Genomic DNA, 55,562 nt, shown 5'->3' on the forward strand with positions numbered 1-55,562 from the left:
CCGACGATGACCAGCGGCGTGGCGATCTCGGCGGCGAGATAAGCCTCGACCAGGCGGCCGACGTTCTTCTTCGGCTCGATCGCGCCGAAGTAAAGGAAGTAGCCGCGCGGCGCCAGTTCGAAGGTGGTGGCCAGGCGCGCGGCAGCCTGCGCGTCGTCCTCGGCGGGTGGAATCACCGCTTGCCAGGTGTTGCTGACGCGCGCCGGGTCGGTATGCGGGAACAATGCCAGCAGGTCGGCGCGGCTCGCCTCGGAGACCGTGCAGAGGTGGTCGGCCTGGCGCAGGCAGGCCTGGATCAGGCGGTAGTGGTAGCGCTTGTTTTCCAGCGAGGTGTAGGGCAGCCGCAAGGGCACCAGGTCATGGATGGTGTACACATTGCGCGCGCCCTCCAGCCACAGCGGCAACGGATAGGTCCAGTGCATGATGGCGGGCGGGTCGGGCACGCGCAGGCGCAGGAAGCGCCCGTGGCGACGGAAATGGCGCGCCGCGGCCTCGAACACATCGGCGCTGGTGAACAGCCGTGCGCAGGGCGGTACGCGTGCGGACAGGCCCTGCGCGATCACGCGGCCGCTCAAGGGCACGCGCACGGCACCACGCCCGAGCAGGTCGCGCAGCGCCAAGACGGCACCGGTGGCACGGCCGGCGGCCCCGCGACGGGTGCGCCGCGGACGGTCGAGGCCATCGAAGAACAGCACTTCGCGCAGCGCGTCGGGCGCGCGCGCCCCGACCGGCACGTCGTAGAAAAGGTCCATGCTGTGCCCCATGGCCTGCAGCGACCAGGCCAGCGTGCGCGCGTAGGTGGCCACGCCGGAGCCATTGGGCAGTGCGAGGTTCAAGCCGTCGATGCCGATGCGCATGCGGAGGTGTCTCCCGTTGACGAAGCGTGGGGTGAATGGATCGGTTGGATCGGTTGGAGCGGGACGATCGGACGGCAATGGCAACCCCGGCGCCCCGCTCAGCCGGCCGCCGGCGCCATGCCGCCAAGCCCGGCGTACAGGCGCACCATGCGCTCCGCGTAACTGCGTGGAGAAAAGGCCGCCACCTGCGCGAAACCGGCGGCGCGCAGGCGGCGGCATAGCACGTCATCGCTGTCGAGCGCACGGATGGCCCGCGCCATCGCATGCGTGTCGCACGGATCGACGTGCAGTGCGCAGCCACCGCCGACCTCGCGCAGCGCCCCGCCGCTGCTGGTCATGACCGGCGTGCCCAGCGCCATGGCCTCGGCCACCGGCAGGCCGAAGCCCTCTGCCAGTGAGGGAAACAGCATGGCGCGCGCGCGCCGGATCAGCGCCAGCAACTCGGCGCGCGGCAGGTGCGGCAACCGCACCACGCCAGGCGAGCGCGCCAGCATCGATTCCACCTGCGGGATGTCGCGCGCCAGCGGCCCCGCCACCACCAGCATGCGCCGGGCCTGGGCGGTACGGTGGGCGGCCACCAGCCGGGTCAGGTTCTTGCGCGGCTCCGGCATGCCGCAGCAGACGAAATAGCCGCCGGGGCGCAGGCCGGCGGGCAGCGCGGGGTCGCGCTGCAGTGGCGCGTGCACGGCCTGCGAGGTGTTGGTGACGAAACCTTTCGCGCAACCGAGCATGTCGAGGATCTCCAGCCGCGAGTGCTCCGACACGGTGACAAGATGGTCGGCCCGCGCGGCGATCAGTTCGAGCAGGCGCCGGTGCCGGTGCGGGTCGATGCCGGTCAGGCGCGGATGCCGCAGCGGAATCAGGTCGTGCACGGTGTACACGTTACGGGCGCCTTCGAGATAGAGCGGCAGCGGATAGGTCCAGTGCATTACCGTCGGCGGCTCGGCGCAGGCCACGCGCAGCAGGCGCCGGTGCAGCGTGAAGTGGGCCTGTGCCTCGCGGAATAGGCGGCCGCCATCATGCAGCGTCGTGGCCGGCGCGCCGTGCTGCGGGTGCGGCAGCAGGCTGCCGGCACGGGCGCCGCATCGCAGCGCGCCCAGCCAGCGCAGCGGCGCCCCCTCGCGCGGCGGGCCGCCGGGGGCGCGATGCGCGCTGCCCCCCGCCAGCCATTGCACCGGGACGCCGGCGTGGGCAAGGCTGTCGCCAAGCGTGCGCGCATAGGTTGCCACGCCGGTGCCGGCGCCCAGACTCCAACTGCGCGCGTCGATGGCGACGTACAGGCCGGCGGGCGGTACCAGCGGCATCAGCGGCGCCAAACCGGGAAACCGCGGGAGCTCCGCGACCTGCGCGGCCGCTCCGTCGCTGGAGCGCGATTGATCGCATCGCATGGCCGTGCTCATAATGCGCCACCGCGCTTACCGCCAGAACTCACCGGACCACGCCAATGATCTCCTTCCAGAACGTCAGCAAAAGCTATCTCGTGAGACATGTTCCAACCACCGTCCTCGACAATGTTTCCTTCGACGTCGCGCGCGGCACCGCGCTCGGCATCTGCGGCGCCAACGGCGCCGGCAAATCCACGCTGATGCGCCTAGCCGCGGGCGTGGAACTGCCCAGCGCAGGACGCGTGCAGCGCAGCTTCTCGGTATCCTGGCCGCTCGGTTACAGCAGCGCCTTCCAGAGCAGCCTGACCGGTGCCGACAACACGCGCTTCATCGCGCGCGTGTACGGCAAGCCGATCGACGACACGCTCGCCTTCGTCAATGATTTCGCTGAACTAGGCCGCTATTTCCGCATGCCCGTGAAATCGTATTCGGCAGGCATGTCTGCGCGGCTTGCCTTCGCCGTCTCGCTGGCGGTCGAGTTCGACTGCTACCTGATCGACGAGATCACCGCCGCCGGCGATGCGCGCTTCCGCCAGCGTTGCCACGACGCGCTGCGCCAGCGCCTGGCGCACAGCGCGCTGATGATGGTCTCGCACGACGCCGGCACGCTGAGCGACTTCTGCAACGCGGGCGCGGTACTGCACGGCGGCACGCTGCGCCTGTGCGGCAGCGTCGCCGACGCGCTAGCGCTGCATCAGGTACTGCAGCAGGACAACCGTGCCCACCACTAGCTCGACACGGCAGAGAGAGTGACGGCTCGCGATGACACACACGGGTCATTGATTGGGCAGATTCCGTCACCAACTCGCCATATGTGCGTAGTTGGTTCCTCCTTCGATCTGTGCCGAGTCGACATCCACGGACAGCCCGGCGCGGTACGCGAACCGTCAAGGCCATCAACGTGGCGAGATCGTGCACCCACAGAGTGGCCACGACACGAGGCGCCGGCCAAAGCCCGATGCCGTCGCTTACGGCCGATGCCGGCACCGGCCGCGTGGCAGCAGTTCGTTCGCGCAGTCCACCGCCCTGCTCTGCGTCGTGCAGTCGGTCCCCGAGAATTCAGCGTCGCCAGGTCCTCGCTCTGCCCGTCCCGCCCGAGCCTAACCAGTCGGGGGCGGATACTTCGTGACGACTGGCCCTGCGCCTTCCCCTCAGTTAGAACTCGTGGACCTCAGCCGCCCCAAAACCATTCCTACCCGGGGGATGGTTCTCTGATATGGTTTGGACCTCTTGCTAAGCAGGACTCTTGGCACTCGTGTCGTCTCGTGCCCCACCGCGGTTATTGAACGCGGTAACTTTGTAGGCCTCCAAGCGGTATGTCTGTCATCAAAATTTGATCCGCCCATCGCAGGCTGAATCGACATAGCGAGGGCCATTTGCCACTGGCGAATGACAAAATTTTTGACGAAATTATCTCGCGCCCTATCCCGCAAAAGATATGACAAGGGCTATGCCGGTACCTCCCGCTACGCGACGGTCATATTGTTGTGAAGGTCAGACGCTGCTATAGCGGTTGTATTGCCGTGCAGCATTGGCGAATCCTTTCCTTCCATGTCGCCTTTGCGAGGCCATGTTCGGACAACCGGGACATCGGTCTCCCCACTCCAGACTAGTCGACCGACTGAATGCGTTGGCGGAAAACAAGGTCCAATAGCCGCGGGTACGGGCGGCGGCCACGAGCCTGCCGCCTGTGAGGGGGATACCCACACGGACCTGTACTGCCGGGGAAACGCTGCTGGCGTTGTGCATGGTGATCGGGCGTTGGCGACTGTTCACCCATTGTCCGATGGCCCCTGCGCCGCGCAACCGAGCCGCACACTTCCAATTGGTTCCTTTCCGAACGGCGCCCTGGTCGGCCATCCCCAGGACTTGTCGGGCGGCGCCTACACTGCCCGGCCCAACAGCCACGCAGCCGCCGGGTCAGCATGTGGCACCCAGGTCTTCGCCCAGCGCTGGTGACGCTTATGCGCCTCGATCTTCGCCGCCTGCTCATCTTCAAGCTGGGGAGCCTCTCGCCGTTTGCCTCGCCGCTGCACTGGCCCGCCCGCCCGCGCCCCCTTGCCACGCTTCACGTTGGGTAGATCGCCGACCGCGAACTTTTCAGTCAGCGTCGTGCCCCTCTCTTCCAAGCCACAGACGTGGACTAGCTTGCTTCGGTGCATGCCAGAGACGACCGCGTTCAGCGAAGACTGACCGATGCCGGTCCGATGCGCCAGCTCCTTGCGGGTGATGCCATCTGGCCCTGCACTGCGGATGGTATCCAGAACCTGCGCATGCATCGCCTCACGGCGCTCTTTGTGAGCCTGCTGGCGCGCATTGAGTGCTTCCACGTACATCGCCCCCTCTCCTTCGTCGTGCCGACTATCTCAGTTGGATGAACGGAGTCCCAGCTTGGCCAGAGTACTGCGGCAGCTGTCCGTTCCACTTGCCTCACTGCTCGCCCCCGAACAAGCTGCCCTGTCGAACATCGGTGGCGGACTCACTCGCCTTCTGCGCGCCACGTCGCTTCTTTTCTGGCCATGCGTCGTCGGACCAGAAGAAGTCCCGTTGGGGCTCCACCGCGGCCTGCAAACGTTCAATGACCAGCCAGCGCCGATCCACTGTAGGGCCACTGCCATCCGACGGCGCGAGGGTCGGCGCCACGAAGCGCTGGATTAGCATCGGCAGTGCCGACCCGCCGGCGATGCTCGCGCCGACCAGGTGACCATGCTCCACAAGCGCAGGGTGGGCCATCAACGCGGCCGCGACCGCTCGGATCCCCTCCACGATGGCCCGCTCTCCTTGATTGAGCTGAGAGTCCTCCTTGGAGCAAAGCGCGAGCGCGGCTGCGCGCCGCGGGTCGGTCTGCCCGGGCAGAGTCGCCGCTTGCGCAGGCGGCTTGCCCTTCTTCGGCGACGACTTGGATGGAGCCGCCCGCTTGCGCGGCACCTTGGTGGTCGGGTCGATCGGTGCGATGTTGGTCATTCAGAGTTCACGACGGGATAGGCATAGCGACAGCGCTGAGCGGTTCACGCCCGGGATGCCATTCGACAAACGGGATGCCGTTGGCGACTAAGTACTTTCGCTTCTGCTGCTTTCTCTGATCGTAATCGACAGATCCTTCAATGCCATAAACCTCCACCACGGTGCGCGGCGACGTGTCCAGCAGCACTGCGTCGGGATGGATGGGGGCTGCGCCAACGTGCCGCAGCGGCTTCTCGAACACTCGCCCTTCGCGGACCAGGCGCTGCACGAGGGAGACTTCGAACCTTGAGTCACACGGCAGAAACTCAGCACTGGTCAGCATCCCTGCCATATCCACGACCTTCCAGTAGCCTCGACCGCTAGGAGCCACTGCCAACACCGCGACGCACCGGCTCGCTCCCTCGCCCACGGCCTGAACGGCCGGGCCGAACGATCGCTGGAACCGATCCAGTTCCTTGGCGCCGAGGAAATACCGGCGGCGGCTCTGCCGGAGCACCGCGGCCGCCCCATACTGCGTCCGATCGAGCGACTGCAACTCGCCGATCAAAATTCCCCGAGAGGGTCCGCCTGTCGTTCCAATCCCGGCTAGAAAGCCGTCCAACGCGGCGACGATCTCGTCTGAATGCTGCGGCTCCCACCGCCGCATGACATGCACGACCGCCGACATCGACTGCCCGTTCACCGTGCCGCCGTCCAACACAGCGATCAGCCGGCTCCAGCAGGTATTCCAGGACCGATGACCGTTGCCTGGCCATCGGTGCAATGCCGCCGCTTCCCACACGAACTCCAGGAACGCCAGCAAGCTCGCGGAACTGCGGGACGTGCCTCCAGACGCGGATCCCGGCTGTCTCGCCACGGACACCGGCTCGCTTCGTCCCGAAACGGCCAGCGGCACTTCAAGGCGAACGTCGAGCGCGCCATCTTTCACTTGAAATGGCCCCGCCTGGTCGGCCGACTTCGACCTTTCCCCCCATTCGCGACCGAACGGACAGCCCGTGGCATGAAGATCGGCCTGCTCAGGCCACCTGGCGAGCAAGAACGCCGCCCCATGCCGGCGGATCTGCAGCTTCGGCCTCGGCAGACTGTCCACGCATGCGCACTCGGCATATCCCTCGGCCCGGCGCGCGGCGTCGAGCATCTCTGCGATCGCACGGGCTCCCTCCTGCACCTCGTGCAGCGCCACCCGCTTACCGAGCACCCAGACCTCATGAGACGTCGTTTTTGCCACGGTGACCTCCGGCTTGGCGGCTACCCCAACAGGGGAAGACTTGGATCCCAAACAACATGGCGCACGCCCAGCAGGCGCATCAGACCTACCCCCCTTGTCCTACTGGAATCGTGATGCAGGGTGGTCCCGTCTTGGATGTAGACGGCCGTGACCGGCACGGTGTCCTGGAGAACCACGTCGGGAACGACGTCGTCCGCCACAGGCTCGCCGGCACCCGGGCAAGCGAAGGTGCGGCGCGATTTCACCAACATGGCTAAGAGCTGGCCCTGCGCGTCCGTCCAGCAGGGCAGGTATTCCTGGGTCGCCGGTAGGATTGCTGCGTCCACGACTTCCGGGTAACCGTCCCTACCCCGACCGAGGCGAACCAACGCGATCGCACAACCGTCGTCGCGCTCACTCAGTTCGATGGCTTCCGCGTACCGCGCCCGGATACGTTGGGCGACCTGGCTCTTCACCTTGAACCGCCTCAGTGTGTTGTCGAGCGACATCCACGCACCGCGCTCCTCCACCTCGATTCGCTTGAGCGGACTCAGGATGACCGCTGACCTCGGCTGCCGCGCGGACAAGCCGAAGCTCCGGAATAGCGCCTCGAGCTCGGCATCCATCGTTTCCCGAAGTGCCCGGTGGTACTGCCGCAGGACTAGGAGTGGGAAGGGGAACGCTGTGGCGCCACCCAATCTCTCCAAGGCGCCCAGCACCTCCGTGCGGCATGCCGCCCAGTTCCGGCCCGAACCGCCATCCCATCGGTTCAGGCCGGCTTCAGTCCAAACCGCCCAGAGAAGCGGCTGCAGGTCCGGTCCGCTATCGTCAGCCACCGGGGCCGCACCATCGACACCAGCCGCCGCCACTCCGGGCGGTGGCAGGACGAACCCGCCAGCCCTCTCCCGCCTGTCCACGTCGGGCGACGCGTCCAATCGAAAGCGACAGCCGGCCGCGTGCAGACTTGCATCGCCTGGACAGCTCCTCACCCATACCGAGTCCGCGTGCATGGCCACACGGAGGCGCGGGAGCACCGGCCCGAGCACACAAGCACAGTATGGGGCTCCATCGCGTCGCAAGGCGCGTCGAAGCGACTTGTCTTCGAGCAAGTCCCCAAGAGCCATCCAGCGTCCTTGGAACACTACTTTCGTCCCCGCTTCTGCTTCACCGATCCGCATCGTCTTCGATTCCTAGCCGTAGCGTGGCCGGTAAGGAACACCGGCATTGAAGCGGCTCTGCCAGTGGGTGAGGTACTTCGCCGCGATGTCCGGGCGATCCCACAAGACCAGCACGTTCTCGCTATTGCGGCGCGCCGCAGCGTCGCTGTAGTTGAAGCTCCCCGTCTCGACGGCGCGCTCATCCACCACGATGAACTTGTCGTGATGGATGGGGTAGGTCGAGATCGTACGGACCGGGATACCCGCCGCCACCAGGGCGCCTAAGGCAGCCGCCGCCTTGCCACTCCGGTCCTCACTTACGTTGTTCTTCTCGTCGACCACGACCTGCACATCGACGCCGCGTCTCTTTGCGTCGAGCAGCGCCTTCGTCACCGCCGCCGACGTGAAGCTGTACGCGGAAAGGCGGATCGAGCGTTGAGCTGTACCGATCACACGCAGCACCAGGTCTAGCGCATTTGCGTCAGGCGAGAAGGCTGCATCGACCGATGCCGTAGCCGCCTGCGCGCGCTGTGCCCCGGCGATCACGGCGGTCGGCCAGTTGGAGCCGTGCAGAACTCCCTGCGGATGCGCGAGCGTCGGAATGGCGCCGAGCGAGATGGCTGCGGCGACGGCCGCCAGCAGCTTGTTGGAAAGTGGCATAGCGAGAGGTCTCCGGAAAGAGGGCATTACCTGCGCCCGCTGTACGAGCCAGGGCGGGACGAAACTGGAGGAGCCGCTGGCCGGGGAGGCGGCGCCGCCGGGCGCGCAGGAGTAAAGCCGGCGCCATAGGTCACTCGGGGTTCTGGCGCCCGGGGAGGGGCACCATAGCCCGGGCGCTTCTGTTCCTCGGCTTGGGTGGCCGGAGCCGGCGGCCGGGCTACCGGCGGCACCACGATGCCCGCAGGCCGCGCCGGAACCGCCACCGGCGCCTCTCGGACAATGTCGTGGCGCTCCACCACCCGCCCCCCCGCGTCGGTGGATCGGCGACCGGCGATCGCGGATCCCACCATGTATCCGACCGCGCCTGCCGCGAGGATCTCGCCCGTGTTGCTGCTTGGCGCCTGGTTGTTGATGATCACTGGCGGAGCCGCTGCACTACCGGCCGGCGCGGCTGGTGGTGCCGAGTCCGGCGCGGGCTCTGCGGGAACCTGCTGGGCTGCGGACTGAACGGTTGGCGCTGCGGGCGTCTGCGAACTCTGTCCAGGCCTGTCACATGCGGCCACGATCGCTACCAGAGGCACCACGAAAGCAAGATATTGCCTTTGCATAGGGTCAAGTACTATCGAAGGAAAGTTCCGAGCTCGGCGATGCCGTGAGCCGATGCCGCCCACGTCGCTACTGCACAAACCACCACGCCGATCAGGACCGCCAGACGAGTGGTCTGAACGGCCTTGCGCTGAGCGATCGTCAGAATGTCTCGAGACAACGTCTTCTCCAAATCGAGGGGACGTGTCCATCTTCACTGCGCCGCGGCGGGCCGCAACCTCGCCCGAATCCGTTGCTGCCCCGAAGGCCAGTTGAATCCGAGGCCACCAGTGCTTCCCTCGGGCGAATACGCGACTTTGGCCGGCGCCATCGATGTGCACAGTAACGATGCTCTCGGCCGCTGCGGCCAACCATTTCGCACCTGGCCGATGCGGGAGCGCCTTGCCCGCAAAGGCGATTGCACCCTCGGGGAACACCATCGCGTTCCCACCGAGCTGCAGCTGACGCCGCAGCGCCCGCAGACCGAAGGGCGCTCCTGCATCGAGCGGCAGCACCTGGCCAAATCCGAGGCGAGCGAGCAACGCCATGCCGGCGGCCGCGCCGCGCGAGCGTCGGGAGTAGTCGGTATCGACTGCGAACATCAATGGCGCCGGGCTCGCCAGCGCGATCAATACGCCATCCAGAAGGCTGACATGGTTCGCAATGACCAGCGCCCCACCGCGACACAGTGCATCGCGCGCTTGGGGGTCGATGCGCGCTTGCGTCCGCAACATCGCCAGGGCCAGGCTGGAAAGGGCCCTCCGCGCGCACCTTGCAACAGTCAGTTGTGGCATGGCAGGTCATACCCCCCGGACTGCAATGCCCACCCCTCGAAGCGCTGCTCATTGGCAACCAGCCGCCCCCGTAAGATCGCCAGTGCAGGCGCGAAGGCTGCGGGCTCTGTCTTCCGGACTAGCTTGTCCCAGTGCGCTGCGATCCCCGGAGCTGCCCAGGCGTCCTCCAGAGCGTTCAGGGAGACTGCCCCGAACCTCCCCTCCCGGCGCATGGTGGCCTCGTTTTCCCTGGCCATCCGCTGCAAGGACAGTATCAACTCCACCACCTGCCGCCGAGCCTTCTTCGACGCCACAAGGTCAACTACGGCCTGGATTGGGTCGCCGCCTCGCGCAATCGGCACGTTCATCTGCGCGTGTACAAGCAGAATCTGGAACGCGGTATAGGGCGAGTGGAGCAACGTCCGAGGAGTGGGCGCAACCACCATTGGCAGCCTGCCCGAGACCTGCGGCGCGATCGTCGGGTCCGACCATGCCATGAGGCAAATCGCGCGCCTCCACTCCTCACGTCCAAGCGCAGGGTCCAACTCCCAACTCGACTCGCCGGCCAAGATGCGCACCACCTTCTCGACCGTTAGGGTCCCCTTGGCCTCGTTCGCTCGCCTGGAAATCACGGCGAGGTTACCGGGTGCATAGCCTGCCCCGTTGTAGATCCGGTCGACGGACCAGCTATCCATGCTTCCGGTGCCGTGCTCTAGCTTCACGCGGGTGATCGGGCAGTACACAACGTCGATCGTACGCAAGTAGCCTGGCGTCACCCGATCATCGAAATGGCGCAGCCGGCGCCATGCATTCACACGCAGCTGCAGCCACTTCCGGGTGAACCGGTCGCTCCGCCCATGCGAACGGCCGTGACGTTCGACACCGTATCGGTACCCTTGGAACAGGGCAGCCGGCAGCTCAGATTCCTCGTCGCGGATGTGCGAGGGAAGCTCAAGGCCGTTGGCCGCATAGTCGAAGCCGATGTCGAAGCCGAGCTTGGGATCAAGCCACTCCGTCCTGATGCATGAGCATTGCACGATGGGTCTCGTAAGAGTTCTTTTCCCCATCTTGCGTTAGCCACCGTCTGTCGCAACTCCCGATTCGCCGGCGATTTCTCACAGCATTCACCCGGAATCCCGGGCAAGGGAGGGCGAGGATTGGGTTCGCACTGCACACGGACCACCACGATGCTAGAAAGCCCACTCGGCGACCTCATCGCGCCCAGCCGCCGGCGCTTCCTTCAGCTCGGCGCATCGGTGTTAGCTGGAGCCGCCCTACCCGTCGCTGCCTGGAGCGCTGACTTTTGGTCGCAGCCCCGCGAGATCTGGCTGACCCGCCCGGCCACCGGTGAGACCGTGAAGACGGTCTACTGGGCAAACGGCGAACTCGTCGCCCCCAACTACATAGCGCTTTGCAGGCTATTGCGCGACACACATCTCAACATCGCGGTCCAAATGGACCCAGTCACGCTCGATATCCTCCGCGGCGTCTATGGCTGGCTGCGCTACTTTGGAATCGACCGGCCCCTCGTAGTTCTATCCGGCTACCGCCACCCGAGAACGAACGCCAACATCGAGGGCGCAGCCTTGAGGAGCCTGCATATGCTTGGCCAAGCCGTCGATATCGCGATAGAGGGGGTATCCAGTACCCAGGTCGGGCGGCTCGGACAATACCTGTCGGCGGGAGGAGTCGGCTTCTATCCCACCCGCAACTTCACGCACCTTGACCGCGGTAGGCTTCGCTCCTGGACCGGCTAATTTCGGCCAATTCCTGCCCACCACTTGCAATAAATCTATCGATTTCTCGTTTCGTGTCAGCCACTTAGCGAAAGCGTAAGCGCGACACCTGTCGCACCGACAGTTGGATCGCTAGGCAACGCGCCACGAAACCTATCCACATTTGCCTCTAGCGTTTCGGCCGAACGTGCGCCAGAATGAAGGCTCGCCTTGCTGTTCGAGGCATGAGAGTTTTATATGCATCAGCCCGGCGATTTCGGATTGAATTTCACTCCGAAGGCGCTGAGCGCCTGTCTCCATTACCAACGCCGCCCAGCGGCAATGTCTGGAGATAATGATGCCCGCAATTGACAAGGTTGAACGTGAAGCCGTCGTCGCCGCTCTGAAAGGCAACACGTCCCGTCGCAAGCTTCGTACTCAAGGCACTGCTTTCGAGCGTTGGCCGGTGTTCGAACCCGCGTTCTGGGGCAGCCTGACGGAAGCCGCACAACGGCCCGCCGAGGCGGATCACGTGAAGAACCTCATCAACAAGATGTACAGTGCCGGCGCCGACTCATCGCCGTCGGTTCTCCGCAACCTCGAATCGCTGTACAACGCAGCCTCCGCGACCTCGCGTCGCGGCAAGGTCATGCACTGACGCCATCACCACAACACGAAGTCCCGAAAGGGACTTCCAGAGCCAACGGTTCTGGAAGTCCCTTTTTCTTTTCGGGCTTCGTAAGCATCTCCTTGATGCTTGAAGTCCGAGTGTCCTCGCTTTTCAACACCGCGCATGCGGGAGGACACAAGGATGCTCAACCACAACCCGGCCCTCTGCGGTCCGCTCTCAATCAAGCTTCTTCCAGTCGAAACGTCGCCCGCCGGCTGGGCCCTTCATCTGAAGCACGCCGGATGCAAGGTAATCAGCCGGGCTGAGTCCTTCGGCCGTATCGCATGGCTCATCGAGCGGGCAGGCGCGCTCATTGAGGTCCGGCAGGACCAGACCCGCGTGCTCACGACAAGCTGGGCGGAGCCCTCTCCCGACCAGCGCGACCTCGTCACCACCCTGCTCGAATCAGGCCTCGCTCGGCCGGCGAAACCCACCGGCGGCGGCCTTTGCAGGCTGGACGTGTCCCGCTTTGATCCGCGCACCCAAGAGCACGTCGAGGACGGCCCCGTCCTTGCCCTTCGGGACCTCGATCGCCTTGAGGCGACGAAGTTGGCAACGCATTGGGCGAAGCGCCGCTACTACGCGAGCGTCTACCTAGAGGAAACCGGCGAATGCATCGCTGAGTTTCCGCCTGCTGCGTAGACCACGGCCCGTGCTGAGGCTGCGTCAACCCTGGCTTGGGACTCTCCAAGCTCCCGCGCCCCAGCGCGAGTACACGCACCCCGGATGGGACCCTTCCATCCTTTGCGGCTCACGCTCACCACTTTCAATCGGAGCAAGCCCCGTCAACTACCCCGCCTTGAAGGGCGGAGCTTGCACAAAGCTCAGGTTGACCAGACCAAGGGGCAACCAACCCGCTACGTTGTACGCAGTGCCCAAGACCGACCCTGCCGTGCTTCCTCAGCGGCAGGCTCTCGAAGCCTCGGTTGCAGACAAGCGACAGGGTAAGCACGAAACGGATCGAGGCAGACGGCCGGCGTACAACATGGTCGAGGGGAGCGGGTCCGACGGACCCTGTCACCAGGCCCGTAAGGGCAATGTCGAGTAGGAGATACAGCATGGTGGTATTGGTCTTAGACAAGCAGGGCAGACCATTGATGCCCTGCAGCGAGAAGCGAGCGCGGCTGCTTCTGGCCCGTGGCCGGGCGCGCGTGCACCGGGTCGTGCCATTCGTGATCCGGATCGTCGACCGGCGCCAGGCCGATAGCCGGCTCCAGGCGCTACGCGTGAAACTCGACCCTGGCAGCAAGGTAACCGGCATCGCGCTGGTGCGCGATCTCCCGTCCGGTGTCGGTGAGGCGGGCGACTGCGCGCCAGGCGCGGCGGTGTTGAGCCTAATTGAGCTGGTGCACCGGGGCCGCCGCATTTCCGAGGCACTCACGGCCCGCCGCGCGTTCCGCCGGCGCCGGCGCGGCGCCAACCTGCGATACCGCGCGCCGCGCTCCCAGAACCGGACCCGCGCCGCGCGGTGGCTGCCACCGAGCCTGCAGCATCGCGTTGATACGACGCTAACGTGGGTGGCGCGGCTGCGTCGCTGGGCACCGGTCTCGGCGCTAAGTTGCGAGCTGGTCCGGTTTGATCCGCAGGCACTTGAGCAGCCGGAGATCGCCGGGGTCGAGTATCAGCAGGGCACGCTCTTCGGGTACGAGCTACGCGAGTACCTGCTGGTAAAGTGGGGCCGACGCTGTGCCTACTGTGACCAGGAGAATCTGCCGCTGCAGGTCGAGCATATCCAGGCTCGCGCGAAGGGTGGCAGCGACAGGGTGGCCAATCTGACGCTGGCCTGCGGTCCGTGCAACCAAGCCAAGGGGGCACAGCCGATCGGCCGCTTTCTGGCCCGGCAGCCGGCGCGCCTGGCCAGGATCCTCGCCCAGGCCAAGCGTCCGCTCAAGGATGCCGCCGCCGTCAATGCGACACGCTGGGCACTGGTGGACGCTCTGACGGGCACCGGTCTACCCGTAGAACTCAGCAGTGGCGGCCGCACGAAGTTCAATCGGACGCGCCTGGGCATCCCGAAGACGCACGCCCTTGATGCGGTGTGCGTCGGTCAGATGAGCCACGCGCAGGCGTGGCACCGTCCAACCTTGACGATCACGTGCACCGGGCGTGGCTGCTACCAACGGACCCGACTGGATCGCTACGGCTTTCCCAGGGGCTACCTGATGCGTGGCAAGAGCGTGTACGGGTTCCGCACTGGCGATACGGTGTGGGCCAAGATTCCCACAGGTAAGAAGGCCGGCGAGTATGTTGGGCGGGTGGCAGTGCGCGCGTCCGGCAGCTTCAACATTCGGGCCCAGTCAGGTCTGGTGCAAGGAATCGGCCATCGCCATTGTCGGCTCGTGCAACGAGCGGACGGCTATGGCTACCAATTTCAACCGACGGATAGCATAACGCAAGAAGGAGCGGGTTCAGGGCGTGCTTCGCACGCCGCGCTATCCCTCGCCGGCCGGAAGGCCAGGGTCTCCCGCCCAGCATGATGAACGACTGGTACGCGCGCCTGCGCGCCTCAAAACAAAGGGTCGACCGCCGACCGGCCGGGCTCCCGCGCCGGCCTCGCACGAGCGCGATGCTAGTCGGACCCGATTCGGCCTACCTACCGGCGCCCAACGCCTTGCGGTAGACAGCCACCATCTCGGGCGGCAATTTTCGACGGATCAGGCTTGCCTGGCCCGCGAAGAGCTGCTTAAGCAGATTGTGTAGCGCCAACTCGAGTGCTTCGGACTTCGTGACACTGAGATGCGATGCCATCTCCGCCAGCAGGTCCGCGGTGTCGGCCCGCAAGTGGAGCCTCGTCCGGACCGTGTCTTCATCATCGTTCGGCTTGAACAACTTCGCGATGCGCCGCGCCTCGGTACGCCCAATGCTGATACCGAGCCGCCCCGGCGCCTCAGCAAGTAGCTTTGCGGCACTCGGCCTCACGAGCCCTCGGACCAACCGTTCCACCTGCTCCTGATTCAATGTCACCGACGGTCGCCCCCTGCGGGACTTCTTCACTGCTGCATAGTCTGCCATCTTGCTATCTACCAATTCTTTCAACGTTGACCGCCCCCAAAAATGGGTGATGCGGTGCAAGGAAGACTACATGCCCCCTCGTTGGTAGGGGTCGAAGGACCGCATGCATCCCAGAACCGCGCCATCGCCTTCATAGGTTCGCACGGACCCTCTTGCGCGCAACTTGCGAATTGGTGCAGAATTTTGGGCAGCTACTCCTTTTCTACTCGCCGCCTGAGCGGCATGAACGGAAAGGGGGGGACATGGTAGTCGCAGCAGTAGGCAGGGATGTCATCCGGTTGCTTGAGTCGATCCGACCCGAGCTTCAGTGCGAGGATCCCGCGCATACTGCGCGGATCATCTCGCCCGCTTCCCGGACCCAAGATCCGCTTGGCCTCATCCATCCTGTCGGTGCGCTGCAGCGCCAGGACCTGATCCAAGCGCTGCAAGTTCTAGAGCATCGCAATTTCATTGCGCAGGTATTCCGGCGCAGTGCGGATCGCTTCGCTAACAGCGAGGCTCGCATCCACCAATTCCACCGTGCTTCCGCCGATTCCTTCGTTCTTTACGGGACGTTGATCATCGACGGCACGAATCAACTAGTCGACTACTGCGTGCAGTCCGGCAAACGCCTGGACTGCAGCAGGCGCATCATGCGTGCAGCCATCGCATCGATCTGCGTCGACGCCATCCACTGAAACAGGAGTACTCATGTACGCTCTTCCCTACCCCACCGGGGGCGGGAGGCTGGCGCCCGTGTGCCATGACGATGTGCCTCCCATCGAGGCCTACGTCGACGCATACACGGAGCTGGAGCCAACCGTCACCGATGACATCGAACTTCCCGCGACCGAAGCCTCGCTCCAACCGCAACCCATCGTGCCCGTGACGACCACGCTGATCATCGCAGGCATCCGCACTCTCCACTCCGAAGTCACCCTCCACCAGGCCGACGACACGTACTTCCTCAAGAAGCGGTTGTGCCAACCCTACGGCAAAGCGGAGCAAGAGCCGATGGCGAGCCGTGACGCCGGCATTGCCGCGCTCGCGCAAGCTGCCAAGGCAGCAGGCCTTGAAGGCCGCTATGCCAGCCGCTGCGGCGTTCGTTTCGGCTTCTGACCCCCACCTCCACCCCAGCCCCTCCGGGGCTTCCTTGTGCGCCTGGCCAGGTCCACAGGGAAGGCTCGATGTCTCCTGACTTTTCGCTGCGGCGCGTCGCCGCATTGTCTTAATTGCCAATCAGGAGAACCTTCATGGCACACGAACTCGAAATTTTCGCCAACGGCCGCGCATCCATGGCATTTGTGGGCGAGACACCCTGGCATGGTCTGGGTCAGCAACTCTCCGCCAACGCGCCGATCGAAGTGTGGCGCCGCGAGGCCCACCTCGATTGGGATATCCACCGCAGCCCCGTGCAGTACAAGAACGGCACACTCCATGAGTTCCCGGAGCAGCATGTCCTGTACCGCAGCGACACCAATGCGCCCCTCGCGGTGGTCTCGAAACGCTACAAGGAAGTGCAGCCTGGGGAGGTGCTGGAGTTCTTCCGCGACTTGATCGACGGGTCGGGCTTCAGCATCGAGACCGCTGGCACCCTCAAGGGCGGCCGCCGCATCTGGGCGCTCGCGCGCACGGGCTACGAGGCCGAAGTGGTCGCACGCGACTCGGTCAAGAGCTACCTGCTCCTGGCCACTTCTTGCGACGGAACCATCGCCACCACCGCGCAGTTCACCTCGGTGCGCGTCGTCTGCAACAACACGTTGCAGATGAGCCTGAATCGTGCGAGCGGCGACCAGTCGGCCGACACCGTCGTCCGCGTGCGCCACAACACCGAGTTCGACCCGAACGTCGTCAAGGAGCAGCTGGGCCTCATCGGAAAGCAGGTCTTCGACGAGTTCATGGGCCGCATGCAGGCCCTCTCGCAGACGCCGTTCTCGGTAGCGGACGCCGATGCGGTCTTGCGCACGCTGTTTAGCAAGACCACGCACGACGATGTGACCGAGTCGAAGGGCTACAAATCGGTGATGAACCTCTTCAACGGTGCCGGCCGCGGGGCCACCCTGGACGGTGTGGAAGGCACGGCATGGGGGCTGCTGAACGCAGTCACCGAGTACTACGACTATCACACCCGTAGCCGCTCGGCAGCCAACCGCCTCGACTCTGCGTGGTTTGGTCAGGGCGCGGCACAGAAAGCCGTCGCGCTGCAGGTGATCGAAGCCGCCTGCTAAAGGCTCCGGCGCACCGCTCCTTCGGGGCGGTGTCCGGTTTTCCCCATTTCCCAATCTATCCAGCCATGAGCCAGCACAGCTTTCGCACCACCTCCAACGACCGCCCCGTCAACGTTGTTCTCGGCTGGGACCGTCCACTGGGCTACTTCTTCCTCTGGGTCGCAGACCTTTCTCCCCGCAGCGCGCAGGAGTTCCTCTATCACAACCTGGATGACCCCGGCTCGTCGGATGCCGACCTCGACTACTATCGCGCCCGCCTGAACGCCCTCGGGATCCAGGTTCCGGAGACGATGTTCCAGGAAGTCATGTCGGACTGCGTCCACAACACCGGAAACCGTAGCGTCAGCTATCTCGCTGACGGCACGTTCACCGGCTGACGACTCCGCGGCGCATCTCTTGGGGGTGCGCCGCGATTGTCGCCCCGAAGCGCCCCAGGCGCCTTTGCCCTGCCCGCGCGGCAGCGCAAAGATGCGTGAGCATCGTCGGCTTTTCCCATGCCGCCTACGCGGCACCTTCAACCCAAGAGGGGACCTGTCCCCTCACGGGGCGGTTCCCTCTCGATGGAGAATCGCATATGGAAGCCACTGCAATCGAAACAACGACTCTCACCGAGCAACCCAAGCTCGCTTTGCGCTTCATTCGCCGCAGCCAATTCAATCCCCGCCGCTACTTCGATCCGAAGAAGATGGCGGAACTGAAGGCCGGTATCGAAGCCGCCGGCGGCGTCTTCCAGCCGATCGTCGTCCGCCCTTTGCCGGAGGAACCTGGCTACTACGAGATCGTCGCCGGCGAACGCCGGTACCGCGCGTCGTTGGAGCTGTATGGGGACGGCTACGAAATCCCCGTGGTCATCAAGATCCTCAGCGAGGAAGAAGCTGAAGCGATCGCGCTGATCGAGAACACGGCCCGCGACGACTGCGCCCCCTCGGAAGAGGCGGTTTCGGCGGCCCGCGCCGTGGGCCGCTGCAAGGGGGACCGCGACGAAGCAGCGCTGATGCTCGGTTGGGAACGCAAGTTCCTCGACAGCCGCCTGGCGCTCATGAACTGCAGCAGCGACGTCCTCCAAGCTCTCGACGAACGCAAGATCAAGCTCGGCCACGGTGAACTGCTGGCGGCCCTGCCGAAGGAGTCGCAGGACCGACTCCTGCCGGTGATCATCAAGGAGAACAAGACGGTCGCCGAACTGAAGGCGACCATCGAGCGCATCGCCCTCAAACTCGATACTGCGATCTTCGACAAGACCGATTGCGCTGCGTGCCCGCACAATTCGGCCTTGCAGTCGGAACTGTTCGCCGAGGCCATTGGAACCGGCAACTGCACCAACCGGCCTTGCTTCGAGAAAAAGAGTGAGGCAAAGCTCGATGCCATCGCGGCGGGCCTGAAGGACGAGTACCCGACGGTGCGCATTGTTCGCCCCGGCGAAAACTTCACCCGCATTCAGTTGCAGGTGGACGGGCCAATGGGTGTGGGCGAGGAGCAAGCGAAAGCGTGCCACGCGTGCCAGAACTACGGTGCCGCCGTCAGCGGCCTACCGGACTCGCTCGGCAAGACCTATCGCGGGCAGTGCTTCGACACCGGTTGCAATAGCAAGAAGATCGCCGCGCGCAAGTCTTCCACGACCATCCAAGCGGCCGCGTCGACGAGCGCAACGAGCAAGAAGACGCCGGCGCGACCCGGCACCGCCGGCGGCAGCAACAAGGCTGGCGCTTCCGAAGCTCCGGTGACCGAGGTGTCCGAAACCGAAAAGGTCAAAGCCTTCCGGGTGGCACTATGGCGTGTCGCCCTCCGCAAGGAGATCGCCCGCGATCCGGCCGCTGCTACCCATTATCTGCTCGCCATTGCGCTCGCTGGCCTGGCCCGCAAGATCGACGGCTCGTCGGTCAAGAAGCTGCACGACCGGCTGGTGCCGAACACGCAGTGCCAGGTGCTGTCGATCGACGACGCTCTTGCCTGCGCGGCGAACCTCAGTGACGCAGATCGCAGCAAGATGACGACGCTACTCACTGTGGCGGCCATCGAAGGCGTCGACGTGCCGGACCTCGTCGCGCTCTGCAAGGATCGCAAGCTTGACTTGCGCCAGCACTGGAAGCTCGACAAAGCCTTCCTTGAACTGCTGACGAAGTCGGAGATGAAGGTCGTCGCTGACGAGTTGGGCCTGCTGGCCGCCCTCGGCAAGGACGCCACTAAGACCTTCAACAAGTCCAAGCCCGAGTTGATCGAAGCGCTGCTTGCCGTGCCCGGCTTCGACTACACCGGAAAAATCCCTCGCGTATTGCTGTTCTAAGCCCGCCTCCTCCATTCCTAGGATCCCATCCATGCCATTCTTCCAAGACCTCTTGCCGCTGCTGCAAGGCTGCGAAAAGCTCAACCTCTCACTGACCCTCAAAGGGGACAGCCTCACCATTCTCGTCGGCCCACAGCCGAAGAAAGGTTCCGATGCCGCGCTCCTAACGCCGTTGGTGCTCACCGCAACCGCCGCGCAGCTCGACGAAGGCTTCGCCGGCGCGCTCGCCGCGTACAGCGATGAACGCAAGTCGCTGGCCGAACAGGTCGAAGCAACGAACGCTGTGATCGCCTCCGCGCGCAATGCGCAGACCGACAAGGCAGCTAAGGCAATCTCCCAAGCCAATCGCGGCAAGGGCAAGACGCCGGCGCCCGCCGACCCCGAGGACGCGGACGACGACGATGACACCCAGACCGACTCGGCGAGCCAGACCAGCGCGCCTGCAGCGGCGCCGGCGGCGTCGGAGCCTCCCGGCACCGATCTGTCGAGCCTGATCTAACGGGAGACCCGCATGAGCATTCAAGTTGCACGCCTGGTGCGCGAGTTCCTCTACAACGGCATGCAGTTCGCCGACCCCGGCCCGGCATTCAGCCCGGATGACGTCAGGGATCTCTACTCCGCCCAGTATCCGGAGCTCACCACCGCCGCGGTGGATGGGCCTACGGTGAATGGCGACATCGCGTCCTACACGTTCCAGCGTGCAGCTGGCGCGAAAGGCTAGCCATGCGCCACCGCGATCTGATGCGAGCACTCTCCACTGCGGAGACTGCTCCCGCCAAGACGAACCCGCCCGAAAGGGCGGTTTTTTTTCAATCCCAGGAGATGAAAGAATGCTGCGCGACGCTACATCGACTGCTGCAGCGCTCGCGGGATACCCACCCCTCGATGCGCCATACAGCTACGCTCCCCCTGCCCGACGTCGACCTGCCTCTGATTTTCTGACGCTGCCAGGCATCGCAGACACAGTCCCCGCCGTTGGACGGATCCAGTTTCACACCCCGGAAGCAGTCCGCTCCCTCATCCGCCAGCAGTTTGAGCACCGTCGCCTTGCCGCCAAAGACGTTCGTTCCACGGGCGATGCGGCAGAGATGTTCGGCCAGGCGTTCTTTGCCTGGGCTCGCCGGCACCTGGGCGCCCTACGCCGGCTCAGTCTCCAAATCCACGTCATGGATGCGGACTCGGTACGAAACGCCATCCAGCACCAATACGACCACGACGACTTCAAAGGCGAGTCGCCTCTGTACTTGGCACTCGGCAGCGAGGGCGAGCCAATCTACAACCTGAAGCCGGCCGCGGATCGCCTGCGCCGCGCCCATCCGCTGCTGCTCGGCACCGCCCTCCACCTCGTGGAGGCGGCCTCGTTCCGCACGGTCTGGATCCGGACGCCTCATGAACTGCTTTCCCATTTTGCCGCTTGGTATTGGGACGGCGATGAATCGACCACTGACCAGGAAGCCAAGGAATCTCTTGCTGACCGTTTCGGCGAGGACGAGGCAGAGATCGAGGAGTTTCTGCCCTCCGTAGTGTGGGAGGACTTCTGCCCAGCCAAGCTAGGGCTCTGGACCGAGAAGAAAGGGACGCGCCAGATTAGACGCAGGCCCGGGCTTTCGAGCGCGGACTTGAAGTCAATCGCAGCACAGCCCGACGGCCGCGCGAAACGGTTGTGCGCCGAGCTGATCCGGCTGCAATCGCTGCTCCGAGGTCATCGGGCAAAGCAACTGTTTGATCGTTGCTACTCGGCGAATCCAGTCTACGCAGCGTGCGGCCTTGTTTGGGACCACACCGATCGCGTCGCGCAAATGTACGACGACATCTACGAGCACGAATCGCAGACCGGCGAGGCAACAACCTTCTTCGGCTTCGTCCCCTTCGCGACCGACGCCGGCGCCATGCGTCAGCAGTACGCCGACTGGGCCTACGGCTTCGAAGTGTTGTCCTGCATCGACCGCGTCCTCTGTCATATCACCACAGCCGACTAATGGAAAAAGGAACACACATGTCCGGAACTCTCATTGGCGAAGCCTCGATCGAGGTCTCGCTCTCGCAAGCCATTCTGCTGTACTGCGACCGCAACAACGCGCCGCTCTATGCCACCATGCACACGGTCAGCGAGGATCCGAAAAGCAGGCGTCCTACGATCCAAGCAGGACGGCCCGTCGATCGGGTTGCACTGATCCAGGCTCTCACCGGCCTGGGCGAGCGCGCCGCTGCCGAAAGCGGGTATCTATCTGGCACTGTGCTGTCGGTGTCGCCACATGCGGTGACGTGGTGGTGTCCGACTGCACCGCGCCGGGTGTATTTCGATTGCGAGGAGCTCGGCAAGCGGTCTCGGGTGGTTCCCCATCCGTCGCTCGTCTTCCAAGCGGCTCTCGACGGATTCCGTGTGTTTGCGCTGCCGGATGATTCGCGGCCGACGCCGGATACCGCACTGTTCGAGCCGCCGTACTTCAACACATGGAACGACGGCAAGATCTGCATCGGCACCGCACACGTACCGGGGCAAGTCAGCGTCAGCGCAGTGCCAGGCTGGGAGGCGGGCTTCTTTGACTCCGCATTTACCCACCCGAACCACGGCAAGCAGCGCCTTTCGTACCCGAACGGCGAATTCGCCTTCTGGCGCGACATGCTTGCCGGCGTGCACGACTCGGGCTTCCCTCGGGAGGTTCTTGTTCCGACGGAATGGACGCTGGGCGCACTGATTGCCAATCGACCAGGCCGGAGCGCCGCATGAACGCCCGCGACATGACGCTTCAGGCGTCGTTCCCGACCATCGAGATGCCGCGCTTCGAACCGCTCCCGCCGCTCGCCAGACCTGGTGAGCGGCTGGTAGTCGGATCGAACGGACTGTTCCTCGAAATCTCCCGCCCGTGGATTCACCTCGTGCGGCGGATTGCGGCGTTCAACGTCCCGACAGCGATTCCGTATGGGGCCGTCGTCGCGGCAACCGACTTCCGTTGCGGCCGCGTGCCGCCCGACCTGGTGGAGGCCTTCGCGCGGCTTGCCCGCGAAGCGTTTCCGCTGGAGACGGCCGCGTGGGTCGTGTGGAACGAGAACACCCTGCAATTCAGGCTGCAGCGACTCACTTTGCCGCTCCAAGGACCCAACCGCCTCGAGTATGAGCGGCCGCGGTTACCCGCCGGCGATCACATCGTTATCGACTGCCACTCCCATGGCGCCCACGGCGCGGGCTTTTCACCCACCGACGACGCCGACGATCGATTCGACGTCAAGCTGGCCGCTGTACTTGGCCACTGCAACCGCCCTCGCATGAGCGTCGCCATGCGCCTCTGCGCAAAAGGCATCTTCGAGACATTCCACAAGCTTCCAGCGGCATGGCGTAGCGCCGCCGATCGAGACCATGAAACCCCTGAAACACTCCATCCCTAGCCACATGGTGGCACGACCATGGCAAGTCGTCGTAGTGGGCGCTGGCGGCACCGGCAGCGCCATGCTGACGAGCCTCGCCAGGCTGCACCATGCGATGCTCGAGCTTGGCCACCCCGGTGGCATTCTCTGCACCGTCTTCGACGACGATACTGTCAGCCCGACGAACATCGGGCGCCAGTCCTTCTATCCCTCTGACATTGGCGCGTACAAAGCTGCCGTCCTCGTGAATCGCATCAACCTGCTGATGGGCACCGACTGGAAGGCGCAGTGCACACGCCTCACGGCCAGCGCATCGATCCAACCAGACCTGATCATTGGCTGCGTCGACACGCGTGCGGCCCGTAAGGAAATCCTCAAAGCCTGCCGCTTCGCGCGAGGCTACTATCTGGATTGCGGCAATGAGTCGGATCGGGGCCAGGTCATTCTTGGCCAGCTCGGCGAGAAGCGCGCCGGGAAGCTGCCCCACGTGGGCGAGCTGTTCCCCGACTTGGTCGATCCATCGAAGGACAAAGCCGACCTGGCGCCGTCCTGTTCGATGGCAGACGCACTGCGCAAGCAGTCGTTGGTCATCAATCAGGCAATCGCGGTCCAGGCTTTCAACCTGCTGTGGACGCTCTACCGCACGGGAACGCTGCAGTTCTGCGGCTCCTTCATCAACCTGGCCACTGGCAGAACCAACCCGCTTCCGCTTGACCGCGAGGCGTGGGCCCGCTTCGGCTATCAGGATCAGAAAGCCCGGCGCAAGCCAAAGTCAGAGAGCTCCACCGCGACCTGATCAGCGGTCCGTATCGTCTATGCCGGCGTGCCGGCCGACCATCAGATACCGGGTTCCGACCCGATCCACCACTCCCCAAAGGGCGACCTTCTGCCCACGGGGCATGGCGTCGCCCACTTCATCTCCAGGAGACACCATGTCGAAGTTCATCGCAATCCTCTTCTCTGCTGCTGCAGTCCTCTCGGGCTGCGCCGTCGAGCATACCTCTCCCAACTACTATCGGCCCAACGAGGCACTGCAACGCGCCCAGGTCGAACTGGTCTCGGTCGTACGCGTGCGACCAGTAGTTCTGGAAGGTAGCAACGATCCCGCATTCGGCATGACAGCCAGTGTGGCCAGCGTTGTCGCGACGATCGCAGGCGCTACGATCGGAGCCCAGGCGGGCTCCGGTCGCGGGCGCTATGTTGCCGCGGCAATCGCTGGTCCTGTTGCGGGCTTGGTGACCCAGCAGGTCATGACGCGGATCGCCGTACCGCGTCGAACTGGGCTTGAGATCCTGGTACGCACCGACTACGGACAGCTCGTGTCTGTGGTGCAGGATGCCGACCAGGCCTTCTTGCCCGGCGACCGTGTGTTGCTGCGTTCAGGCGCGGGCGGCACGCGGGTGACACGCTGAGGGCCGACTTCACGCCAAAGCGCCCCTTCTTGGAAGGGGCGCTTTTTTTTACCGTTGTCGTTGGGGCGGTCGTGGCTCAGGATCGCACGTACTTCCAGGCCCCATCCTTGGCCTTTCTGACGACGCCGCGGGACTGCAGGTGCTCGAGTGTTTGGGAGAGGTCATCCGCATCGGCGCCTAGGACTGCCCGGAGGGCGTCTTCGCGGATACCAGCCTTGCGGTTCGCATAGGCTTCGAACACGAGGATCAGGGTTCGTTCGGCGAGTGCGGGTTCCAACCCCGCCGCCTTCGACTTGCCCAGTTTGCCGGCCAGCCACTTGATCAGATCGGCTGCGCTCGTGATCACCTTGGCCACGCCCGCGACTGCCCCGGCGATTGCCGCGAGCGACTTCACGAGCTCGACGAACATGGCCACCGTGAAGGTGTCCCCGAAGAAGTTCTCTTCTTGATGCACGCTCTCGGCGTCCGGGGAGATGGCGGTTTCGAGGAGGTCGCGGTTTGCGCGCGCGAATGTGCGCACCTCCTGCTCGTCCATCAATGAGAGTTTCATGTCCGATCCTCCGAAATCAGGCGAACACCGATCTTCCGCAGTCGCATACCCAGTTGAAGAAGCGTGGGCACCTCGTTGACACCGAATGTCCGCAGATAGGCCAAGTGCTCGTCGAGGTGGTCGTCGACGGCCTTGTCCCAGCCTTTGAGCTCGATCTTCTCCAGGAGAGGATCCAGGAACTGCTCCCTCAGCCGGCTCAGCGTCGACGGATGGCACTGGACGGGCTTCCCGGTGAAGGTCCAGGTCCGCCCGACGTTGATCTCGGGACCGTCCTCATCGAAAGCATACCGGACATACTCGACTCCCTGAGAAAGTTTGCTCGCGAGGTCGGATGCCCAGATCGACTCATAGGACGACCTGAGCTTGCCTAGTGCCGGGCTTAGCCACTCGGGCGCGTACTCCTCGGCCATGTGGTCCAGATGGTGCACTACGATATCCATGCGGATGTGTGCCGTGGGATGACTGTGGCTCATAAAGTCGCTGGTGCCCGATATGACGTGCGTGTACGACTCCCGGCTGCCAACCGCCCACAGCAGGAGTTGCCAGACAGTGAGTCCCTCCGCGACACGCTCAAGGTCTCGGGCGTTCGGCCGTTCGTGCGTGAACGCCAAAAGATTGGCGTAGAGAGCGAAGACGTCGGAACCGAACTCGTCTGTCCAGGGCTCACAGCTCGGCGCCATGAGAAGGACGCCGGTCCGGCGATTCGGAGCCTCCAGAAGGTTGTAGATGGGGCCGTCCTGATGGCGTCGCACGTTCCTGATGTGGTCGACGCTGGTACCGGGCGAAATTTCGAAGGCGACCTGGACGAAGTCGTGGCCACACTCGGCCGTGTAAGAGTGTCCGATTTCGTGGAAAACGATGAATTCCCCGACGCGCATGAAGATGTCGTTGATCAGCCGGGAGTCGCGCTGCGCGACCGCCTTCATCAGCTCCTGCAGCCTGGGGAAGTCCTCGTCGCGGGGAACGACGATCGACAGGAGCAGCAAGGCTGACAGACCATCGGCGACCACGTCCTCGTCCCGGTCCAGTCCGACGAAATACACGAAAAGAACGAGTCGGCAGTACAGATCGAGGTCGATCATGATCGCGTTGTTGCCATCGACGCGCTGGGTCCAAAAGCGTTTGCCGGCGTCACCGACGAACACCCTTGCGTCTGACCGCCAAGTGGCGATCATCGCCGCGGGAGCGTGGCCTTGCTCGAATGCTCCGGACACACGCCGGACCAGCGACTGCAGGCTCACTGCGGCCCGATGCGCCAGGTGGTGTGTCGAGTCGGACACTCCGCTCTCGGCGGCCTTGCTGATTAGGTCTGCCAAGTACGCATCGTGGGCGGACACGAGATCGCCGTAGTCTTCCAAATAGTCTCTGAGCCGAACTGTCATGGCAGCTTCCTTGCATCTCCACCGTGGCATGATACGCCGGCAGGTTCGCGAGTCGATCCACACTTTGGAGGCCGAACTGTCCGCTTTGCAACAGAGTCAATCTGGATTGTCAACGTCTTGGCTTCCGCATCGAAGTCGACTTCCCGCACGAACCACGGATCGCTTACGCCAAGGGCTGATTCAAACCGTTTGCTGTGGATCGCTTGTGTTCTTCTTTACCTGGAATCCGCCACGATACCACCCACTTGAAATTCAAAAGAGGCTTTTTTCTGACCGTACGCCGGTCGCCTCAGCCGGACGGGCTCCAGTACGGCCCGGTCGATTCAACTATCGATTGACCGTATCCTTGAACTTCTGCCCGGCCTTGAACTTCACTGCCGTTCCATCAGACTTGCGCAATCTTGCTCGCTGTTGAGCGAATCTGATCGCCGCTGACTTCCTGCTTCGCCGAGGCCGGTTTCGTCTTCGTCTTGCGACGAAGACCAGCGCCTTCCTCTCCACAGGCTGACACCGTGGAACTCACGGCGTTGTGTAAAAGGTTCACGGCCGCGTTCACATCGCGGTCGTGACTCGTCCCGCAGGCCGGGCATGTCCATGCGCGCACCGACAGCAGCAAGCTGTCCAGCTTGTGACAGCATGTCGAGCATATCTTGCTACTTGCGTAGAAGCGTTCGGCCACTACCACCTTGCCCCCACGCATATCTGCCTTGTACTCCAACTGCCGCCTCAGCTCGAAAAAGCTCATGTCGGCGATCGAACGTGCCAAATGCCGGTTTGTCACCATGCCGCGCACGTTCAGATCCTCGATGCCGATGGTATGGAAGCGGCGCGTCAGGTCCGTCGTGAGCTGGTGCAGTGCGTCCAAACGGATGGCGGCGATGCGGGCATGCAGCTCCGCCAGCCTGGCCTTCGCCTTGCGACGATTGGCCGATCCCTTGACCTTGCGCGACAGGCTGCGCGAGAGCTTGCGCAGGCGGGACAGCAAAGCCGTGTGGGCCTTGGGGCCGGGGATCGATTCTCCCGTCGAGAGCGTCGCCAGTGCCGACACACCCAGATCGACTCCCACCACGCCTTGGTTTTCGGCTTCGGGCAGATGCGAACTGTCGGGTGTTTCCACGGTGATGCTGACGAACCAACGGTCGGCCACACGGGAGATCGTGGCCGACATGATCTTGCCGGCAAAGCGCAACGTCTCGCGCATGCGCACCCAGCCCAGGCCTGGGATGCGAATGCGCGAACCGTCGAGACGGAACTGGTCGTTCGTGAGGGAGAACCGGTCGTGCATGCCTTTCCTGCGGAACTTCGGATAGCGTGCCCGACCGGCGAAGAAGTTCTGGAACGCCTGGCCCAACTGGATAATCGCCATCTGGGGCGCGTTCTTGGTGACCTCCAGCATCCACGGAAACTGCTCGCGCTTGATCGCGTTCAGTTTCCGGCGCAGCGCCATCTGCGAGGGCTTTGGCAGAGCGTGATCGGCCTTCCATGCCTCATACTGGCGCTGCCATTCGGCCAGTGCCCAGTTGTACGCGAACCGTGCCGTGCCGGCCGCACGGGCAAAGTACGTCGCCTGGACGTTGTTCGGATCGAGTGCGATGCGATGGGCAATCAGCATTGCGACGCCTCCACGGCCGCCTTCACCCCATCGAGCAGCTTCTGGTTCTCGCGCGAGCGGCTGCCGTAGAGCCGGGCGCTGAACACCGTGATGATCTCCAACACGTCCTTGGCCAAGTCGTCCTCGAACGTCGTGTCCTCGCCCTGGTTGAGGATCACGACCTCGACATGCTTCGCCTCACAGATGGCGAACACCAGTTCCGCGCCGAAGCGCAGCAGCCTGTCCTTGTGGGTGATGACTACTGTCGGCGTCTTTCCGGACGTCCGCACGTCGCGCACGGCTGTGTACCAGAGCCCTCGAAAGGTGCGTGAGCCAGCCGCTAGCGGCCGCGCTTCCTTAGCGCGACGACGCCCTGAAGAAAGCCAAAGATGATCCACAGATAGCCTGCTACGGCAAGCATCGCAAATGCGCCAAGGCCGCTGACGCGCTCCGGCACAAAGAACAGTCCCGCCGCGATGCAGATAGATGCAAAAGCGCCAAGCCACAGGACTGACGGCACTCGGAGCAGCACCGGAACGTCTCCCTCGCAGCCGGTCGACTTCGTATCTTGATCGAATGACATATGCGAAGCTCTTGTCGGCTGCCGGCCGTGTCGGGGCACCTTTTGGCACCGGTGCTTGGTGAGGATCGGATCGGTCAATCCGCTGCTTCGTCGTCATTTCGACCTCGAAGGTAGTCACCCACGAAGGTGCGCAAGCCTTTGAGGTCGCCGGCGTTGTCGAGACGCGTCAGAGATTCGCCGACCGCCGCGATAACGCTTTCGAGTTGGTAGTCCCTTGGCGATCCTAAGCTGGGGTCCCACTGTCGGGCGGTCGACCTTGCGCGCTCAACGAGACGCTCCTCACGAGCCTGGTCCGGCGCCTCGACGAGGACCACATCCCAGCCAGACCCCAGCAAGGCGAGATGCGACGGGCTCGAAGGCAGACCATCGACAACGACCCGGCCATGGGAGTTCGCGACCTCGATCACCGCAGCCGCGACGGCGTCTGGCAGCGGTCGCCCTGATTCAGTGTCGCGTAACGAGAGCAGGAGACGGGAAGGCACGTCTGCCGGGTAGACCCCCAGGCGGATGAGCCGGCGGATTGCCCCAATGTTCAGATGCCAGAAGCCATAGTCAGCAAAAGCTCGTCCTAGCGTGCTCTTCCCGGCTCCATGAAGCCCAATCAAGCAGATCTTCGCCATTGATTGTCCGGGACGTGTTGGGGCCTGTGGTCACTGAAAAGATTGGCATGCTCGGTGCCCCGAATCGCGTTCAAGTCCCGAGCGATCTCGATCAACGCCAGGGCCGTCGCTTGGACACGCGCGTAGAGATCTGGGTGGAAGCGCTGAAGCGCACGCAATGTCGCTGCGGCATCGCGCACTTGATCCGAAGCGTCGCCGAGATACTCAAGCGATTTGATGGGATTGCTGGACATGTTGTTTGACCTGGCCGAACCGACAAAATGATCCCCGTCTTGCGGAGGAGTTAGCTGCTTGTCTCGCCTTGTGATGTGTAGCGCTAGGCCGCGGCGAGTGCGACCAACCCGCTATGATCGACGCTGCAGGTTGTCCGTCATGCTTCCTTGGCGCTCTCGATGCGCTTGACGCTGCCTTGGACGACGCCGGTCGACTCCATGGACTCGTACGTGATCTCAGCCGCCGCGCACGTGCCTCCGTTGTGCAGGCGCGTTGTGACAACCGATTCAGCATGGATGACGCCCCAGTTCACCAGGAGCTCGGCAGCCTCGACCTTCTTCGCTTGCATCGTGCCGGAGTTGTAGACGCGCTTCGCGATCACCGTCCCCTCGACCACCGCCTCTGGCCCAAGGATCAGAGTGCCATCCGGCACCGAGAGCACGCCGCCGTTGAACGTGCCCGAGAAGAAGAGACCACCACCTTGGATCGTCACGTCTCCGGCCAGCAGCGCACCCGCTTGTACAGCGTGCCGGATGTCTTCTGCCGTGTGGTCAACAGCGAGGGTACCGTTCGATACTACATACAGGGGCTCCGTGTTAGAAGCGCCCTCCCCCACGAGTCCGATCGTGGGCGCCTGGCGTTGGGCGGTGGGGGCCGACACTTGGCTGGGTAGCATGGTGATTAATTCCGGGAGGATGACGAGTGGACCGCGGGGCGCGCTGGACCGTCAGCCGCATCGCGGGACTTTACGGGAGCGGCTGAAACCCGCTCCTGCGGCACTGGCTGGGTTTTCAGGGTGACACTGACTCCGGCAGCGTCCTCTGCTGAAGAGGTTTTTGGTGCGGCCGGATGGGTGGGTAATGCGCGCTTCGTCGCCGGCGGTAGAGCATCGCCAGCCGGCAAGGGCATGGCCGATGCTGCATCGGGCGTTGGCAATGCGACCGCCACAGGTGCCTTCGCAGGCTGATACGGTTGAGGTGTCTGTGCGCGCTGCGCGGGAGCCGAGTCGGCCACGACCTGCGCCCCTGGCTGGGGGGCCTGAGGCAAGTTCGGTCGGGCCTGTCCAGGTTGAAGGGCTTCCCCTTGTCTCGGCTCTGCACCAGGTCCGGCAGACAGGGCTAATGCGTCCGCCGCTTTCTCGCTCGCCTCGGAACTGGCTATCGGTTGCGCTTCCGCTTGCGCAGGTGCCGTGTGTGGTGCGACACGCGCCTCGACGCGATGTGAGTAAAACTGCTGCACGGTGGCGGCCGCCGCGAGAGGCAAGGTCGCAATCAGAACTGTCGTCCTAACCTTCCTCCACGAGATCCGCGCCCGCAGGACGTTCACTACTGGCGTAAGAGTGAAGCTGACAGTCCACCTCGAACCTGCTGGTTCTGCGACTGTCTCACGGATGACCTGGGGAACCTCAACGATCCTAGGCGAGTCGATCGTTGTAGTGGTGCCGATCAGGGCCTTTAGGTTAGGGCGGGTCGAATATGTCATGTCCTCCATTTCAGCCGAAATGCGAGGCCCATTGGGGAGCAAATCGATATCAAAGTTTTTCCTGATTCACGGACGCACTGCGCTGGTGATCAGAGGCAAGCCAAATACGCGCGCCCACGACCCAGCAATTGCCTCTTGAATATCCAATGCGCCTGCCGTATCCCACCATCCGTTTGCAATCAAGATCACCGGAACGCCAGCGTGCAGATGAAACAGCGGCATCGAGGTGCTCGCTTCAAAGCAAACGAGTAGGCTTGCCGGGGTCCTCTGGAGCATCACTGTCTCCCCGACACGCGAGTACTCCGCTCCGTAAGGCTCAATAAGAGGAATGGGCGCCACTGCCCGGACGAAGTACCCGTGTGGCAATACCCACGCACCTTTCCATCTGCGACCGTGTTCGACCTGGATGCCTCCGACCAGCATCTCCTGGCCCGGGCGTAGCGTCTCCTTTAGCAAGCGCATGCCAGCCAGAGGCAAGGTGCCAAGTACGTTCTCTGGCGCAATCACTGCGACTGCTTTCTCGGTGGTGAGGCGGCGCGCAAGCGATATCTCAACGCCAACAGCCTCTTCGAGAGACAGTGGAGGTGCTTCGGCGGACGAGATCGACCAAGCCTCCCAGCCGGCGGGTGCACCCGGTACCGGGATCATCAACCGCCCTCCTATGTGAACCAACGCGACCGCCGCAAGCACCAGCGCGGCTTGGCGCCGAGGCGCTGGCGTCCGCTCCGCGGCTGCGCCAGAAGCGCGGCCGACAGCAAGTGCGAGCGCGACGAACGCGGCTACCCCAAACGCGCCGGCACCAGGGAAGATCCACCCCGCCCCGGCCAGCGGCGGCAGAGGCAGCCAATAGGCCAAAGGCGGGACTGAGGGGGCAAGTATTTGGACCAGGCCGCGCATCCACCAACGGCCGGGCAACGCTGCAGGCGCAGCCATCAATACTACGTACGCGAACTGGGCCAACACGCTGACCGCGACAGGAGTTCCAGACGCGTACGCTGACCAGGCCACACACCAAGACGCACCAGTGTAGAGCGCGAGCGCCCTACCGAATCGGCACAGCGCTGTTCCGCCTGCTGTCACGGCGACGAGACCGACGTAGCCTAGCCCCGTTGCCGGGGGTAGCGAGACAAGGTATCCGTAGGCAACGAGGAGAATCGCGGAAATCACGGTGGCTGGGATCATGCCAGTAGCATGCGAGCCGCTTCGACATCGACCGCGCCAATTGCGACAGGAATGTGCTGCCGAATTGACGCAGTTCCCGGGAAGACGCGCAAGCGACGACGCTTTCTGCCTCATACCTGCGAAATATGCGCTAAGCCGCGCCCGCTTCTAGCAAAAATTTCACATCCGTTCTTCTTATTTATCAGATAGTTAGCGGATTCCGATCTTGCGACAAATGTCGCAAACATCTAGAGCGTTCCTACCTCTTCGTCATTACTCGAAGGTCTCTGACCCTCTGTCCGAGTCCGGTCATTTTTGATGCTGCTTTCGCACCGGGCGCCGCCCTGTCCTGGCTGATCATGTGCTCGCACCCTGCCAAAATCTGAGGAAAAAGCACATGAACGATCAACTCGATCCCGACAACGCTCTGGGCAGAACCGAGGGCGCCAGCGCCCCTCCCGATGAGTTGGATCTCGCCGCAGCCGACGCTGGCGCCGCCCTCGCGGGCGACAAGCTGGAAGTCGGCGGCATCGATCTCGACAAGGACCAGCCGGCGCAGCTTCCGGAGACGGAAGACGCCGCTGCCGTCCAGGCTGCGATCAGCCGCGCGCGGAACCAGCGTGAGCGCGGCAAGCGAGAGCTGCTGGTCAAGGTGCCCGGCATTCCGTCGGTGCAGCGTCACGTCGTGATCAACGAGCAGGTCGTCGCGTCGAGCTTCACCCGCTTCTTCTACATCATTGACCGAGCGGCCGACTTGATCCGCCGCCGCGCTGGCTCGCTTGTGGGCGATGCCAACGCCAGCGCGCTCCGTGAATCGCTCCAGTCGCTCATCGCGGACCTCGAAGCCGATGTGAAGCGGGACCTGGCAGCGACGCGGGAGATGTATCGCACCGAGACCCAGGCGCACGCGCAGAACGACTACGGCGCATCGGACGACGACGAGCAACTGATCGAAGTCACCTATGTCGCGCCGGGCTACGACGAGACCATCCAGATCCGCTCCGCCGAAGGGCTTCGGCTGCAGGGGATCTACGGCATGTACGACCAACTGCTGGGGATCATGGCCAACCTCGAGTGGAACGGAAAGATCGACAGCGCGGAAGTCGATCAGGTCCGGTACCAAACGAAGGCGAGAATCCGCCCCATCTTTCGCTTCGCGGCGCAGGCCAACATCAAGCTCCATTCGGCGCGCAACAAGGCCGCTGGGCCCCGCCCACGGCGTGCCCGGCAGACGGGGGCCGAAGCGAAGGGTGACACCGCAATCGTGCAAGCGGTGACCGAGTTGCAGGAGCGCTCCCAGTCTGAAGGCCTCGACCAGCCCGCGATCGACGTTGAAGTACTCTGATGGGCGGTGACGAGCGGCTGCTGCATGGTCTGAACCCCGAGCAGCTGCAAGCCGCGCAATGCCTTGAGCATTGCCTGGTCGTTGCCTGCCCGGGATCAGGCAAGACAAAGACGTTGGCCGCCAAGGCCGCTTTCCTCCTGTCCCAAGGCGCTCGGGTGGCAGCGGTCACCTTCACACGCGACGCAGCGCTGGAACTGCGGGGGCGCACGGTCGCCCTCGCGGGCGAGGGCTCCAACGACCGACTGCTCGTCGGCACGTTCCATTCGATCGACATGCTGATGGCGTTCCCCAAAGCGCGAACACCGTTTGGCACGTCGATTCTCTCCCGAATGCGCTCCCCTTTCGGCAGTCGAAACTGGGATATTGTCCGCGAGGGCGAGCGGCGAGGCTACGTCCGGCGGGCCCTTGCTGAGGCGGGCATCAAGCTCGACATGGACGAGGCCAGCCGACTCATCGAGGACGCGAAGGCAAACAACCGGGAGAGCGCGCTCGAGGGTAGCCACCGGACGTTCATTGCGACCTACCAGCAGATCCTCTCGCGCAATGGTCAGATCGACTTCCAGGACATCCTCCTCAAGACGAACGCCGCTTTGGCTGACGGTAGTCTCACGCCACTCGCCGTCGAGTATCTGCTGATCGACGAGTATCAGGACACCGACGAAGTTCAGTATGAGTGGATCAAGATGCACGCCGCCGCGGGCTGCCGCCTCACCTGTGTCGGCGATGACGACCAGTCGATCTACGGATTCCGCCGAGCTCTTGGCTTCGCCTGCATGGAACGGCTGGTCAAGGACCTGAAGGCCGACACAATTCTCCTTGGAGTGAACTATCGCTGCCATGGGGAAATCCTGGGTGCCGCCGGCAAGATGGTCCAGTCCAATCGGGGACGTATCGACAAGATTCTCCGCGCGAACAAGGGCCTCGGCGGCGCGGTCGAGTGGGAGCGTTTCGGCGACTTCGAGCTGGAGTCTGAAGCCTGCCTGGTCGGCGTCGAGGATGCCTTGCGAGACCAGGCGACGATCGCGGTGCTCGCCCGCAGCAACCGCCGCCTTGACCTGATCGAGGGGTTGCTCGTCGCCCGCGATCTCCCCTATCGTCGAGCCGACGGCGAATCCGTGCTCGACAAGCCCGAGGTCGCTCTCTTCGGCTCGCTTATCGAGACCGTGGCGCAGTGCACGCCGCGCGCGATCGACCAGGTCCTGGGGTGGGCGGGGGTATTCGAGGCCGATCTGCGGCAGATTCGCCAGCTTTTCGGAAACACGGTTCGAATCGGGGCGAAGCAGGACTTCGAGCGCACCGACCTGTCGTCCGACGCCATCGCATCCTGGACGGACTTCGCCAAGCGCCATGCGGCTTGGTCCGACTTGAATGAGAAAGGACTCTACCGAATCATGCTGCATGGCATGAAGGAATGGCTCACGCTCCATGCGAAGGACGAAAAATCGAAGCGAATGGTCGAGATCGCGGCATCGATCTTTTCCCCGTCTGGGATCAGCCCCCGCGAGCGCCTGGAGGGATTGCGGCTCGCAAGCCGGCAGCGCCGCACACGAGAAGCGGCTACCGGGCAGCCGGTGTCGCTGATGACGGCCCACTCATCCAAAGGCCTTGAGTTCGACCGCGTCTGGATCCTCGGCGCGGAGGACGAGGCCTGGCCGTCAAAGAACGGTAGTCTGGAAGAGGAACGGCGCCTGATGTATGTCGCTATGACCCGCGCGCGGGAGCGGCTAACCGTGAGCGCCGCAGGCCAGCGGCCGACAAGCCCATTCGTCGCCGAATCGGGCATCCCGCGGGCGCCGGAGGGCAAGTACCGAAGCCGCGCCGGCGGCTAGTCAACCCCAAGCTCAGCCGCAAGCTGGGCAGCGGTCCGCTGTTCTCTCATCTTCAGGCTGCTCTGCTTGAGCATCTTGTAGGCAAACAGGACCGGTCGTAGCATCGGTTGAAGACCATTCTCCACGTCAATCTTGCCGTCCATCAAGGCGACCAAGAGGCAGCTGAGCGCCGAGTCAAACGCCTTCATTGCATGGAAAAGCCGCGCGCTTTCGGCGCAGACTAGGCGGAGTTGAACCTCGGCCACGAACACTGACGATGGCACGTCTCGGATCTGACGACTCATCCGCACGAACCTCGCCACCTCCAGCTCGAACAAAGATAGGTCATCCCGTACGGTCTGGCGATAGCCGCTCTGGTGCGCGCAGGCGCGCATTTTGGTCGACATCAAGTGGAAGTCGCGGCGCACAAGCCGGCTGCCGAGTGTGGTCCGCAGGCGGATCACGGGCCTGGACTCGGATGGTGTTCGGACCTCTTCGACTCGTCGGGCGTGCTTGACGACCAGCTGGCTGTTCTGTGACATGGACTAGATGCTGCCAGCCCACTGCCCCAGCTACCTCGGCGAATGCCCGATGAAATCTTGACGGAATCGCTGCTTGGCGCGTGGCAAAGGAAGTCGTATCATTTCCGAACTTCCTCGCCGCGTACACGGCATGCAGCCGGCGAATTGCCAGGTTTATCCTCGCGATTTCGCTAGCGACCTCAGTTTTTCCCTGGACGGCCGCCTAGGCCGTTCGCCATCGCCCCGACACCCCATAGCGGGCTGTCGCTCCCCCGCATTTTCCGCAATATCCCGCCCGACGCTCGTCCGGCGGGCACTTCCATCTCTTGGAGGATCACATTCATGGAGGCCTTCACGTTGGTGCTGTTTTTGGCAGCAGTCGCAGTTGCGTTGGCTCTTCGCCACGACACCGCTTCCGACCGCAATCCCGTCGACCCGTTCTTCTTCTCCCGAGACAAGGACAGCATCGACGACCAGTAGACCGCAGTGCTGCCTATGCAGCGGAATGGCTTGGTCCATTCCAGTGCGCAGGTACACGGACTTCGCACGCCTCCCAGAGGCACTGATGAAGATCTGCCGGATATGCCGGTGGATAACCCGTTACGGCCGACGCCGTTATGGAGAGAAATCATGCAGAAGTCCATTCTTTCGGACCGCATCGACAATGGCACCGCACGCCTGAACGTGTCGGGCCGCATCCGCTGTGGCACCAAGGCCCTCACGGCCAAGGCCCGGAGCAATCCCCAAGCAGTCGCCCTGTTCGCACCGGCGCTCGCCGGCCAAATCAAGTTCAAGGATGTGGAGACAGCCATCGCCGAGCGCTGCCACATTCCCCATCCCACCCGACCGATCAACACCCAGTACTTCAACGTCAACGCGGCCGACTTCGAAATGCCGGAGTTCGCCAAACTGATCCTGGAGCGCCACGGGGAAATCCGGGGCGACGGTCCGGCGCGGCTCTACCGCTTCCCGATCGTTTTCCATACCGACCAGCTGCTCGACTTCTTCCCGCATGCCTTCAAGGCCTACGGCGGCTCCGTCAACTATGAGTCGCGCTACGGGCACGACGGCAAACGATATTGCATGTACCGCGAGCCCGTGTCACCGGAGCAGATCAAGCAGCAGCGCGCCCAGCGCATGAAGTTCATGCCGCGGCGCGACCTGGTGCCGCGCGGCGATTGCGTGCCAGAGACCTGCCAGGAGTACATGCAGGGGCTGTGCAAGTTCCACGGTGAACTGCACTTCTACGTCCCCGGCATACCGACCGTCGGGCCCGTCGTAATGGGCACCACGAGCCAGTACGCGGCCGAGGGCATCTTCTCCGATCTGATGCGCATCAAGGCGGCACTCGGTACGATTCCGCGCTTCAACCCGTTCCAGCCGGGCAAGCCGATCTACTGGCTCACAAAGGTGCAGGAGACGCGGACCTACTATGACGAAGAGGGCAACAAGCGGCTCGGTCTTCAGTGGGTGCCGAAGCTGACAGCCGACCTGGACATGGCCAAGGCTTTGAGCCTGTCCAGCGCCTCCGTCCTGGCCGGGCCTGGCGCCTCCACTGTGCCCGCGGCTTGGCTTGCGGCCCCCACGAGCTGCGCGAGCACTACGCCTGCGGCGGCGCCGGTGGATGAGTCGGGTGCCGAGACAGCCGCCGGCAGCTCGCCTGCGCCCGAATATGACCCGGGACGGCAAGCGGAGGTGCTGCGTATCGTCAATGACAGCAACGGGGATCCGGAGGTGATCAGCCGTTGGGCAGGCCTCCGGTACGGCGATGGCTGGTCTACGGATGATGTTGCGCTGCGCGGTGTCCAAGCAGTGTTCACCAGCCTCGGCCAGGACGGCGAGTATGTGAACGCGCGGCTGAGCTTCGAGATCGCCGCACTGCAAAGCGGCATCGAGGACATTCTGCGCAAGCGCTACTTCAAGGCCAAGCTAGGCAATGGCTGGACGCACGACGTCACCAAGCTCTGTAGCGCAGCACAAGAACTTGCTGCTCTAGCTGCGCGCGGCGCCAACTACGCCAGCAGCCTGATGCTGGGGTACTTGGACGACCAGAAGATCACCGCGTAACTGCATGGTCCGCGAGCGCCGAGAGTCCTGCTCTCGGCGCCTCGCGGAATTTTCTTACGAGAGTCCACCATGACAGCCATCTACACAGTGGTGCAGGCCGAGCCCCAACCCAAGCAACGGGTTCGACTGAGCTACATCCTTATTGCCGCAGAATCCCCGACGGTCGCCGCAGCAACCTGGCGGCTCTGGGCAGCGAATCTGATCACCAGCAAGGGCCTATCTCATGCCTTCCTTAACGTGCTCGGCGCCGATCGCGTGAAGGCGGCCAGCGCATGCCAAGTTGAGATGCTCGATATGGCCTCCTTCTATCACTGGAGCGCTACCGCAACCGCGCCGCAATGGGAATGCGGCGAGCAACTTCCCGCGGTTTGGGAACAGATCTACCCGGCGGCAGCCCAACGCGACCCAGGCGGCATGGCGGAGGTCTCATGCCGCTTCTGAACATCCACCTGCAGCGACTTGTCAGAAAGCTCTTTCCGAAAGCCTCACGGAAGGACATCGCTCAGTTGCCGGTCCGCAAGCGCCTTCAGCGGCTCGCCGCGCGCGCGGCAGTGGAAGAGGACCACAACACCCTTCGGCAGGCCACGGCAGCGTTGCGGACTCTGGAGCAGCCGGCATTCATTGGCTTGTCGGCGGTTCGAACCACCCTCCAGGTCTGCAACGCGATCCATAAGTGCTCATACGAACGGTTTCCGTTCTTAGCCGGGGCCGCCGCCACCGAAGCACCGCAGTCAGATGGCTTCTGCCTTCACGCCAGCTGGCCGCGCCAGAACGACGCCCGTTGGCTTCTCACCATCACCGGTGACGATATCCGTCGCGGCCTGTCGTAACAGGCCAGCGCCCCCCCGCGACTTCCGGGGGCTTTCTACTGCGTGCTGTCTCGGCACGCAGCAGACAGCCGTTCCTCAACTTCACATCGCCGCGTCAGCGGCAGGATCGGAGGAACATCCCTATGAAAATCGCTCATCTGAGTGACCTTCACTATTCATCAAAGAACCGCGCAGAGTCGAATCGCTGCGCTGGGGCTGCGGTCGATCACGCGATCGCCGCAGGCGTTCACGCCGCGGTCGTCACCGGCGACGCGACCGACCATGCGCTCGACGCGCACGAGCCCGCCTTCAGGGACCTCGCACGTCAGCTTCAACGCCTGGCCAACCACTGCCCCTTGCTGCTGCTGCAGGGCACGTTCAGCCACGAGCCGCCCGGCTTGCTGCGCGCGCTCGAGCTGGTCGGTGCCCACCATCCGATCGCTGTGGCTGACCGCATCGGCCAGATCGCTCTGGTTGACGGGCAATGGCATAGCGATGGACTTGTCTGGGACGGGCCCGCCGACCTGGTGGTGACCTGCCTGCCGACGGTGAACAAGGCGGATCTGATTGCCTCCGCCGGCGCCGCGCGCGCCGGCGAGGAAGTCGGAGCAGTCCTTCACCAGCTGCTGGCCCACTTCGGTGAGGCCAACACCCGCCATTACCAACGGGGCGTCGCAACTCTGCTGATCGGGCACGGCACCGTCGACGGTTGCCAGTCCGAGCATGGTGTCCCGATGGCGGGACAAGACCACGAGTTCAATCTCGGGTCTCTGTTTGCTGCGAACACCGATGCTGTGGCGCTTGGGCACGTACACAAGCAGCAGGAGTGGCGCCGCGCTAGCGGCGCCCGGCAGCAGGTCATCGCCTACGCCGGCTCGATCGGTCGCTTCCACTACGGCGAGTTGGGAGACAAGTGCGCGCTGGTCTGGGACATCGTGCCTGGCCGCGCCGACTACACAGCCTTCGTGACGCCCTCGCGCGTCACCATGGACCTGTCCTTCGACGGGCCGCCGGACATGGCGGTAGTGCGGGAACTGGCCAGCCGCTGCGAGGGCGCATTCGTGCGCGTGCGCTATCTGGTCGACGAGGAGCACCTGCAATCCGTCGACCGCGCCGCCATCAAGATCGCCCTCGCCGGCGCCGCCGAGGTCAAGCTCGAAGGCAAGACTCTGGTCGTGGCGCGGCAGCGCGCAGCTGGGATCTCGACCGCCGTCAGCCTGGCCGACAAGGTGAGCATGTGGTGCGAGCACACACAGTCGCCGGCGGAGCCTCTGTGCGAACGCTTGGCACTCTTGTCCTCCGACGCCCCGGACGGTATCGCCGCCGCCATCATCGCCTCGGTACGCGCAATGGAGGCACCGCAGCGCGCCAGCGACGGGGGCGCTGCCCCACCGCTGTCGGTACCGGCCGCCGCCGACATCCCCCCGCAGCAGCTGCCGCACGCCTTCAGTCCTCGTCCGGCGACGGCCGGCGAGGACGATGCCTCCGTACCGGAATGGGTCACTGACGACCTCTTCGCATAGCCATCCCCGGGGGCCGCCGGCAGGCGGCCCCCCTTCCAAGTAGGACTCCACATGAGCACTGACTTGACTTCCAGCCCGCAGCAGGCGCTGCGGAAACCAAGCCGCCCGATCACGATTATTGAGGGCCCGACGTTCGCCGCTCCATTCAACCACCTACCAGGCCTCTACCTGGTCGTCCGCTCCCCGAGTGGCTTAGTCACTGCCGAGGAACTCGTAGCAGCTGTGCGCGAGGCCGTAAGCGCTGCTGGCTATCGCCCGTCCGGCTCTCGTTCGATTGGCGGGCCATGTGCCGACACCCATCGCGCGATGACGTACGCCATGTGGTTCTACGACAGGAATCCGCGCTAGCGACGACTCGCGCGACCGATCAGGCTCCGCTTCCCCTATAGACCGGGCGATACGAGGCCAGAGGTCGCCGGCATACCCCAAGGACTCTGCATGGCCTCCACAACTCGCGGCCGCTGGTTTAGCGGCTATCTCCGAACAACCTTTCACTACAACGCCGGTTGGAGCGCGCTCGATGCGAGCGCCCCAGTCGGGGAATTCCGGCTACTGCGCTCCCGCACCAGCCGGGCCGACCCTGGCGTCAGCATCCACACCGTTCGGGCGCCGACCGGAGTGGCAGCGGACCTGGTCCGTCGCGCGCTCAGGGACACGTTCGAAACGGCCTGCCGCTGCGAGCACGACTGCTGCGGGCACCCCTTCACCACCGTCGACCGCCTGGAACGGGGACGGCGCCGCCACTGGTTCGTCACAGTCAGACAACGGCTGAACGTCTGACCGTACAAGCTTCATTCAGGAGACACACCTTGACTCACACAGAACTTCTTGAAGAGAACGCCCGCTTGCGGGCCCAACGGGAGTCCTTGATCGACGCCTTGCGGGCGGTCTGGGGCTGCTACACGAATGAGCAGATTCGTTGCGCGCGGGCCGGCAGTGTCGTTTGGCTGGTTGCCACCGCCCTCGACGAAGCCGGGGCTTCGCCCACGTCCCCCAGTTGATCAATGGATAGGGGACAGACATGCCGATCTGCCTTGACTCAATCTCACCGGGCCTGCTGGCCCATGCCGCAACGGTCCCCGATCTGGACGAAGCCCTGCGATTGCTGCAGGACGCTGCCGGAATCCGGCATGGAGACGTGGCCGGACAGTATTTCTACTTCATGGACGCCGAGCATAGCCAGTGGTTCGAAGCCAGCACGGCCCAACGCGTCATCTGGCTCAAGGGCTGGATCGAGGCTGAAAAAGCTGACCTAAAGCGCTACCGATAGGCAGCATCTCTTGACATCCTCCCCTGCCAGAAGGCAGGGGATCCCTACGGTGCTACACATGGGTTTCCCCATGCATAGTCGCTTCGGTGGGTTCCTGCTTCGCCGAGGCTGCTTGGCTTGCGCCAAGACTGACGCCCTCTCCACAGGCTGCAACGCGGTGTCCCCGCGCCAATATGTTGATCGCGCCGACCACATCGGCGTTGTCCTCGTGCCCGCACTCGATGCAGCGGAACACGGCCTGGCTGGGACGGTTCCCGGCGCTCACGCACCCGCAGGCCGGACACGTCCGGCTCGTGTTGTGCGGCGGCACGGCAATGAGCAGTCCTCCAGACCAGGCAAGTTTGTAGTCGAGTTGCCTGCGGAACTCGAACCAGCCCTGGTCCAGGATGCTCTTGTTCAGGACGGACTTGGCCCGAACGTTTTTACCCGGCGTCTCGACATCGCCCGCTGCGGACCTGGACATATTCCTCACCTGCAAGTCCTCGATACACACCATCGCGTGGTTTTTGCTGATAGCGCTCGTGGCTTTGTGCAGGTAGTCGCGTCGGGTGTTGCCGATCTGGATATGGATGCGCTGGATTCTGGCCTTCGCCTTCTTCCAGTTGTTCGAGAACTTCACCTTGCGGCTCATGGACCGCTGCGCTCTGCGCAGCCGGGCCTCGTGTCGCTTAAAACTGTTGAGAGGGGCCAGGGATGTGCCGTCACTGAACGTGGCGAACCGTGCCACGCCGACGTCGATGCCGACCGCGCTGGTGGCCCGCGGTACCGGCTGCTCGACTTCACGCTCGGTCTGAATCGACACGAACCACTTGCCACCCGACAGGCTCACCGTGGCATTGCGCGGCGTACCCAGTACCTCTCTGGACAACCTCAGCCGCATCCAACCCAGCTTGGGCAGGAAGATGCGAGCGTTCGCCCGGTCTATTCTGAATTGCTTGGGATCGGGGTAGCGGAAGCTGTCGCGCCGGCCGCGCTTGCCGAACTTCGGGAACGCCGCACGCTTGGCGAAGAAATTCTTGTACGCCCGCTCCAGGTCCTTGAGGGCATGCTGCAGCGGGTGGACCGGAGCATCCTTGAGCCACGGCGTTTCAGCCCCGTTGCGCCACGCGGTCAGCTGCTTGGCCATCGCTACATAGCCGATGAATTTGCCGCCCGCCTCGCAATTCTCCTTTTGCATCGCCAGCGCCTTGTTGTAGACGAACCGGCACGCCCCGGCGAATCGGCGCATGTTGCGCTGCTGTTCGCCGGTCGGCATCAGTTCGTACTTGAAGGCTTGGAGTCGCTGCATAGAGAGATCGTACCAGCCGTTTCCCCCTTGGCAAGGACGCCTACGGCGTCCGCGCTATCCTTCCCCGCCCTGAAGGACGGGGTATGCCGCGCATCCAGATCAATCAGCCCTGCGGGTTCTAGCCCGCGGGGCTGGCGTCCGCCGGGCAACAAAGCTGAGTTACCCATGAAGCAACTGCGAAAACTCCTTCGCGGCATCCGCAGCGCCCTGGCGGCCCCCAACAGCAAGCAACTCGAAGCCGCCGGGCGCCTGTTGCACACCCTTGCGGCCGCCAGCATGATCGGCTCATTCACACTTGCATTCGGCAGCGGCATATCCAGTCTCGCCGACCTCGGCCGCTGCGGCGGCCTGTTGGCCTGGGGAGTGGTACTATTTTTGCTGGGCTTGCTGGGATTCCAAGGATAGTGACGATGATGCCAATGTTGTTCGTAAGCGCTGCAGGCGTCGCAATCTGCGCACTGTTCATGCTGATGATGCGGAATTTCGAGAAGCGGAAGACCGCGACCCGGGACCAATCCGTCTAGTCAATGAGGGAGCCGACAGGCTCCGACTGCAAGATGGAACAAAGCCGGGCTGTCGCCCGGCTTTGTTTTTTCCGCCATCGGCGGGCGCCCCGCGGTACCCACGGGCCCCTTCCCAGCCGCGTCGATTCCGCTTACAGTGAAGGCTCGCCGGGCAAACCGGCATGTTCAGGTGTTGCAAATTGATCCATGTGCCCCCGACAGGCTTATGGATCAGTTTTGTGGTTTCGAATTCGCCGCGAATGCGGCAGGAGTTGGAAATGAAACCACACTTGCTTCGCCTCGAAAACTTCTGCGGCATTCGTTCTGGCCTCGGCAAGTCCGAGATTCAGCTCGATCTCCGCAACATCGATTCTTCCGCTACCCTCGTCGCACTGGCCGGCCCGAATGGCACAGGAAAGACGACTCTCATGGACAATCTTCACCCCTTCCGGGTGATGCCATTCCATGCATCCAGCCCCTCACCGGGCGGCTTCTCCTACTGGGACCACATCTATGGCCCTGAGGCCGCCAAGCATCTCGAATGGGAACACCACGGCCGAACCTACCGGTCTGATTTAGTCTTCCGGCAGTCCGGCAAGCGCCAGAAGCAGGATGCCTACCTGACGGTCGAGCAGGACGGCCAATGGATCCCGGTCCGGTTGCCTGACGGCACCGTGTCGGACGGCAAAACCAACACCTACGACGCCTGTATCGAGCACCTGCTTGGCAAGCCTGAGGTGTTTTTCACCGCCCACTACGCCTCGCAGTCGCGCGTTCCGCTGTCTGGCATGAGCGCCAGTGACACCAAGTCACTGCTCTCCTCGATGCTCGGTCACGATGCGATCCGTTCAGAAGGCGCCAAGGCCTCCGCCGTCGCAAAGCTTCTGGGCGCCGAGTTGAGCCGCGTACAGGCCGAACTGCGCCAGGCGCAAGCCGACGCCGAGCAGGCGGCCATCATCCGGGAACAGGCCAAGGATGCGGACCGGGCACTCCAAGACGCCAAGCTGCGTGCCGAGCACGCTCAGGAGTCCGCCACCACGGCGGCGACAGCCCTCGCCGCTCTGAGCGCTCAGCGTGACGCACAGGCGTCGCTGCGAACGCAGCGACAGCAGCTCGAGGAGCAGATTCGCGCCGCCCGGGCCGACCTGGCCACCCAGCAAACCGAAGCGGCACGGCAGACTGACGCCCGCCGGCGCGAGATTGCTTCCACCCAAGCCGCCGCGCAACAGCAACTCACCGGCGCCAGATCCGAAGCCCAGCGACTGCAGACGGATCAGTCACGCCGGGAGGCGTTGATCGCGCAGGAAGCGGCCATCGAGCAAGCGTACGCCCAGCTCAGTGTCATCCAGGCCACCGTCACCGACCTCACCGCTGAGCGCTCCCGTCTGACGCCTTGCGTTCCGGCATTGATCCAGGCGCGCGGCGCACTGGGATCGGCGCGGGAGGCTCACCAGAAAACAATCGCGGATGGGACGGCTAAGCGGCAGGCGGTCGGTACGATGCAGGCGACTGCCAAGCTGATCGAAGAGGTGCCATGCGCCGGCCAGGCACTGCAAGGACGCTGCCCGCTCTTGGCGCACGCCAATCAGGCCAAGGCGAACCTACCGCGCGAGATCGTGGTCTTGCAAGATCTGCGCAAGGCCTTCGAGACGGAACGCGCACAGATGGTAGGCCTGACCGAGCAGCTCAATGCTTTGGAGGGCCGGGACCAACAGCTTCGCGACCTCGATCGCCGGCTTGCCGAGGCAAATGGGCACCTTCTCTCCCTCACGAAAGCCGCGAGCCAGCGGGAGGCCCTGGTTGCCGCCAAGCAAGAAGCTCCCCAAGCAGCGGAGAACCTGCGGGCGCTCGTCGCGCTTCAGGAGCAACTCGTCACGCAGATCGGCGAGACGGCAGCGCGCATGACCGAACTCGACGCTGACCTGGCCATCCGCCAGCAGGCATTGGCCGTCACCCATGTCGAACAGGCCCGCAAACTCGAAGAGATGCTGCTGGCTCTGCCAGTGCCAGTGGACGACACCGCTCACCGTCAGGCGCAAGCCACGCTCTCCGCCGCGCAGCAGGCGCTTTCTGCCGCGCGACACGCCGCCGACACCGCGCAGGGGCAAATACAGGTGCTTCAAGTCCGCGCGGCTGCCGTCGAGCAAATGGCGCGCTCGCGCGAGATCCTGGCAGCGCAGGCTGCAGCGCTTTCGGACGAACAGGCTTACTGGCAACTGCTTGCCAAGTGCCTATCCAACGATGGCCTGATCGCCCTGTCGATCGACGACGCCGGCCCTGCCATCTCGGAGCTTTGCAACCACCTGCTGGAAGAGTGCTACGGTGGCCGGTTTGCCGTGCAGTTCGCAACCCAGCGGACGACGCAGGGCGGGACCCAGCGCGAGACATTCGAGATCCACGTCCAGGACGCCGACCGCGGTGAAACCAAGCTGCTCGGACTCATGAGCGGCGGCGAACGCGTCTGGATCAACGACTGCCTCGTGCGCGCGCTGGCGGTGCATATGGCTCACGGTACCGGTGGCGGCGTCCAGACGCTGTTCTCGGACGAAGCTGACGGCCCGCTGGACCCGGATCGCAAGCGGCAGTACATGGCTATGAAGCGGGCAGTCTTGTCCGCCGGCGGGTACGAGCGGGAGTTCTTCATCTCGCAGACGCCAGAGCTTAACGCCATGGCCGACGCCATCATCGACATCCCGTCGCTGGTTTAGCGACGTCTGCAGCGGGGAGGCTTTGCCTCCCCGCTGCTCCTTTCCCCACCCCGCAATTGCTTGGCTTTCCAGGCGGCACCCCTTCGTGCTCCCCGGAAAGCTGCTCCCCAAGATTTCAACGCCCAGTCGTGGGCACCGTGGAGAGCAACATGAAAGAGCAATTGCTGGACCTGTTCGGCGAACAGGTCATGCCAGCCACCGCAAGGATTCCCAAGGTTGAAGGCAAGGAGTCGGACCGCATGAGCATCGACGGTCTGTCCTCGGCGAACCTGGAAGTTTTTTGCAGCAGGGTCGCCGTTTCGCTGTGGAGCGGATTGCAAGACGACGTGGTGGCCTTCCAGGCCGCCAAGAAGAAACACGAGGCGGCACCCGCAGCAGACGGTAGCGACTTCTTCGGTCTTCCCAACCTCTGGGCCGAGAAGATCGCCCTGTTCGACGCGCTCTGCTGGGCCTTCGGTCTGTTCGAGCACAGCGCCATCGCCCCATTCGACGCGGTCTGCGACGAGTTGGACATGGATGTCGCGCGCGTGCGTCGCAGCTTTGCCCGCAGCCTGCATCAGGAACTGCGCGAACTGTTCCGCGTGATTCGTATGGCGCTTGGCGAGAGCTTCGCCGCGACCGTCGCGGAGAAGCTCGACGACTACGTCAACCTCGGCAACTGGAGGAACCAATAATGCTGCCCATTCATCGAAAATTCTTCCGCCTTTTGCTGTGGATCGCCAAGCCGGTGTTCCGGCTCGTGTGGGGACTTCTCAAGCTCGCACCACGCGGCTTGCTGTGGTTGGTGATGTTCTTGATTCTGGTGCCGTACACGCTAATTGCAAAGCCTGAGAAAGCCGAGCGCAAGCTGGCCTGGCTTCAGGAGCAACTGGGCATCCCGCAGGAGCCAGAAGACGATGAGGCCGCCTCGGGAGAGGCGGAACATGACGACGACGCCGAAGCCCCTCAAGCTACGCCGCCCGTCCCGGCGGTACGCGATGTGAACGAGCTGAAGCGCCTCGCCGCCGGCGGTACGCCCGATGCAGCCTTGCGCGGGATAGAGATGCGCGGGGCAACCTGCATCGAGACGGTCGCGATCGACGGGCGCGTCATTGTCCTCTATCAGTATCGCGATCACTATCGCCGCACCATCAAGTCGGTCGGCCCGGCAGGCAAGGTGGAGCGCGCAGAAATGGGTACGCTCACCCGCGAAACCTTCGCGCAAGCGGGCATTCCGTTCTGTATGAGCAACGCCGTCTGGTTGACCCGCCTGCTGTACGAGGCGCAGCGTGAAATCGCCGCGGTGGTCGCACCGGTCGCCTTCGAGACAAGCCAGGCTGCGGTGTCCGCCGTGGACCAGGTCGCCGTCTCGGCGTCAGGCAGCGCCAAGCGTCGTCGCCGCAATGCGTCGTCGTCGGGCCACGGCCAGACCGCTACGCCGGCCCTGGCCAGCGCAACGGTGACGGCACTGCATCAGCCCGATGACACGAAGCCGCTGAAGGTCGAGGTCGGTCGGATCGTCGACATGGGCATGCGCGAGTACAAGCCGGAAGGCCGCCGGAAATACCGGTCGTACACGATCACGCTCGAGCGCGCCGGCGGCGCACGCCGATCCTTTACCGGGGAACACCTGGGGGAGCTGGCAAGCACCCGCCGACTGTGCGTCGGTGACCACGTGCGTATCGCCATGCTCGGTCGCATGCCGGTCCAGGTCCCGGACCCGGATCAGCCGGGCGAGTGGATCGAGACCCATCGTAACGAGTTCGACGTGCGCCATATCAGCAGCAAGGCAGTCGCCTAACCGCCATTATTCAAGGAGAGAGTAACCATGGCATCCGTCAACAAGGTGATTCTGGTCGGTAATCTGGGCGCCGACCCGGAGACCCGCTACATGCCCAGCGGTGACGCCGTGACCAACATCCGTCTGGCCACGACCGATCGCTACCGCGACAAGGCTAGCGGCGACATGAAGGAGCTGACCGAGTGGCACCGCGTGTCCTTCTTCGGCAAGCTGGCCGAGATCGCCGGGCAGTACCTCAAGAAAGGCTCCCAGGTCTACATCGAGGGCCGCATCCGCACCCGAAAATGGCAGGACCAGTCGGGCCAGGACAAGTACAGCACCGAGATCGTCGCGGATCAGATGCAGATGCTGGGCAGTCGCCAAGGGGGGAACTCCGAAGGGGACAACGGCTTTAGCGAAGACGGCAACAGCAACCGGCAGGCGCCGGCCCAGCCCAACGGCGCCGCGCGCAACCGCGGCGGCGCGTCGGGAAGCGGCCAGCAGGCGTCTGCGGCACAACCCGCCCCGGCAGGAAACGCCGGCTACGGCTCGCCGCGCAGCGGCGGATACGCCGGCGGCGGCGCGCCGCGCAGTGGCGGCTTCGAAGACATGGACGACGACATCCCGTTCGCGCTCCCACGGGCGCTGGACGGGATTCCATTCCGTCGTTGATTCACGCTGGCGGACTCCCCACAAGGGAGTCCGCCGCGTCCCCTCAAGCTCCCCGTATCCCCGGGGGCTTTCCTCACGCGCCGCGCGCGTTGGGAAAGCCTCTGCCCCTTGCAGTGGCCGCTCCTTTTCATCGCCTCGCAGAGGCAGGAGATAGCCATGAAAGTCAGGTTTGACGAACTCGACTGGAAAGACGTCCTGAGCCGCGCAGGCCTGGCCGAGTTTCTGAGCAACAAGCAAGGCCCCTGCCCGCTGTGCCAGGGAAAAACACGGTTTCGCTTCGACAACAAGAACGACGCCGGGACGTGGTATTGCAACAGTTGCGGCGCCGGCAACGGCTACACGCTTCTGCGCAGTTACCTCGGCGGCGATCGCCAGGTCTTCGAGTTTCTCAAGGACACTGGCCTGTGCCGCGCCGCCCCACAAGCTTCGCCACTGCCCAGCCATCGCGAAGCGCGCGACGCCGCAGAAAAAGCCGCACGGGACCGGCAAAAGAAGCGAGACAAGCTCAATGCCACCTGGAAGGGCTCCATCGCCCTGACCGAAGCCAGTCCGGTGTGGCAATACCTGCGACGCCGAGTGCCGAGTCTGCAGCTCGAGTGGCTCAGCGGTGATCTGCTGGAACACCCGTCGCTGGAGTACTGGGAAGTATCTTCGTCAAAATGGGTGTCGCGCGGCCACTGGCCCGCCATGATCGCCGTCGCACGGCGGCGATCCGGCAAGCCGGTGACGCTGCACCGCACGTACCTGTCCAAGGACGGCTTCAAGGCGCCACTGGCGGAGGTGAAGAAACAGATGGCAAGCCCTGAGAAGTTGCTGGGTGCGGCCATCCTGCTCAATCGTCCGACGACGCAAAGCCGAAAGCTGATCGTTTGCGAAGGCATCGAAACCGGCCTTGCGTTGGTAGCGGCTACCGAAAATCGCTTCGAGGTCTGGGCACTCTTGAATGCCGGCAACCTGGCGGTCGCTGATATCCCGCGCGATCGCTTCGACGAGGTGATTGTCTGCGCCGATCGCGACCCTCTCGACCCGCGGCATGGTTGGCGGCCGGGTGAACACTACGCAGAACTTCTCAAAGCACGGTTGCTCTCGGAGGGCTTCGTCTGCAAGCTGCACGTGCCGACAGGCGAACGGAATGACTTCTGCGATCTACTGCAGCGCGCCAGGCACCTTCGACTGGTCGCCTGATCCACCATCATCCCCAAAGAGCGGCGGCGTTCTTTGCGGGATTGATCCGGGCCAGTTCGCACTAGCGGACTGGCCCTTTTTCATTTCTGGGATGATCCACGCCTCCGAGTTGCCGAGCGTTCGGGTGAATCCGGGTCCCTACGTCAGGGTGGATTCGGGAGGTTGGAGCACCTGCTACGTTGCAGGCGGAAGCCCATCGTCGCTTCCGTGGGAAAACAGGGAGGAATCATGAACCGCTACGCATTGTGCATTGCCGCAGTTCTGCTATTGGCGCCCAGCCTAGGTTTTACCAAAGAAGTAACCGAGGTCGCCAATTGGTGCTCCGAGGGGAAGAAGTACCTCCTGTTCGACAGGCCCCGAAATCCGGGAGACGCATGCAAGGTCATTGACTCGCGCTGTATTCGGCTCAACAACTATTGGTGTCAGAAACACACCCCGGGCGACCCGTGGGAAGGTGCGAAAGACTCCGATACCAATGAGCCAATTCAAGATCCTGGCAAGCACGCTGCATTCGACTCTCCAGTATGGTCAGCGCGTGCCATCGCTATTGATCTGCGATCGAAGTACACCGGCGTAAGCGGTGGGAAGAGAAAATCTGAGAAGGACAGGTTAACCTCAGCCTTCCAGATCATAGGCGCATATTCCCCGTGGTGCGATACCGTTGGCTCGGTTACCGAGACGAAGGACAAAACTGTCGGCCGCTCCTGCAGCGACGGCAACCGCCCGGGGCCAAACTTTGCCGGACGGTTGTGCAAAGCACCGACTGCAAATGAGACCGACCCTCAGAACTGCATTCCCGGTTGCAACTGCCCGCCGACCGCGGCCCGAACGCTCATCCAAGGTCTGCCCGGAAAGACGATCACGGACGATCTGGAACTGTTCGACAAGCGGGGGAAGCCACTGCCCAATCTCGCAATTGTGATCAGAAACTTGGCTTGGCAGGAGCATAAACGACGGGTGTCGGATGAGCTTGTCCGACGCGGCATCGCACTGCTAAACGAAAAGTAGTATTGCAGCCGGAATCTGGAAATGTGGTTGCGTGAGACGATGTCGAGGGTATTCTGTCTTGTACCTCCTCTATCGACCCTGTAATCACCTATGACCGACCGCCTTTGGCTGACGGATCCTGCGAAGGCGTTTGCTGCGTGGCAGGAGATCGGCGCGACTGGGGTTGACGGCCGGCCGTTCTCCTCGCGCTCGATCATCCAGCACCAGGCAATGTTCGAAGCCGTACTGGAGCATCTTGCTCATTGTGGCCAGACGCTCGCGACCTTTCATACCGCAGAGTTGGAGGCCTTTCTCGCCGCACGTGGCCTCGACAGGTCGTCGTCGACCGCCAAGCGCTACGCCAAGCTATTCGAGCGGCTCGGCCGGCACCTTGTCACATCCGGGGTCAGAGCGGAGAACCCCGGGAAGCCGCTCTCGGACTCCCTTGCTTGGCCTCTGGACGACCCGGCGATCGCGTTTCTCCCCCCTGCGTTCGACACAGCATTACAGCAGTGGGTCCAGCCATCACCGAACGACGATAGGTCGACGTCGCGCGACAAGGCGGCGATTGCGCTTTTTCTCGGCGCCGGCCTCACGGTGGCAGAGGCGCGCCAGCTCCCCTTGGCTGGTTTCGAGCGCGCTCTGCCAGGCGCGCTAGCGAGAGTACGAACTGAGAGTGCCGGCGGGCGCCTTTCCCGCATCGCGATTGTCGAGGGGTTCGCGCAGCCCCCGGTCTTGGCCTGGATTGCTGTTCGAGCCTCACATGGCTACACCGGCGAGCTGTTGCTAGCCTTCAGGCGCACGGGCAAGCGCGCCGCCGTTATCAGTCTCTGGCGCGCAGTGCATGATGCATTGGTGGCGATCGGCTATAGAGGCGTCGAATCCGGTCCGCAGGCCCTGCGCAATACCTACGGCCGCCGACTATTGCTCCGCGGGCTCGACCCGAAGGCCGCTGCTGAGCGGCTTGGGCTGAGTAGCGCACGTACCACTTACCGCCTACGCCAAACAATCTCGGCCTCTTCCTGACCTCATGGGCCTAGCTCGCCTGTGGTCAGTAGCCCGGTCGGTTGTCGCCCATATTAGTTATCAAAACAGCACTTATTCTGTGTTTCGCGCGAATCTGCACGAAATCGGTATGCGATTTGGGTCACTTTCGCCAAGGTTGACATGCTAGATTCATGTCGATCACTAGGGGCCGGGCGTTGGCGTTGGAGCCAGACTTCCATATGCAGCGCAGCAATCCACCCTAGATGCGAGAACAGGGTCGTCGATGTATGGATCGGACGTCGCTGCTAGGAAAAGGCCGCGTTACCAGCAAAAAACCTTGCATGTATACGTCAGACCACTAATAATGACGTAACTGCCGTATACGTGACTTCTTGAGGTTCGACTTGGCCACAAAACCGTTCAAAGTCCAAGCTGTTGCCCAGTTGCTGGGCACAACCGTCGACTCCGTCCGCCGCATGGTGGATGAAGCGGGGATTGAGGTGTCGCGGCAAGAGTCCGGCCCCAAGACTCGGCTCTTCTCGGTCGAGAACATCTTCGACCTGGCCCACCACCGAAGCAGCAAGCGCGGTGGGAAAGCGCGGTCCAAGAAGCAGGTCATCGCCACCGTATACGCGCCGAAGGGCGGCGTCGGCAAGACGACTCTTGCAAGCAATCTGGCTTGTCGCTTCGCCCTGCGTGGCGTGAAAGTCCTGATTATCGACCTGGATTTTCAGAGCAACCTGACGTTGAGCTTCGGGTACGACTCCGAGTTGACACAGGAGGAAGCGCTTGAAGCAGGCGTTTCGCCAGACAAGACGGTTGAGGCGCATTTCGGAAACCTGATCCCGGGCTGGCCGTATGGTCGCCGCACCCTAGGCGAAGTCGTAAAGAAGCCGTTCGGCGACGCAGGCCCCCATATCGTACCGTCGGACCTGACCCTGGACCGTCTCGACACGATGCTGACCTACGAAGTACTGGAAGGCAAGAACGCTGACCTAACAATCGCCAAACTGCTCAAGGACGGGCAGGCCGGCAAAGATCAGCACTTCGACACTCGTGACTACGACATCATTCTGTTCGACGCGGCACCCGCGAAGAACCGGATGACACGGGGTGCGCTACTTGCGTCCGACTACGTGATCTCACCGGTCTCGATGGAGAAGTTCTCCACAAAAGCGCTCTCCTACCTATCGAGCGTCCTAACCGAAATGCAGGACCAGTTTAACCGGAGCCCCGAACTCGTGATCGTCGGCAACTTCTTTGACCCGAATCGCGTGCGGGTCATGGGACAGTTGATGACTATCACGCAGACCTATCAAGATGCGTGGCTGGATCGGACGATCCGGCGCAGCGAGGATTTCCCGAAGGCCTTGAATGGTGAGACCGATGTCCCATTGGTGCTCTTTAAGCCAAGCAGCGCCTCCGCGAACGAACTTCGGGACGTAGCCGATGCTCTGCTGGTGCGGATGGGGGTGATTGATGGCTAAGACATCCACTGAAACTGATTTTATCCATCGACTGCGCAATCGCGCTGACGGCGCCGGCGGGGCGGATACGCCCGCCGGCCGCATGGTTTTGCACACTCCTCCGAAGGGCACCGGGAAATCGCTCGAGGAACTTCTGGCGGAGCATCCTGACGCGCCCACTGGCCTGCCCTCTCCGGCATCATCTGCCACGCATGCCACGTCGCAGGTGCCGGACTCCGATCAGGCCCGAGAATTCGGTTTCCGGGTCCCCCTGTCGAAGCTGAAGCAGCACCCGTGGAATGCGCGGATTGCTCGGAGTCCGGAACGGATCAGAGAGATCGCATCGAGCATGGCCGGATCACGGCAGTACCATCCGCTGGCCGTGACAAAGGATCCGGCGGAGCCCGGGACCTATTTCATTTTCGACGGGGACACACGGTTCAAAGCAGCGGAGCTGTTGAACTGGCCGGATATTTGGGTACTCGAGGGACATGTCGATGCGTCCTCGCCTCTCGATGTGTATGTCCAATCGTTTCGGCACACCGAAGACACCGACCCGATTCCCCAGATCGACATGGGCATTCGGTGGGCACAGTTGATTTCGGAAAAGCTCGCAACGCAAGAGCAACTCGCTGAGCGGCTTGGTTATCACCAGGCCACGATCAGCCGGATGCTCTCGTTCAGCCGTTTTCCTGAGCGGATCCAAGCGTTCATGCGGGAGAACAAGGAGCGCTTCCCCTATTCCGTCGCAGGAGTGCTTGTGTCCGCGATTGACTCAAGAACGGAAGAGGAACTGCTTGCTCTCTGTCAACGAATCGTGACGGAGGAAATCTCCCGGCGCGCCATCGAAAGCCTGCTGAAGGAGAAAAAGCAGACCGCTCGCGCTCCTCGCAAAGCCGCAGTCATATCGAAGCCTATCCGGCTGGGCGAGTCCCAGGTCGGCATGCTTCGGACTTACGAGACGGGTGCGATCGAGTTCAAAGTCCAAGAAGCCGCGTCCATTGATGAGAAGGTGCTCGCTGAGTTGGTCGATCTGCTGGGAGCTGCAGTCGAATTGGTCAGTACTGGCGAAACGAACCTCCGTCAAGCGCTCATCAACAAACTGACGGCGCCGGAGAAGGCCCCAAAAAAGTGATCCGTAAGGCGCAAACATTTGCCATCTGTCGCTCGGCATCCAGCTTGGATACGGAGCGCTTGGGTGGCTTTTGTTTTGTGCCTGCGGTTTGCGCTTCGATGCAGTTGGAAGCTGCTGAGCAGCTTCGCGCAGCGATGCGGATTGGCGTTCATCACTCGAGTTACCGCCGCGCCAATATGCACCGGTGCATATTGGCTTCTCCGTGCTTCCTGACCAGGCCGGTATGCACCGGTGCATATTGGTTTTTGGAGCCAGCGGCTTCCCGCCGATCAACCAGCAATGGCAGCAAGGCCGATATGCACCGGTGCATATCGGCCTTGGCCGCCGACGCTGCGCACCGCCTATGCACCGGTGCATACTTCAACCCCAGGTTATCTCGCCATCCTGTCGGAGCCTATAGCCTCCGTGGCTTTATGCACCGGTGCATGGCAGACGAGCCCGGGAATCAGCTCGACGCCATATGCACCGGTGCATACTCCCTCGCCTGTCCTGTCCGCGACAAATCATCCCTCCACAGCGCGACACAAAAGCAGTCGATCGCGAGTGCGGCGCCAAGTTCATCCCCGGGGTATGCACCGGTGCATACCCCGCCTGGCACCAGGTATCAACCAGACACCAGGCTCAGCGAAGCCCCCAAAGAAAAACGCCCAACAAATGTTGGGCGTTTTTCTTTGGGCGTTCGAAATGTTCGCCCCCGAAATAAGGAGCATCCAATGAGCTAACCCTCTCCAGAAAAACAAAAGCCAGGAATTGGCGTTCCTGGCTTTTGCGGACGGCGTCTAGCGAGTCGTCCTTCCTACTTCGAACTGGCATTCGAAGTCTAGGAAGAACGCTTCGTCATGTCAACGCCGCCACAAAAAATTCATCCATTGCGAGGCGAACATGACTTCAATCATGAGCGTAGGGAACGCTCATCCTCAACAGTCTGAAGATCACTACGAACTGTACGAACAAGACACGCGCGGCGATTTTCTTCGCTCATCGTCGAGGCTCGTCATTTCCAGTCCCGTAGTTTCGAACAAATCAAAGCTAAGCGTCTCTGAGCAAAATTTCGTAGGGACCGAGACGGCATCGCCAGTTTTCCTTCCGCGTAAAATTGCTAATGCGATCGTCAACGTCTACGAGGCTCTCGATGCTTATGACTTGTCTCAAACGCAACGACGCGTTCTGGCCTGCTTGATTCGCTTCGGAGTAAAAGTCGACAGTCCAGCTTCTTTCATCTTTTTGAAGAAGGCCACGATTGCGTCAAAGCTGAAGATCAGTGAAGCAACAATTTATCGTTGCCTTGCGACACTCGAATCCTTTGGACTTATCGAGCGAGAAGAGCAGAGACGAACGCCAGAGACGTTGAAAGTCATTGGCAGAATACGCCTGACAGGCATCGCGATTGACGCGCTAGGCCTAAACCCCCCCGCTGCAGCGTCAAAACAGGATATGGCGCAAGCCGCACATATCGAAGAAGGCGCAGCTGGGCAAGAACTCGCATCCGTGCGAGACAATAACCTCCCCCCTCAGTCTTCTTCGAAGAAACAACCGGCTGAGCCGGCCGCCTTTCGACGAATCGAAGGCAAAGCAGTGCCCTCCGACTTGGCTTGGTTGGTCGAAGACCGGTCCCTATCCTTGCCGGGCCTATTTGGCCTCATGAAGCGTGCCCGCAACGCGTCGACCCGTCTATCCGACGTCGTCCAGACTG

At 63.3% G+C, this 55,562-nt stretch carries 57 protein-coding genes and 1 pseudogene (2 of these 58 only partly in view); 36 read left to right on the top strand and 22 right to left on the bottom strand.

All coding sequences use genetic code 11. From position 1 onward, the window contains the following. Together BKK79_RS37110 and BKK79_RS37115 are read right to left on the bottom strand one after the other, a co-directional pair. On the bottom strand, positions 1–857 hold the 5' portion of the coding sequence (locus BKK79_RS37110) for a glycosyltransferase family 4 protein (RefSeq protein ID WP_071040695.1). The gene continues 445 nt to the left of window position 1, outside the view; 857 of the gene's 1,302 nt are visible here — the first part of the coding sequence; its start codon is at positions 855–857; its stop codon lies beyond the left edge, outside the window. A gap of 98 nt (positions 858–955) precedes the next feature. After that, the gene (locus BKK79_RS37115; RefSeq protein WP_071040859.1) at positions 956–2,161 is read right to left on the bottom strand and encodes a glycosyltransferase family 4 protein; all 1,206 of its coding nucleotides are present in this window, start codon (positions 2,159–2,161) and stop codon (positions 956–958) included. Positions 2,162–2,301: 140 nt separating this feature from the next. Between BKK79_RS37115 and BKK79_RS37120 the strand changes: the two genes are divergently transcribed. After that, on the top strand, positions 2,302–2,973 hold the full coding sequence (locus BKK79_RS37120) for an ABC transporter ATP-binding protein (protein WP_071040696.1): 672 nt from the start codon (positions 2,302–2,304) through the stop codon (positions 2,971–2,973). Between the two features lie 1,152 nt (positions 2,974–4,125). On the opposite strand, the gene BKK79_RS37125 is transcribed toward BKK79_RS37120, so the two are convergent. From BKK79_RS37125 to BKK79_RS37150, 7 genes are all read right to left on the bottom strand, one after another. After that, positions 4,126–4,578 carry a hypothetical protein gene (locus BKK79_RS37125; RefSeq protein WP_071040697.1) on the bottom strand — a complete coding sequence of 151 codons (453 nt, stop codon included), beginning with the start codon at positions 4,576–4,578 and terminating at the stop codon, positions 4,126–4,128. Between the two features lie 94 nt (positions 4,579–4,672). After that, on the bottom strand, positions 4,673–5,206 hold the full coding sequence (locus BKK79_RS37130) for a hypothetical protein (protein WP_071040698.1): 534 nt from the start codon (positions 5,204–5,206) through the stop codon (positions 4,673–4,675). Between the two features lie 7 nt (positions 5,207–5,213). Next, a complete protein-coding gene (locus BKK79_RS37135; protein ID WP_157128688.1) occupies positions 5,214–6,434 on the bottom strand; it encodes a DUF1173 family protein in 1,221 nt (406 codons plus the stop codon). 20 nt (positions 6,435–6,454) lie between these two features. Next, on the bottom strand, positions 6,455–7,591 hold the full coding sequence (locus tag BKK79_RS37140; RefSeq protein ID WP_084085783.1) for a DUF1173 family protein: 1,137 nt from the start codon (positions 7,589–7,591) through the stop codon (positions 6,455–6,457). Between the two features lie 12 nt (positions 7,592–7,603). Beyond that, positions 7,604–8,230 carry a phospholipase D family nuclease gene (locus tag BKK79_RS37145; RefSeq protein ID WP_157128689.1) on the bottom strand — a complete coding sequence of 209 codons (627 nt, stop codon included), beginning with the start codon at positions 8,228–8,230 and terminating at the stop codon, positions 7,604–7,606. 26 nt (positions 8,231–8,256) lie between these two features. Further along, positions 8,257–9,609, bottom strand: coding sequence for a 1-acyl-sn-glycerol-3-phosphate acyltransferase (locus BKK79_RS42455; RefSeq protein ID WP_084085787.1), 1,353 nt, complete (start codon positions 9,607–9,609; stop codon positions 8,257–8,259). Next, entirely contained in the window at positions 9,597–10,625 is a 1,029-nt protein-coding gene (locus BKK79_RS37150) for a hypothetical protein (protein ID WP_071040701.1), read from the bottom strand. The genes BKK79_RS42455 and BKK79_RS37150 overlap by 13 nt, the downstream gene beginning before the upstream one ends. A gap of 318 nt (positions 10,626–10,943) precedes the next feature. Here BKK79_RS37150 and BKK79_RS37155 point away from each other — a divergent pair, with 318 nt between their 5' ends. The 4 genes from BKK79_RS37155 (at position 10,944) to iscB (ending at position 14,450) form a co-directional block, all read left to right on the top strand. After that, positions 10,944–11,345: a DUF882 domain-containing protein gene (locus BKK79_RS37155; RefSeq protein WP_232346522.1), complete on the top strand. Its 402-nt coding sequence runs from the start codon at positions 10,944–10,946 to the stop codon at positions 11,343–11,345. Positions 11,346–11,658: 313 nt separating this feature from the next. Then, positions 11,659–11,961: a hypothetical protein gene (locus BKK79_RS40935; protein ID WP_157128690.1), complete on the top strand. Its 303-nt coding sequence runs from the start codon at positions 11,659–11,661 to the stop codon at positions 11,959–11,961. A 153-nt stretch (positions 11,962–12,114) separates the two neighbouring features. After that, a complete protein-coding gene (locus tag BKK79_RS37165) occupies positions 12,115–12,615 on the top strand; it encodes a hypothetical protein (RefSeq protein WP_157128691.1) in 501 nt (166 codons plus the stop codon). A gap of 416 nt (positions 12,616–13,031) precedes the next feature. Next, entirely contained in the window at positions 13,032–14,450 is a 1,419-nt protein-coding gene (iscB, locus tag BKK79_RS37170; RefSeq protein ID WP_071040704.1) for an RNA-guided endonuclease IscB, read from the top strand. 112 nt (positions 14,451–14,562) lie between these two features. Here the strand turns inward: iscB and BKK79_RS37175 are convergent, their stop codons facing one another. Then, a complete protein-coding gene (locus BKK79_RS37175) occupies positions 14,563–14,985 on the bottom strand; it encodes a hypothetical protein (RefSeq protein ID WP_071040705.1) in 423 nt (140 codons plus the stop codon). A 242-nt stretch (positions 14,986–15,227) separates the two neighbouring features. On the opposite strand from BKK79_RS37175, the gene BKK79_RS37180 reads away from it, so the two are divergent. The 11 genes from BKK79_RS37180 to BKK79_RS37230 all read left to right on the top strand — a co-directional run bounded on the left by BKK79_RS37180 (position 15,228) and on the right by BKK79_RS37230 (position 23,638). Beyond that, positions 15,228–15,662 carry a hypothetical protein gene (locus BKK79_RS37180; protein ID WP_071040706.1) on the top strand — a complete coding sequence of 145 codons (435 nt, stop codon included), beginning with the start codon at positions 15,228–15,230 and terminating at the stop codon, positions 15,660–15,662. Positions 15,663–15,675: 13 nt separating this feature from the next. Next, on the top strand, positions 15,676–16,083 hold the full coding sequence (locus tag BKK79_RS37185) for a hypothetical protein (RefSeq protein WP_071040707.1): 408 nt from the start codon (positions 15,676–15,678) through the stop codon (positions 16,081–16,083). A gap of 134 nt (positions 16,084–16,217) precedes the next feature. Continuing rightward, positions 16,218–17,192, top strand: coding sequence for a DUF932 domain-containing protein (locus BKK79_RS37190; RefSeq protein WP_071040708.1), 975 nt, complete (start codon positions 16,218–16,220; stop codon positions 17,190–17,192). A gap of 65 nt (positions 17,193–17,257) precedes the next feature. Then, positions 17,258–17,569 (top strand): hypothetical protein, encoded by a 312-nt coding sequence (locus BKK79_RS37195; RefSeq protein ID WP_071040709.1) that lies wholly within the window; start codon positions 17,258–17,260, stop codon positions 17,567–17,569. A 197-nt stretch (positions 17,570–17,766) separates the two neighbouring features. Further along, on the top strand, positions 17,767–19,476 hold the full coding sequence (locus BKK79_RS37200; RefSeq protein ID WP_071040710.1) for a PRTRC system ParB family protein: 1,710 nt from the start codon (positions 17,767–17,769) through the stop codon (positions 19,474–19,476). Between the two features lie 31 nt (positions 19,477–19,507). Beyond that, positions 19,508–19,975: a PRTRC system protein E gene (locus BKK79_RS37205; RefSeq protein WP_071040711.1), complete on the top strand. Its 468-nt coding sequence runs from the start codon at positions 19,508–19,510 to the stop codon at positions 19,973–19,975. 12 nt (positions 19,976–19,987) lie between these two features. Continuing rightward, positions 19,988–20,197 carry a PRTRC system protein C gene (locus BKK79_RS37210; protein ID WP_071040712.1) on the top strand — a complete coding sequence of 70 codons (210 nt, stop codon included), beginning with the start codon at positions 19,988–19,990 and terminating at the stop codon, positions 20,195–20,197. Positions 20,198–20,306: 109 nt separating this feature from the next. Next, complete coding sequence (locus BKK79_RS37215) at positions 20,307–21,455, top strand: PRTRC system protein F (RefSeq protein ID WP_198173449.1); 1,149 nt, start codon at positions 20,307–20,309, stop codon at positions 21,453–21,455. Between the two features lie 17 nt (positions 21,456–21,472). Beyond that, positions 21,473–22,207, top strand: coding sequence for a PRTRC system protein B (locus tag BKK79_RS37220; protein ID WP_071040714.1), 735 nt, complete (start codon positions 21,473–21,475; stop codon positions 22,205–22,207). Further along, positions 22,204–22,863 carry a PRTRC system protein A gene (locus BKK79_RS37225; RefSeq protein ID WP_071040715.1) on the top strand — a complete coding sequence of 220 codons (660 nt, stop codon included), beginning with the start codon at positions 22,204–22,206 and terminating at the stop codon, positions 22,861–22,863. Before BKK79_RS37220 ends, BKK79_RS37225 begins: the two co-directional genes overlap by 4 nt. Then, positions 22,835–23,638 (top strand): PRTRC system ThiF family protein, encoded by an 804-nt coding sequence (locus BKK79_RS37230; RefSeq protein WP_071040716.1) that lies wholly within the window; start codon positions 22,835–22,837, stop codon positions 23,636–23,638. Before BKK79_RS37225 ends, BKK79_RS37230 begins: the two co-directional genes overlap by 29 nt. Here BKK79_RS37230 and BKK79_RS40940 read toward each other — a convergent pair whose 3' ends face one another. After that, positions 23,639–23,788 (bottom strand): hypothetical protein, encoded by a 150-nt coding sequence (locus BKK79_RS40940; protein ID WP_157128693.1) that lies wholly within the window; start codon positions 23,786–23,788, stop codon positions 23,639–23,641. It lies immediately after the preceding gene. On the opposite strand from BKK79_RS40940, the gene BKK79_RS37235 reads away from it, so the two are divergent. Then, positions 23,775–24,254, top strand: a complete 480-nt coding sequence (locus tag BKK79_RS37235; RefSeq protein ID WP_084085793.1) for a hypothetical protein — start codon at positions 23,775–23,777, stop codon at positions 24,252–24,254. The genes BKK79_RS40940 and BKK79_RS37235 overlap by 14 nt on opposite strands. 76 nt (positions 24,255–24,330) lie before the next feature. On the opposite strand, the gene BKK79_RS37240 is transcribed toward BKK79_RS37235, so the two are convergent. From BKK79_RS37240 to BKK79_RS40955, 9 genes and pseudogenes are all read right to left on the bottom strand, one after another. Then, positions 24,331–24,804 (bottom strand): hypothetical protein, encoded by a 474-nt coding sequence (locus BKK79_RS37240; protein ID WP_157128694.1) that lies wholly within the window; start codon positions 24,802–24,804, stop codon positions 24,331–24,333. Continuing rightward, complete coding sequence (locus BKK79_RS37245) at positions 24,801–26,186, bottom strand: hypothetical protein (RefSeq protein ID WP_071040719.1); 1,386 nt, start codon at positions 26,184–26,186, stop codon at positions 24,801–24,803. The genes BKK79_RS37240 and BKK79_RS37245 overlap by 4 nt, the downstream gene beginning before the upstream one ends. 385 nt (positions 26,187–26,571) lie before the next feature. Continuing rightward, on the bottom strand, positions 26,572–27,798 hold the full coding sequence (locus BKK79_RS37250; RefSeq protein ID WP_071040720.1) for an RNA-guided endonuclease InsQ/TnpB family protein: 1,227 nt from the start codon (positions 27,796–27,798) through the stop codon (positions 26,572–26,574). Then, positions 27,792–28,055 (bottom strand): annotated as a pseudogene (locus BKK79_RS42210) (recombinase family protein); the annotation flags it as partial. The gene BKK79_RS37250 and the pseudogene BKK79_RS42210, both read right to left, overlap by 7 nt. A gap of 62 nt (positions 28,056–28,117) precedes the next feature. Further along, positions 28,118–28,360 (bottom strand): hypothetical protein, encoded by a 243-nt coding sequence (locus BKK79_RS37260; protein ID WP_071040721.1) that lies wholly within the window; start codon positions 28,358–28,360, stop codon positions 28,118–28,120. 74 nt (positions 28,361–28,434) lie between these two features. Beyond that, entirely contained in the window at positions 28,435–28,980 is a 546-nt protein-coding gene (locus BKK79_RS37265) for an AAA family ATPase (protein ID WP_071040722.1), read from the bottom strand. Then, a complete protein-coding gene (locus tag BKK79_RS40945) occupies positions 28,962–29,213 on the bottom strand; it encodes a hypothetical protein (RefSeq protein WP_157128695.1) in 252 nt (83 codons plus the stop codon). Before BKK79_RS40945 ends, BKK79_RS37265 begins: the two co-directional genes overlap by 19 nt. A gap of 137 nt (positions 29,214–29,350) precedes the next feature. Further along, the gene (locus BKK79_RS40950; RefSeq protein WP_157128696.1) at positions 29,351–29,686 is read right to left on the bottom strand and encodes a polymer-forming cytoskeletal protein; all 336 of its coding nucleotides are present in this window, start codon (positions 29,684–29,686) and stop codon (positions 29,351–29,353) included. 1,055 nt (positions 29,687–30,741) lie between these two features. Next, positions 30,742–31,323: a hypothetical protein gene (locus BKK79_RS40955; RefSeq protein WP_157128697.1), complete on the bottom strand. Its 582-nt coding sequence runs from the start codon at positions 31,321–31,323 to the stop codon at positions 30,742–30,744. A 910-nt stretch (positions 31,324–32,233) separates the two neighbouring features. On the opposite strand from BKK79_RS40955, the gene BKK79_RS37275 reads away from it, so the two are divergent. Both BKK79_RS37275 and BKK79_RS37280 read left to right on the top strand, forming a co-directional pair. Further along, positions 32,234–33,181, top strand: coding sequence for a hypothetical protein (locus tag BKK79_RS37275; protein ID WP_071040724.1), 948 nt, complete (start codon positions 32,234–32,236; stop codon positions 33,179–33,181). Continuing rightward, positions 33,181–35,010, top strand: a complete 1,830-nt coding sequence (locus tag BKK79_RS37280) for an ATP-dependent helicase (RefSeq protein WP_084085795.1) — start codon at positions 33,181–33,183, stop codon at positions 35,008–35,010. Before BKK79_RS37275 ends, BKK79_RS37280 begins: the two co-directional genes overlap by 1 nt. Here the strand turns inward: BKK79_RS37280 and BKK79_RS37285 are convergent. Beyond that, a complete protein-coding gene (locus tag BKK79_RS37285; RefSeq protein ID WP_071040725.1) occupies positions 35,007–35,531 on the bottom strand; it encodes a hypothetical protein in 525 nt (174 codons plus the stop codon). The genes BKK79_RS37280 and BKK79_RS37285 overlap by 4 nt on opposite strands. Before the next feature lie 321 nt (positions 35,532–35,852). Here BKK79_RS37285 and BKK79_RS40960 point away from each other — a divergent pair, with 321 nt between their 5' ends. The 6 genes from BKK79_RS40960 (at position 35,853) to BKK79_RS37315 (ending at position 41,179) form a co-directional block, all read left to right on the top strand. Continuing rightward, a complete protein-coding gene (locus tag BKK79_RS40960) occupies positions 35,853–35,990 on the top strand; it encodes a hypothetical protein (RefSeq protein WP_157128698.1) in 138 nt (45 codons plus the stop codon). A 150-nt stretch (positions 35,991–36,140) separates the two neighbouring features. Then, on the top strand, positions 36,141–37,577 hold the full coding sequence (locus BKK79_RS37290) for a recombination directionality factor (RefSeq protein WP_071040726.1): 1,437 nt from the start codon (positions 36,141–36,143) through the stop codon (positions 37,575–37,577). Between the two features lie 69 nt (positions 37,578–37,646). Then, a complete protein-coding gene (locus tag BKK79_RS37295; RefSeq protein ID WP_071040727.1) occupies positions 37,647–38,018 on the top strand; it encodes a hypothetical protein in 372 nt (123 codons plus the stop codon). Next, on the top strand, positions 38,006–38,407 hold the full coding sequence (locus BKK79_RS37300) for a hypothetical protein (protein ID WP_071040728.1): 402 nt from the start codon (positions 38,006–38,008) through the stop codon (positions 38,405–38,407). The genes BKK79_RS37295 and BKK79_RS37300 overlap by 13 nt, the downstream gene beginning before the upstream one ends. Before the next feature lie 122 nt (positions 38,408–38,529). Beyond that, on the top strand, positions 38,530–39,909 hold the full coding sequence (locus BKK79_RS37305; protein ID WP_071040729.1) for a metallophosphoesterase family protein: 1,380 nt from the start codon (positions 38,530–38,532) through the stop codon (positions 39,907–39,909). A gap of 1,021 nt (positions 39,910–40,930) precedes the next feature. Further along, positions 40,931–41,179 carry a hypothetical protein gene (locus BKK79_RS37315; protein WP_071040731.1) on the top strand — a complete coding sequence of 83 codons (249 nt, stop codon included), beginning with the start codon at positions 40,931–40,933 and terminating at the stop codon, positions 41,177–41,179. Positions 41,180–41,231: 52 nt separating this feature from the next. Here the strand turns inward: BKK79_RS37315 and BKK79_RS37320 are convergent, their stop codons facing one another. Next, positions 41,232–42,467 (bottom strand): RNA-guided endonuclease InsQ/TnpB family protein, encoded by a 1,236-nt coding sequence (locus BKK79_RS37320; RefSeq protein ID WP_071040732.1) that lies wholly within the window; start codon positions 42,465–42,467, stop codon positions 41,232–41,234. Between the two features lie 165 nt (positions 42,468–42,632). Here BKK79_RS37320 and BKK79_RS37325 point away from each other — a divergent pair, with 165 nt between their 5' ends. The 11 genes from BKK79_RS37325 to BKK79_RS40970 all read left to right on the top strand — a co-directional run. Then, positions 42,633–42,872, top strand: a complete 240-nt coding sequence (locus BKK79_RS37325) for a hypothetical protein (RefSeq protein ID WP_071040733.1) — start codon at positions 42,633–42,635, stop codon at positions 42,870–42,872. A gap of 376 nt (positions 42,873–43,248) precedes the next feature. Then, positions 43,249–45,678, top strand: coding sequence for a hypothetical protein (locus tag BKK79_RS37330; protein ID WP_071040734.1), 2,430 nt, complete (start codon positions 43,249–43,251; stop codon positions 45,676–45,678). A gap of 149 nt (positions 45,679–45,827) precedes the next feature. Continuing rightward, positions 45,828–46,352 (top strand): hypothetical protein, encoded by a 525-nt coding sequence (locus BKK79_RS37335; protein ID WP_157128699.1) that lies wholly within the window; start codon positions 45,828–45,830, stop codon positions 46,350–46,352. Continuing rightward, positions 46,352–47,458, top strand: a complete 1,107-nt coding sequence (locus BKK79_RS37340; protein ID WP_071040736.1) for a hypothetical protein — start codon at positions 46,352–46,354, stop codon at positions 47,456–47,458. The genes BKK79_RS37335 and BKK79_RS37340 overlap by 1 nt, the downstream gene beginning before the upstream one ends. Positions 47,459–47,485: 27 nt before the next feature. Further along, on the top strand, positions 47,486–48,109 hold the full coding sequence (locus tag BKK79_RS37345) for a single-stranded DNA-binding protein (protein WP_071040737.1): 624 nt from the start codon (positions 47,486–47,488) through the stop codon (positions 48,107–48,109). 156 nt (positions 48,110–48,265) lie between these two features. Further along, complete coding sequence (locus BKK79_RS37350) at positions 48,266–49,294, top strand: DUF7146 domain-containing protein (RefSeq protein ID WP_071040738.1); 1,029 nt, start codon at positions 48,266–48,268, stop codon at positions 49,292–49,294. A gap of 228 nt (positions 49,295–49,522) precedes the next feature. Next, the gene (locus BKK79_RS40965) at positions 49,523–50,302 is read left to right on the top strand and encodes a hypothetical protein (RefSeq protein ID WP_157128700.1); all 780 of its coding nucleotides are present in this window, start codon (positions 49,523–49,525) and stop codon (positions 50,300–50,302) included. A 90-nt stretch (positions 50,303–50,392) separates the two neighbouring features. Continuing rightward, positions 50,393–51,307, top strand: a complete 915-nt coding sequence (locus BKK79_RS37355; protein ID WP_071040739.1) for a site-specific integrase — start codon at positions 50,393–50,395, stop codon at positions 51,305–51,307. Between the two features lie 353 nt (positions 51,308–51,660). Continuing rightward, a complete protein-coding gene (locus BKK79_RS37360) occupies positions 51,661–52,755 on the top strand; it encodes a ParA family protein (protein WP_157128701.1) in 1,095 nt (364 codons plus the stop codon). Continuing rightward, the gene (locus BKK79_RS37365) at positions 52,748–53,869 is read left to right on the top strand and encodes a ParB/RepB/Spo0J family partition protein (RefSeq protein WP_084085797.1); all 1,122 of its coding nucleotides are present in this window, start codon (positions 52,748–52,750) and stop codon (positions 53,867–53,869) included. Before BKK79_RS37360 ends, BKK79_RS37365 begins: the two co-directional genes overlap by 8 nt. Positions 53,870–54,751: 882 nt before the next feature. Further along, positions 54,752–55,562, top strand: partial view of a hypothetical protein gene (locus tag BKK79_RS40970; protein WP_157128702.1) — the 5' portion only. Its footprint extends 464 nt past the window's final position; 811 of the gene's 1,275 nt are visible here — the first part of the coding sequence; the start codon lies at positions 54,752–54,754; the stop codon falls past the right edge of the window.

Source organism: Cupriavidus sp. USMAA2-4 (assembly GCF_001854305.1).
GTDB lineage: Bacteria > Pseudomonadota > Gammaproteobacteria > Burkholderiales > Burkholderiaceae > Cupriavidus > Cupriavidus malaysiensis.

Bases quoted from the DNA above. Each gene is read 5' to 3' on its own strand.
- BKK79_RS37115 (WP_071040859.1), bottom strand. From the start codon at position 2,161: ATGCCGCTGGTACCGCCCGCCGGCCTGTACGTCGCCATCGACGCGCGC.
- BKK79_RS37120 (WP_071040696.1), top strand. From the start codon at position 2,302: ATGATCTCCTTCCAGAACGTCAGCAAAAGCTATCTCGTGAGACATGTT.
- BKK79_RS37125 (WP_071040697.1), bottom strand. From the start codon at position 4,578: ATGTACGTGGAAGCACTCAATGCGCGCCAGCAGGCTCACAAAGAGCGC.
- BKK79_RS37130 (WP_071040698.1), bottom strand. From the start codon at position 5,206: ATGACCAACATCGCACCGATCGACCCGACCACCAAGGTGCCGCGCAAG.
- BKK79_RS37140 (WP_084085783.1), bottom strand. From the start codon at position 7,591: ATGCGGATCGGTGAAGCAGAAGCGGGGACGAAAGTAGTGTTCCAAGGA.
- BKK79_RS37145 (WP_157128689.1), bottom strand. From the start codon at position 8,230: ATGCCACTTTCCAACAAGCTGCTGGCGGCCGTCGCCGCAGCCATCTCG.
- BKK79_RS42455 (WP_084085787.1), bottom strand. From the start codon at position 9,609: ATGCCACAACTGACTGTTGCAAGGTGCGCGCGGAGGGCCCTTTCCAGC.
- BKK79_RS40935 (WP_157128690.1), top strand. From the start codon at position 11,659: ATGATGCCCGCAATTGACAAGGTTGAACGTGAAGCCGTCGTCGCCGCT.
- BKK79_RS37165 (WP_157128691.1), top strand. From the start codon at position 12,115: ATGCTCAACCACAACCCGGCCCTCTGCGGTCCGCTCTCAATCAAGCTT.
- iscB (WP_071040704.1), top strand. From the start codon at position 13,032: ATGGTGGTATTGGTCTTAGACAAGCAGGGCAGACCATTGATGCCCTGC.
- BKK79_RS37175 (WP_071040705.1), bottom strand. From the start codon at position 14,985: ATGGCAGACTATGCAGCAGTGAAGAAGTCCCGCAGGGGGCGACCGTCG.
- BKK79_RS37180 (WP_071040706.1), top strand. From the start codon at position 15,228: ATGGTAGTCGCAGCAGTAGGCAGGGATGTCATCCGGTTGCTTGAGTCG.
- BKK79_RS37185 (WP_071040707.1), top strand. From the start codon at position 15,676: ATGTACGCTCTTCCCTACCCCACCGGGGGCGGGAGGCTGGCGCCCGTG.
- BKK79_RS37190 (WP_071040708.1), top strand. From the start codon at position 16,218: ATGGCACACGAACTCGAAATTTTCGCCAACGGCCGCGCATCCATGGCA.
- BKK79_RS37195 (WP_071040709.1), top strand. From the start codon at position 17,258: ATGAGCCAGCACAGCTTTCGCACCACCTCCAACGACCGCCCCGTCAAC.
- BKK79_RS37200 (WP_071040710.1), top strand. From the start codon at position 17,767: ATGGAAGCCACTGCAATCGAAACAACGACTCTCACCGAGCAACCCAAG.
- BKK79_RS37205 (WP_071040711.1), top strand. From the start codon at position 19,508: ATGCCATTCTTCCAAGACCTCTTGCCGCTGCTGCAAGGCTGCGAAAAG.
- BKK79_RS37210 (WP_071040712.1), top strand. From the start codon at position 19,988: ATGAGCATTCAAGTTGCACGCCTGGTGCGCGAGTTCCTCTACAACGGC.
- BKK79_RS37215 (WP_198173449.1), top strand. From the start codon at position 20,307: ATGCTGCGCGACGCTACATCGACTGCTGCAGCGCTCGCGGGATACCCA.
- BKK79_RS37220 (WP_071040714.1), top strand. From the start codon at position 21,473: ATGTCCGGAACTCTCATTGGCGAAGCCTCGATCGAGGTCTCGCTCTCG.
- BKK79_RS37225 (WP_071040715.1), top strand. From the start codon at position 22,204: ATGAACGCCCGCGACATGACGCTTCAGGCGTCGTTCCCGACCATCGAG.
- BKK79_RS37230 (WP_071040716.1), top strand. From the start codon at position 22,835: ATGAAACCCCTGAAACACTCCATCCCTAGCCACATGGTGGCACGACCA.
- BKK79_RS37235 (WP_084085793.1), top strand. From the start codon at position 23,775: ATGTCGAAGTTCATCGCAATCCTCTTCTCTGCTGCTGCAGTCCTCTCG.
- BKK79_RS40940 (WP_157128693.1), bottom strand. From the start codon at position 23,788: ATGAACTTCGACATGGTGTCTCCTGGAGATGAAGTGGGCGACGCCATG.
- BKK79_RS37240 (WP_157128694.1), bottom strand. From the start codon at position 24,804: ATGAAACTCTCATTGATGGACGAGCAGGAGGTGCGCACATTCGCGCGC.
- BKK79_RS37245 (WP_071040719.1), bottom strand. From the start codon at position 26,186: ATGACAGTTCGGCTCAGAGACTATTTGGAAGACTACGGCGATCTCGTG.
- BKK79_RS37250 (WP_071040720.1), bottom strand. From the start codon at position 27,798: ATGCTGATTGCCCATCGCATCGCACTCGATCCGAACAACGTCCAGGCG.
- BKK79_RS37260 (WP_071040721.1), bottom strand. From the start codon at position 28,360: ATGTCATTCGATCAAGATACGAAGTCGACCGGCTGCGAGGGAGACGTT.
- BKK79_RS37265 (WP_071040722.1), bottom strand. From the start codon at position 28,980: ATGGCGAAGATCTGCTTGATTGGGCTTCATGGAGCCGGGAAGAGCACG.
- BKK79_RS40945 (WP_157128695.1), bottom strand. From the start codon at position 29,213: ATGTCCAGCAATCCCATCAAATCGCTTGAGTATCTCGGCGACGCTTCG.
- BKK79_RS40955 (WP_157128697.1), bottom strand. From the start codon at position 31,323: ATGATCCCGGTACCGGGTGCACCCGCCGGCTGGGAGGCTTGGTCGATC.
- BKK79_RS37275 (WP_071040724.1), top strand. From the start codon at position 32,234: ATGAACGATCAACTCGATCCCGACAACGCTCTGGGCAGAACCGAGGGC.
- BKK79_RS37280 (WP_084085795.1), top strand. From the start codon at position 33,181: ATGGGCGGTGACGAGCGGCTGCTGCATGGTCTGAACCCCGAGCAGCTG.
- BKK79_RS37285 (WP_071040725.1), bottom strand. From the start codon at position 35,531: ATGTCACAGAACAGCCAGCTGGTCGTCAAGCACGCCCGACGAGTCGAA.
- BKK79_RS40960 (WP_157128698.1), top strand. From the start codon at position 35,853: ATGGAGGCCTTCACGTTGGTGCTGTTTTTGGCAGCAGTCGCAGTTGCG.
- BKK79_RS37290 (WP_071040726.1), top strand. From the start codon at position 36,141: ATGCAGAAGTCCATTCTTTCGGACCGCATCGACAATGGCACCGCACGC.
- BKK79_RS37295 (WP_071040727.1), top strand. From the start codon at position 37,647: ATGACAGCCATCTACACAGTGGTGCAGGCCGAGCCCCAACCCAAGCAA.
- BKK79_RS37300 (WP_071040728.1), top strand. From the start codon at position 38,006: ATGCCGCTTCTGAACATCCACCTGCAGCGACTTGTCAGAAAGCTCTTT.
- BKK79_RS37305 (WP_071040729.1), top strand. From the start codon at position 38,530: ATGAAAATCGCTCATCTGAGTGACCTTCACTATTCATCAAAGAACCGC.
- BKK79_RS37315 (WP_071040731.1), top strand. From the start codon at position 40,931: ATGCCGATCTGCCTTGACTCAATCTCACCGGGCCTGCTGGCCCATGCC.
- BKK79_RS37320 (WP_071040732.1), bottom strand. From the start codon at position 42,467: ATGCAGCGACTCCAAGCCTTCAAGTACGAACTGATGCCGACCGGCGAA.
- BKK79_RS37325 (WP_071040733.1), top strand. From the start codon at position 42,633: ATGAAGCAACTGCGAAAACTCCTTCGCGGCATCCGCAGCGCCCTGGCG.
- BKK79_RS37330 (WP_071040734.1), top strand. From the start codon at position 43,249: ATGAAACCACACTTGCTTCGCCTCGAAAACTTCTGCGGCATTCGTTCT.
- BKK79_RS37335 (WP_157128699.1), top strand. From the start codon at position 45,828: ATGAAAGAGCAATTGCTGGACCTGTTCGGCGAACAGGTCATGCCAGCC.
- BKK79_RS37340 (WP_071040736.1), top strand. From the start codon at position 46,352: ATGCTGCCCATTCATCGAAAATTCTTCCGCCTTTTGCTGTGGATCGCC.
- BKK79_RS37345 (WP_071040737.1), top strand. From the start codon at position 47,486: ATGGCATCCGTCAACAAGGTGATTCTGGTCGGTAATCTGGGCGCCGAC.
- BKK79_RS37350 (WP_071040738.1), top strand. From the start codon at position 48,266: ATGAAAGTCAGGTTTGACGAACTCGACTGGAAAGACGTCCTGAGCCGC.
- BKK79_RS40965 (WP_157128700.1), top strand. From the start codon at position 49,523: ATGAACCGCTACGCATTGTGCATTGCCGCAGTTCTGCTATTGGCGCCC.
- BKK79_RS37355 (WP_071040739.1), top strand. From the start codon at position 50,393: ATGACCGACCGCCTTTGGCTGACGGATCCTGCGAAGGCGTTTGCTGCG.
- BKK79_RS37365 (WP_084085797.1), top strand. From the start codon at position 52,748: ATGGCTAAGACATCCACTGAAACTGATTTTATCCATCGACTGCGCAAT.